Source organism: Ectobacillus panaciterrae DSM 19096, assembly GCF_000430785.1.
Taxonomy (GTDB): domain Bacteria; phylum Bacillota; class Bacilli; order Bacillales; family Bacillaceae_G; genus Ectobacillus; species Ectobacillus panaciterrae.
Genome location: NZ_KE387246.1, coordinates 1 through 57,671, shown reverse-complemented (window position 1 = coordinate 57,671; position 57,671 = coordinate 1). Strand labels below are relative to the sequence as shown.

55 protein-coding genes, 13 tRNA genes and 2 riboswitches (1 of these 70 running past the window's edge) are annotated in these 57,671 nt (G+C 42.3%); of the genes, 18 read left to right on the top strand and 50 right to left on the bottom strand.

Annotated elements, in window-relative coordinates; all coding sequences use genetic code 11:
• Positions 1-2,068: the 5' portion of an ATP-binding protein gene (locus tag H540_RS0122715; protein ID WP_028402504.1), read on the bottom strand. 737 nt of this gene lie to the left of the window's left edge; 2,068 of the gene's 2,805 nt are visible here — the first part of the coding sequence; the start codon lies at positions 2,066-2,068; its stop codon lies off the left edge, out of view.
• On the bottom strand, positions 2,065-3,297 hold the full coding sequence (locus H540_RS0122710) for a metallophosphoesterase family protein (RefSeq protein WP_028402503.1): 1,233 nt from the start codon (positions 3,295-3,297) through the stop codon (positions 2,065-2,067). The genes H540_RS0122715 and H540_RS0122710 overlap by 4 nt, the downstream gene beginning before the upstream one ends.
• Positions 3,298-3,428: 131 nt before the next feature.
• Between H540_RS0122710 and H540_RS0122705 the strand changes: the two genes are divergently transcribed.
• Positions 3,429-3,614, top strand: coding sequence for a YhzD family protein (locus H540_RS0122705; protein WP_028402502.1), 186 nt, complete (start codon positions 3,429-3,431; stop codon positions 3,612-3,614).
• 413 nt (positions 3,615-4,027) lie between these two features.
• On the opposite strand, the gene H540_RS0122700 is transcribed toward H540_RS0122705, so the two are convergent.
• The 6 genes from H540_RS0122700 to galE form a co-directional block, all read right to left on the bottom strand.
• On the bottom strand, positions 4,028-4,816 hold the full coding sequence (locus H540_RS0122700; RefSeq protein ID WP_028402501.1) for an enoyl-CoA hydratase: 789 nt from the start codon (positions 4,814-4,816) through the stop codon (positions 4,028-4,030).
• A 283-nt stretch (positions 4,817-5,099) separates the two neighbouring features.
• The gene (locus H540_RS0122695) at positions 5,100-5,882 is read right to left on the bottom strand and encodes an SDR family NAD(P)-dependent oxidoreductase (RefSeq protein ID WP_028402500.1); all 783 of its coding nucleotides are present in this window, start codon (positions 5,880-5,882) and stop codon (positions 5,100-5,102) included.
• Positions 5,883-6,108: 226 nt separating this feature from the next.
• Positions 6,109-7,668 carry a fatty acid--CoA ligase gene (locus tag H540_RS0122690; protein WP_028402499.1) on the bottom strand — a complete coding sequence of 520 codons (1,560 nt, stop codon included), beginning with the start codon at positions 7,666-7,668 and terminating at the stop codon, positions 6,109-6,111.
• A gap of 227 nt (positions 7,669-7,895) precedes the next feature.
• Positions 7,896-9,389: a coproporphyrinogen III oxidase gene (locus tag H540_RS0122685; protein WP_028402498.1), complete on the bottom strand. Its 1,494-nt coding sequence runs from the start codon at positions 9,387-9,389 to the stop codon at positions 7,896-7,898.
• Between the two features lie 121 nt (positions 9,390-9,510).
• A complete protein-coding gene (locus H540_RS0122680) occupies positions 9,511-10,383 on the bottom strand; it encodes a Cof-type HAD-IIB family hydrolase (protein ID WP_028402497.1) in 873 nt (290 codons plus the stop codon).
• 112 nt (positions 10,384-10,495) lie between these two features.
• Positions 10,496-11,503 carry a UDP-glucose 4-epimerase GalE gene (gene galE, locus H540_RS0122675; RefSeq protein ID WP_028402496.1) on the bottom strand — a complete coding sequence of 336 codons (1,008 nt, stop codon included), beginning with the start codon at positions 11,501-11,503 and terminating at the stop codon, positions 10,496-10,498.
• Positions 11,504-12,076: 573 nt separating this feature from the next.
• On the opposite strand from galE, the gene H540_RS0122670 reads away from it, so the two are divergent.
• The gene (locus H540_RS0122670) at positions 12,077-12,691 is read left to right on the top strand and encodes a DNA-3-methyladenine glycosylase (protein ID WP_028402495.1); all 615 of its coding nucleotides are present in this window, start codon (positions 12,077-12,079) and stop codon (positions 12,689-12,691) included.
• Positions 12,692-12,853: 162 nt separating this feature from the next.
• On the opposite strand, the gene H540_RS0122665 is transcribed toward H540_RS0122670, so the two are convergent.
• Positions 12,854-13,210, bottom strand: coding sequence for a YlbF/YmcA family competence regulator (locus H540_RS0122665; RefSeq protein WP_028402494.1), 357 nt, complete (start codon positions 13,208-13,210; stop codon positions 12,854-12,856).
• A gap of 360 nt (positions 13,211-13,570) precedes the next feature.
• On the opposite strand from H540_RS0122665, the gene H540_RS0122660 reads away from it, so the two are divergent.
• Genes H540_RS0122660 through H540_RS0122640 form a run of 5 tightly spaced genes read left to right on the top strand, consistent with a single transcriptional unit; the run spans position 13,571 to position 18,765 of the window.
• Positions 13,571-14,920, top strand: a complete 1,350-nt coding sequence (locus tag H540_RS0122660) for a YheC/YheD family endospore coat-associated protein (RefSeq protein WP_051317243.1) — start codon at positions 13,571-13,573, stop codon at positions 14,918-14,920.
• 1 nt (position 14,921) lies between these two features.
• Complete coding sequence (locus H540_RS0122655; protein WP_028402492.1) at positions 14,922-15,998, top strand: YheC/YheD family endospore coat-associated protein; 1,077 nt, start codon at positions 14,922-14,924, stop codon at positions 15,996-15,998.
• Positions 15,995-17,359, top strand: coding sequence for a YheC/YheD family endospore coat-associated protein (locus H540_RS0122650; protein ID WP_028402491.1), 1,365 nt, complete (start codon positions 15,995-15,997; stop codon positions 17,357-17,359). Before H540_RS0122655 ends, H540_RS0122650 begins: the two co-directional genes overlap by 4 nt.
• A complete protein-coding gene (locus tag H540_RS0122645; protein WP_028402490.1) occupies positions 17,356-18,519 on the top strand; it encodes a YheC/YheD family endospore coat-associated protein in 1,164 nt (387 codons plus the stop codon). Before H540_RS0122650 ends, H540_RS0122645 begins: the two co-directional genes overlap by 4 nt.
• Before the next feature lie 36 nt (positions 18,520-18,555).
• Positions 18,556-18,765, top strand: a complete 210-nt coding sequence (locus H540_RS0122640) for a YheE family protein (RefSeq protein ID WP_028402489.1) — start codon at positions 18,556-18,558, stop codon at positions 18,763-18,765.
• Between the two features lie 259 nt (positions 18,766-19,024).
• Here H540_RS0122640 and H540_RS0122630 read toward each other — a convergent pair whose 3' ends face one another.
• The gene (locus H540_RS0122630) at positions 19,025-19,270 is read right to left on the bottom strand and encodes a hypothetical protein (protein ID WP_028402488.1); all 246 of its coding nucleotides are present in this window, start codon (positions 19,268-19,270) and stop codon (positions 19,025-19,027) included.
• A 48-nt stretch (positions 19,271-19,318) separates the two neighbouring features.
• Positions 19,319-19,516 carry an alpha/beta-type small acid-soluble spore protein gene (locus tag H540_RS0122625; protein ID WP_028402487.1) on the bottom strand — a complete coding sequence of 66 codons (198 nt, stop codon included), beginning with the start codon at positions 19,514-19,516 and terminating at the stop codon, positions 19,319-19,321.
• 261 nt (positions 19,517-19,777) lie between these two features.
• Here H540_RS0122625 and H540_RS0122615 point away from each other — a divergent pair, with 261 nt between their 5' ends.
• Positions 19,778-19,981 carry an alpha/beta-type small acid-soluble spore protein gene (locus H540_RS0122615; protein ID WP_028402485.1) on the top strand — a complete coding sequence of 68 codons (204 nt, stop codon included), beginning with the start codon at positions 19,778-19,780 and terminating at the stop codon, positions 19,979-19,981.
• A gap of 119 nt (positions 19,982-20,100) precedes the next feature.
• On the opposite strand, the gene H540_RS0122610 is transcribed toward H540_RS0122615, so the two are convergent.
• The 3 genes from H540_RS0122610 to H540_RS0122600 are packed head-to-tail and all read right to left on the bottom strand — an operon-like array spanning position 20,101 to position 22,366.
• Positions 20,101-20,835, bottom strand: a complete 735-nt coding sequence (locus tag H540_RS0122610) for an amino acid ABC transporter ATP-binding protein (RefSeq protein ID WP_028402484.1) — start codon at positions 20,833-20,835, stop codon at positions 20,101-20,103.
• A 30-nt stretch (positions 20,836-20,865) separates the two neighbouring features.
• Positions 20,866-21,567: an amino acid ABC transporter permease gene (locus tag H540_RS0122605; RefSeq protein ID WP_028402483.1), complete on the bottom strand. Its 702-nt coding sequence runs from the start codon at positions 21,565-21,567 to the stop codon at positions 20,866-20,868.
• Entirely contained in the window at positions 21,554-22,366 is an 813-nt protein-coding gene (locus tag H540_RS0122600; protein WP_028402482.1) for an amino acid ABC transporter substrate-binding protein, read from the bottom strand. Before H540_RS0122600 ends, H540_RS0122605 begins: the two co-directional genes overlap by 14 nt.
• 573 nt (positions 22,367-22,939) lie before the next feature.
• Between H540_RS0122600 and H540_RS0122590 the strand changes: the two genes are divergently transcribed.
• Positions 22,940-24,229 (top strand): arsenic transporter, encoded by a 1,290-nt coding sequence (locus H540_RS0122590; protein ID WP_028402481.1) that lies wholly within the window; start codon positions 22,940-22,942, stop codon positions 24,227-24,229.
• Positions 24,230-24,550: 321 nt separating this feature from the next.
• On the opposite strand, the gene H540_RS0122585 is transcribed toward H540_RS0122590, so the two are convergent.
• The 8 genes from H540_RS0122585 to H540_RS0122545 all read right to left on the bottom strand — a co-directional run bounded on the left by H540_RS0122585 (position 24,551) and on the right by H540_RS0122545 (position 33,491).
• Positions 24,551-25,918, bottom strand: a complete 1,368-nt coding sequence (locus tag H540_RS0122585) for a PTS transporter subunit EIIC (RefSeq protein ID WP_028402480.1) — start codon at positions 25,916-25,918, stop codon at positions 24,551-24,553.
• 19 nt (positions 25,919-25,937) lie between these two features.
• Positions 25,938-26,822, bottom strand: coding sequence for an N-acetylmuramic acid 6-phosphate etherase (gene murQ / locus H540_RS0122580; protein WP_028402479.1), 885 nt, complete (start codon positions 26,820-26,822; stop codon positions 25,938-25,940).
• A gap of 237 nt (positions 26,823-27,059) precedes the next feature.
• The gene (locus H540_RS0122575; RefSeq protein ID WP_028402478.1) at positions 27,060-27,917 is read right to left on the bottom strand and encodes a MurR/RpiR family transcriptional regulator; all 858 of its coding nucleotides are present in this window, start codon (positions 27,915-27,917) and stop codon (positions 27,060-27,062) included.
• Positions 27,918-28,002: 85 nt separating this feature from the next.
• On the bottom strand, positions 28,003-29,130 hold the full coding sequence (locus tag H540_RS0122570; RefSeq protein WP_028402477.1) for a cation:proton antiporter: 1,128 nt from the start codon (positions 29,128-29,130) through the stop codon (positions 28,003-28,005).
• Between the two features lie 531 nt (positions 29,131-29,661).
• Positions 29,662-30,369, bottom strand: a complete 708-nt coding sequence (locus tag H540_RS30685; RefSeq protein WP_051317242.1) for a TerC family protein — start codon at positions 30,367-30,369, stop codon at positions 29,662-29,664.
• 87 nt (positions 30,370-30,456) lie between these two features.
• Positions 30,457-31,044, bottom strand: a complete 588-nt coding sequence (locus tag H540_RS0122555; protein ID WP_425388171.1) for a DedA family protein — start codon at positions 31,042-31,044, stop codon at positions 30,457-30,459.
• Positions 31,045-31,079: 35 nt separating this feature from the next.
• Positions 31,080-31,352: a YkvA family protein gene (locus tag H540_RS0122550; RefSeq protein ID WP_028402475.1), complete on the bottom strand. Its 273-nt coding sequence runs from the start codon at positions 31,350-31,352 to the stop codon at positions 31,080-31,082.
• Positions 31,353-32,072: 720 nt separating this feature from the next.
• On the bottom strand, positions 32,073-33,491 hold the full coding sequence (locus tag H540_RS0122545; protein ID WP_028402474.1) for a SpoVR family protein: 1,419 nt from the start codon (positions 33,489-33,491) through the stop codon (positions 32,073-32,075).
• A 308-nt stretch (positions 33,492-33,799) separates the two neighbouring features.
• Here H540_RS0122545 and H540_RS0122540 point away from each other — a divergent pair, with 308 nt between their 5' ends.
• Together H540_RS0122540 and H540_RS0122535 are read left to right on the top strand one after the other, a co-directional pair.
• Positions 33,800-34,051, top strand: a complete 252-nt coding sequence (locus tag H540_RS0122540) for a YhdB family protein (protein ID WP_028402473.1) — start codon at positions 33,800-33,802, stop codon at positions 34,049-34,051.
• A 105-nt stretch (positions 34,052-34,156) separates the two neighbouring features.
• The gene (locus tag H540_RS0122535; RefSeq protein ID WP_028402472.1) at positions 34,157-35,086 is read left to right on the top strand and encodes an LCP family protein; all 930 of its coding nucleotides are present in this window, start codon (positions 34,157-34,159) and stop codon (positions 35,084-35,086) included.
• A gap of 33 nt (positions 35,087-35,119) precedes the next feature.
• On the opposite strand, the gene H540_RS0122530 is transcribed toward H540_RS0122535, so the two are convergent.
• Positions 35,120-36,868 (bottom strand): phospho-sugar mutase, encoded by a 1,749-nt coding sequence (locus H540_RS0122530; protein ID WP_028402471.1) that lies wholly within the window; start codon positions 36,866-36,868, stop codon positions 35,120-35,122.
• A 217-nt stretch (positions 36,869-37,085) separates the two neighbouring features.
• Between H540_RS0122530 and H540_RS32550 the strand changes: the two genes are divergently transcribed.
• Complete coding sequence (locus H540_RS32550) at positions 37,086-37,376, top strand: thioredoxin family protein (protein WP_281172541.1); 291 nt, start codon at positions 37,086-37,088, stop codon at positions 37,374-37,376.
• Between the two features lie 18 nt (positions 37,377-37,394).
• Complete coding sequence (locus H540_RS0122525) at positions 37,395-37,613, top strand: DUF1540 domain-containing protein (protein WP_028402470.1); 219 nt, start codon at positions 37,395-37,397, stop codon at positions 37,611-37,613.
• 33 nt (positions 37,614-37,646) lie between these two features.
• Here the strand turns inward: H540_RS0122525 and H540_RS0122520 are convergent, their stop codons facing one another.
• Together H540_RS0122520 and H540_RS0122515 are read right to left on the bottom strand one after the other, a co-directional pair.
• Complete coding sequence (locus H540_RS0122520) at positions 37,647-38,417, bottom strand: L,D-transpeptidase (RefSeq protein ID WP_034671762.1); 771 nt, start codon at positions 38,415-38,417, stop codon at positions 37,647-37,649.
• A 77-nt stretch (positions 38,418-38,494) separates the two neighbouring features.
• On the bottom strand, positions 38,495-39,358 hold the full coding sequence (locus H540_RS0122515; RefSeq protein WP_028402468.1) for an SDR family oxidoreductase: 864 nt from the start codon (positions 39,356-39,358) through the stop codon (positions 38,495-38,497).
• 311 nt (positions 39,359-39,669) lie between these two features.
• Positions 39,670-39,775: riboswitch (SAM riboswitch) on the top strand.
• 106 nt (positions 39,776-39,881) lie between these two features.
• Here H540_RS0122515 and H540_RS0122505 point away from each other — a divergent pair.
• Genes H540_RS0122505 through H540_RS0122495 form a run of 3 tightly spaced genes read left to right on the top strand, consistent with a single transcriptional unit; the run spans position 39,882 to position 43,448 of the window.
• The gene (locus tag H540_RS0122505) at positions 39,882-40,991 is read left to right on the top strand and encodes a sugar ABC transporter substrate-binding protein (protein WP_028402467.1); all 1,110 of its coding nucleotides are present in this window, start codon (positions 39,882-39,884) and stop codon (positions 40,989-40,991) included.
• A complete protein-coding gene (locus H540_RS0122500) occupies positions 40,991-42,472 on the top strand; it encodes a sugar ABC transporter ATP-binding protein (protein WP_028402466.1) in 1,482 nt (493 codons plus the stop codon). The genes H540_RS0122505 and H540_RS0122500 overlap by 1 nt, the downstream gene beginning before the upstream one ends.
• Positions 42,456-43,448 carry an ABC transporter permease gene (locus H540_RS0122495; RefSeq protein ID WP_051317241.1) on the top strand — a complete coding sequence of 331 codons (993 nt, stop codon included), beginning with the start codon at positions 42,456-42,458 and terminating at the stop codon, positions 43,446-43,448. The genes H540_RS0122500 and H540_RS0122495 overlap by 17 nt, the downstream gene beginning before the upstream one ends.
• Before the next feature lie 402 nt (positions 43,449-43,850).
• Here H540_RS0122495 and H540_RS0122490 read toward each other — a convergent pair whose 3' ends face one another.
• The 10 genes from H540_RS0122490 to tenA form a co-directional block, all read right to left on the bottom strand.
• Positions 43,851-44,705, bottom strand: coding sequence for a patatin-like phospholipase family protein (locus H540_RS0122490; RefSeq protein WP_028402464.1), 855 nt, complete (start codon positions 44,703-44,705; stop codon positions 43,851-43,853).
• 97 nt (positions 44,706-44,802) lie between these two features.
• Positions 44,803-45,822 (bottom strand): thiazole biosynthesis adenylyltransferase ThiF, encoded by a 1,020-nt coding sequence (locus tag H540_RS0122485; protein ID WP_028402463.1) that lies wholly within the window; start codon positions 45,820-45,822, stop codon positions 44,803-44,805.
• The gene (locus tag H540_RS0122480) at positions 45,815-46,585 is read right to left on the bottom strand and encodes a thiazole synthase (RefSeq protein ID WP_028402462.1); all 771 of its coding nucleotides are present in this window, start codon (positions 46,583-46,585) and stop codon (positions 45,815-45,817) included. The genes H540_RS0122485 and H540_RS0122480 overlap by 8 nt, the downstream gene beginning before the upstream one ends.
• A gap of 2 nt (positions 46,586-46,587) precedes the next feature.
• On the bottom strand, positions 46,588-46,791 hold the full coding sequence (gene thiS / locus H540_RS0122475; RefSeq protein WP_028402461.1) for a sulfur carrier protein ThiS: 204 nt from the start codon (positions 46,789-46,791) through the stop codon (positions 46,588-46,590).
• Entirely contained in the window at positions 46,775-47,899 is a 1,125-nt protein-coding gene (thiO, locus tag H540_RS0122470; RefSeq protein WP_028402460.1) for a glycine oxidase ThiO, read from the bottom strand. The genes thiS and thiO overlap by 17 nt, the downstream gene beginning before the upstream one ends.
• The gene (gene tenI / locus H540_RS0122465) at positions 47,892-48,509 is read right to left on the bottom strand and encodes a thiazole tautomerase TenI (RefSeq protein WP_028402459.1); all 618 of its coding nucleotides are present in this window, start codon (positions 48,507-48,509) and stop codon (positions 47,892-47,894) included. The genes thiO and tenI overlap by 8 nt, the downstream gene beginning before the upstream one ends.
• 10 nt (positions 48,510-48,519) lie before the next feature.
• Complete coding sequence (locus H540_RS0122460; RefSeq protein ID WP_028402458.1) at positions 48,520-49,512, bottom strand: ABC transporter substrate-binding protein; 993 nt, start codon at positions 49,510-49,512, stop codon at positions 48,520-48,522.
• On the bottom strand, positions 49,509-50,261 hold the full coding sequence (locus tag H540_RS0122455; protein WP_028402457.1) for an ABC transporter permease: 753 nt from the start codon (positions 50,259-50,261) through the stop codon (positions 49,509-49,511). Before H540_RS0122455 ends, H540_RS0122460 begins: the two co-directional genes overlap by 4 nt.
• Positions 50,258-51,025: an ABC transporter ATP-binding protein gene (locus H540_RS0122450; RefSeq protein WP_028402456.1), complete on the bottom strand. Its 768-nt coding sequence runs from the start codon at positions 51,023-51,025 to the stop codon at positions 50,258-50,260. The genes H540_RS0122455 and H540_RS0122450 overlap by 4 nt, the downstream gene beginning before the upstream one ends.
• A complete protein-coding gene (tenA, locus tag H540_RS0122445) occupies positions 50,994-51,689 on the bottom strand; it encodes a thiaminase II (RefSeq protein WP_028402455.1) in 696 nt (231 codons plus the stop codon). The genes H540_RS0122450 and tenA overlap by 32 nt, the downstream gene beginning before the upstream one ends.
• 379 nt (positions 51,690-52,068) lie before the next feature.
• Positions 52,069-52,176, bottom strand: a riboswitch (TPP riboswitch).
• A 335-nt stretch (positions 52,177-52,511) separates the two neighbouring features.
• On the opposite strand from tenA, the gene H540_RS0122440 reads away from it, so the two are divergent.
• Both H540_RS0122440 and H540_RS0122435 read left to right on the top strand, forming a co-directional pair.
• Positions 52,512-53,663 carry an SH3 domain-containing protein gene (locus tag H540_RS0122440; RefSeq protein ID WP_051317240.1) on the top strand — a complete coding sequence of 384 codons (1,152 nt, stop codon included), beginning with the start codon at positions 52,512-52,514 and terminating at the stop codon, positions 53,661-53,663.
• 33 nt (positions 53,664-53,696) lie between these two features.
• Entirely contained in the window at positions 53,697-54,053 is a 357-nt protein-coding gene (locus H540_RS0122435; protein WP_028402453.1) for a hypothetical protein, read from the top strand.
• A 192-nt stretch (positions 54,054-54,245) separates the two neighbouring features.
• On the opposite strand, the gene H540_RS0122430 is transcribed toward H540_RS0122435, so the two are convergent.
• The 15 genes from H540_RS0122430 to H540_RS0122360 all read right to left on the bottom strand — a co-directional run bounded on the left by H540_RS0122430 (position 54,246) and on the right by H540_RS0122360 (position 57,669).
• Positions 54,246-55,397 carry a DUF3965 domain-containing protein gene (locus tag H540_RS0122430; protein ID WP_028402452.1) on the bottom strand — a complete coding sequence of 384 codons (1,152 nt, stop codon included), beginning with the start codon at positions 55,395-55,397 and terminating at the stop codon, positions 54,246-54,248.
• A 411-nt stretch (positions 55,398-55,808) separates the two neighbouring features.
• Entirely contained in the window at positions 55,809-56,228 is a 420-nt protein-coding gene (locus H540_RS0122425; RefSeq protein ID WP_028402451.1) for a CBS domain-containing protein, read from the bottom strand.
• A 226-nt stretch (positions 56,229-56,454) separates the two neighbouring features.
• A tRNA-Glu gene (locus tag H540_RS0122420) sits at positions 56,455-56,526 on the bottom strand.
• A gap of 1 nt (position 56,527) precedes the next feature.
• Positions 56,528-56,602: transfer RNA gene (locus H540_RS0122415), tRNA-Asn, on the bottom strand.
• A gap of 7 nt (positions 56,603-56,609) precedes the next feature.
• A tRNA-Ile gene (locus tag H540_RS0122410) sits at positions 56,610-56,686 on the bottom strand.
• Positions 56,687-56,695: 9 nt separating this feature from the next.
• A tRNA-Trp gene (locus H540_RS0122405) sits at positions 56,696-56,769 on the bottom strand.
• 6 nt (positions 56,770-56,775) lie between these two features.
• Positions 56,776-56,848 (bottom strand) — tRNA-Thr (locus H540_RS0122400).
• Between the two features lie 49 nt (positions 56,849-56,897).
• Positions 56,898-56,970: transfer RNA gene (locus H540_RS0122395), tRNA-Phe, on the bottom strand.
• Between the two features lie 3 nt (positions 56,971-56,973).
• Positions 56,974-57,049, bottom strand: a tRNA-Asp gene (locus tag H540_RS0122390).
• A gap of 3 nt (positions 57,050-57,052) precedes the next feature.
• Positions 57,053-57,129, bottom strand: a tRNA-Met gene (locus H540_RS0122385).
• 119 nt (positions 57,130-57,248) lie between these two features.
• Positions 57,249-57,341: transfer RNA gene (locus H540_RS0122380), tRNA-Ser, on the bottom strand.
• 3 nt (positions 57,342-57,344) lie between these two features.
• Positions 57,345-57,417, bottom strand: a tRNA-Ala gene (locus tag H540_RS0122375).
• A gap of 6 nt (positions 57,418-57,423) precedes the next feature.
• Positions 57,424-57,497 (bottom strand) — tRNA-Pro (locus tag H540_RS0122370).
• 5 nt (positions 57,498-57,502) lie between these two features.
• A tRNA-Arg gene (locus H540_RS0122365) sits at positions 57,503-57,576 on the bottom strand.
• 7 nt (positions 57,577-57,583) lie between these two features.
• Positions 57,584-57,669, bottom strand: a tRNA-Leu gene (locus H540_RS0122360).
• Positions 57,670-57,671 lie beyond the last annotated feature (2 nt).

Genomic DNA, 57,671 nt, shown 5'->3' with positions numbered 1-57,671 from the left:
GTTTCTTTGTCTCTTGTACCTCTTTATATTCCTTGCCCCTCTCATAAAAATCTTCCTCTGCCAACACGCCTGCAGTTTCCCACAGTTCCCCCCGCTCTTTTCGCAGCTTTTCATCCGTATGAATGATTTCTTTTTGCTCTTCCTCCCACTCTGCAAGCTTTTGCTGAAGCTGCTGCTTTGTCAGTTGATTTTCTATTTCTTTTTTTAGTCGCTCATATATGCCCGATAGCGTAGAAGAAACCGAACTGCCAGTGACACGAAAAGCAGTTTTCAACTGGGAAACCTTCTGTTCAAACTGTTCTATGTCTTTAGAAAGCAGCTGACTGCGCTCCATCTGCTTCGTAATTTCACGCTGCAGCTGCTTCATCTTTTCTATTCGTTCAAATGCCGGCAAGAGTTGTGCATAGGATAGCGCTGACGGCAATGAATACGCCTGCTTATGCCGCTCTATTTCTCTATCAAGCCCATATGCCTGCCGTTCCCATTCCTCGTACTGCGTCACGATTCGTTCATATGCTTTCTCCGCTTGCTGCAGCTTGAATTTTTCCTGCTCTGCAAGCTGCCTCATTTCTATCCCCTGCTCCGTTGATGAGTGTTGTCCTGCATGGCGGTTCATTACAAATAGCACGATTACTGCAGCAAAGAGAACAACGCTCACTAACGATAAACTTGCATTCCTTCCTAACACGCCTGCGATAAGCGATATTACACTAAGCGCAAGAAAAATCCCCAAAATACTCGTTATCTTATTATCTCTCTGTGCATGATGATGTGTTTGAGAGTCTGCCTGCTGCTTGCTGCGCGTTTCAGCGGTATGGCGCTGCTCTTCTACATGACGCACGCGCTCTTCTTGCTCTTCCAATTGCTCCTGCGCATTGGCGAATCGCTCATCCAGCTGCTGCTTTTTATCCGCAAGCCGCTGTGCTTTTTGCACGGTTTGCAAAATAGACTCCTTGGCTGCAAGACTTGTATCCAGCTGTAAAAAGAAAGAGGCATCTCTGGAGATACCAACGCTGATTACAAACTCCTCCAGCTCTCCTTCCATTTGCTGTATGGAAGATACAATCAACTGCAGCTCTTGTTTCGCTGTTTCATAGGACATATGCTGAAGACGGCATTCCTCTGCAAGCGGCTCTTTTTCTAACATGCCAAAATCTACAGCCAGGTCTGCGATGCTTCTTTTTGCATCTTCTATTTTTTGCGAGAGTGTCTGCATTTGTGATTGCACCGGTTTCCACTCTGCCAGCAGCGTTTCATAACGGGCAATGCCGTCTGCCGGAAATGAAGAAACAGATAAGGTTTGCAAGAAGTCCTCATATTTTTGTCTTTCAATCAGCAAGGGCTGCAGCGCTTGCATTGTTTCGCAATCTTTTATATGACGCTGCATCTCTTCCTTTTCTATCTGGATTGCTTCTAAGCGCTCTTCGCAATCTTGCTTTTTCTTCTGCCATTCCTCGTATGTATCCAGTTTTTGCTGCCATTTTTGCACATTTTCGCGCAGTTTATGGACTTCTTGCAGCCCAGCATTGATAATTGGCTTTCTTCCATTCGGCTTAAATAGTGCCTCCAGCTCGCGCTCCAGTTTTTTTTCAAGCTGCAAAAGTAAATCCGTACCGACCGCACCGGCAGAAAATAAATAGTTTCCAAGCTCTTCTTTGCTTACACGGTGGATATTTTGCAAGCCGTGCATATCAAATGAGAATACAGATTCAAATAGTGACACATCCATTCCTTGCAAGAGACGTACAAGTACTTCTTCTCCGGCCTGCGTTCCATCCTCAAGATACACCGCGGCTTCGCCGGCAGCTGTTTTGGGAAGGCGCTCCACTCGTATGCGTCCATACTCCTCCGTTTGCATCGTAATGGCACCGCCGTATGCACCGCCTGTTTTCGGTTCATAACGGTACTGACCTCTTATCGGAAATCCGAAGAGAACGCTTTTAATGAAGGAACGGATTGTAGACTTTCCCGCTTCATTTTCTCCATACAAAATTGTAATTGCAGAAAGATCCAACTCCACGTTCTCAAGCTTGCCGTAACCGTATATATGCAGCTTCTCCAGCCTCATCTTTTATCCGCCTCCTCTGCCATCAGCCCTTGTATCACAATACGCTCCGCTTCCTTTAGAATTTCTTGCTTTTCTTCTGCTGAAAACATTTCCAGCTCTCTTGCCGCAGACGATGCCCAAAGCGGACGCAAAATCCCGTCAATTTCTTTGAACTGTTCCGCTTCCTTTAGAAGAGCGCCGAAGAAATGATGTTCCTTCTTCATTTGCTCCCACGTGTCGCGAGAGAGGGTTTTATCGTTGCACTTCACAATGTAGACGAAATTTTCTCTCTCTTCTCCGCTTTGCAATATATGTACAAGCTCCTCTCGCGCATCTTGTAAGTACGGGGACATTACGCCATACCCTGAAAAAGTGAGCGACACAAGAACGCCTTCATTTTCGCGGCGCACGCTATTCATCGCTTCATAACAGCGCTCCAATAGTTCATCTGCCTGATGTACCCCTTCAATAGAAACTTCTATCTCATTCCAAAGGATGTCTGCCGTCGGAATAAATACTTGTGATGATGCTTCCAATTCAAGCTTTACGAGATAGCATCCCTTTTCTCCTGTTTCTTTTCGATGCCTCCCTTGTATATTTCCAGGATAAATAATTGGCGGCTGTTCTGATAAAATACTCCGCTTATGAATATGACCGAGCGCCCAATAGTCAAAATTCTTCTCTAGAAGCTCACTCAGCAAAAACGGTGCGTAACGGCCGTGTTCGCTGTTCCCGTCAAGGCTTCCGTGAAGCAGACCGATATGAAACGGTGCGCCCTTCTCTTTTTTATATTGATTTGTCATGTTTTCTGTCACCGCTTTTTGATGATAGCTAAAGCCGTATATATACGCCATCAGCTCTCCGTCACGATAATACGGCTTTCGTTCTACATAAGACTCTGTAAAAATATGTACATTGTCAGGGAATTCAATGGCTGCCCAGTTGCCTCCCAAATGGTCATGATTGCCGTGAATCACATAAACCGGAATACTGTAATCGTGAAGGCGGCGCAATTGATCTCTGACAAAAATTTGCGCGCGCAGGCTGCGCGTCTGGGCATCATATAAATCGCCGGACAACACGACAAAATCCACTCTCTCCTGAACGGCCCTATCAATGACGCGGGCAAAAGAGCGAAACGTACTTTCTTTCATTCTCTCAAATAAGACAGGCGGGACATTTGCTTCCATTCCTTTGAATGGGCTGTCAAGATGTAAATCCGCTGCATGAATAAACGTTAATGGTCTCATCAACGAATCTCCTCTTCTATTTTAGCTGTTTCTTATTGTAGCACGTTCATCACTGAATTTCTTTTTGCGCAATAGCTTATTTTATGTCAAAATTATAATAAGATTCTGATTTTTCTAAGGGGGATATATACATGGGAGTTTATACAGTAACAGCCTATGAAAAAGACGGCACAAAGCTGTTAGATCAAACATTTGAAGCAAGCAATGAAGGAGAAGCAAAAGAAAAAGGAGAGCAGCTGCTGCGCGAGAAAAATCTGTATGGACACACGCACCGCTGCACAAGCTCAAGCGCCAAGCTTGTCTTGTTTCAACGCTAATAGAAAAGCGGAATCGGCCCGCTTAGCTCCCTCGTCAAAATGTTCTTCACCATCAAAGCCGCTTTTTGGCTTTGTATGGGGAAGGTTATTTTGGCGTTGGGAGCTGGCCGATGGAGCTAGACACAAGAAAAGCGGAATCGGAGAGGTTCTCGCCCCTCAAAAGCGCTTTTTGCTTTTGTGTGGGCGAGGTTCTCTGGTGGCAGCACCTAGCCGGTGGAGCTGGACATCACGAAAAGCGGAACCGGCTCGCTCAGGCGCAGAACCAGAGGTTCTCGCCCCTCAAAAGCGCTTTTTGCTTTTGTGTGGGCGAGGTTCTCTGGTGGCAGCACCTAGCCGGTGGAGCTAGACATCACGAAAAGCGGAACCGGCTCGTTCAGGCGCAGAACAATAGAAATAAGGAGCCAGCAGGCTCCTTATTTCCCTTGAAATACAGGTGCGCGTTTTTCCAAAAAGGCTTGAATACCTTCTTTATGATCCGCTGTTGTACGCATTTGGAATTGACCTTCCTTCTCAAGCTCCAGCACTTTTAATAGCGCCTCTTTGTTTCCTTGACATAAAATACGCTTTGTTTGCACCATGGCTTTTACAGGCTTTTGCAGCCATTCTTCCGCTTTTTGCTTTACAGCTTGCGGGAAGCCCTTTTCCACCACTTCATCGATCATGCCGATTTTCAATGCTTCCGTTGCAGACATACGTTTGCCTTCCCAAATAATCTGCTTCGCAAGCGATTCGCCAAGACGGTTTTGCAGGAAGAAATGGCCGCCGCCGTCCGGAATCAGCGCAATGCCGATGAAGTTCATCGCAATCACAGAAGAAATGTCAGCGATTACATAATCTGCCGCTAAAGCCAAGCTAAGTCCGAGTCCCGCAGTCGGACCGTGAATAGCGCTGATTACAAGCTTCGGCATCGTGTATAGTGTCAATACAAGCTCAGAAATCGTGTTCATAATCGGCAAGAACTTGCTTTCATCACTGTCAGACAGCATAGACTTAATATCGCCGCCTGCTGAGAACCCTCTTCCGTTTCCACACAGCACGATTACATCCGCTGCGCTTTCGGATACTTCTTTCAATTTATGAAGCAATTCCTTTAGTGTCGCTTCATCCAAAGCATTTAACACATTCGGACGGTTTAACATAACAGTTGCAATACGTCCTTCGTATTTTACAATTACACATTCTGTAGAACTTGACACAGTCATTTCTGTACCCTCCCCTTATAGTTTCACTTATACAATTTGAGACGGAGAGCGAGAAATCCTTCTTTTTTGTAATTTTGAAAAAATAATCATTTCAATAAAGAAGCAGGCTATACAATGCAGCCCGCTTCCCGGAATTTCGGTATCGTATTTTTCTGTTCTTACAGACTCGCCATCTTCCTATAAATCTTCGGGTACATAGACGATTGTACTTATATAGTCACAACATGCACGTTTCCCAACAGCAAAGTTATATTAGAATCATACTCTAACAATCTTCATGTATTTACTTCTCGCGCTCTTGCACCGTGCGTACGATGGCAGTCACAGTTTTTCTGGGCATAAAGCGGATGGCTCCTGCCAATAACTTATTTTTGAATCCAGGTACAACAATGCCTTTTCCTTTTTGAAACTCTTGATATGCAACAGCCGCAACTTCTTTTACATCCATCACTCCGCTCTTGAACAGCTTAGATTCGTGCAAGTTGGCACGATTGGAGAATTCCGTTTTTGTCGGTCCCGGGCAAAGTGCCGTCACTTTAATATTCGTATCCTTTAGCTCATTCTCCAGCGCTTCTGTAAAGGACAGTACATATGCTTTTGTTGCATAGTACACCGCCATTAACGGTCCCGGCTGAAATGCTGCGGTAGATGCAACATTAAGAATGCCCCCTTTGTTGCGCTTCATCATTCCCGGCAGCAATAACTTTGTGAAATGCGTTAACGTTTTAATATTTAAATCAATCATATTCAGCTCTTGATGCAAATCAGTTTCTGCAAACTCTCCGAACAATCCAAATCCAGCGTTGTTTACAAGATAGTCAATTTCTATTCCCTGCTTTTGCAATTCCTCGTATACTTCAGCAACAGCTTCTTGATCAGAAATGTCCTTTGCAATGGCCGTAACTTGAATTTCGTATTCTTGTTCTAAACTCTGCTTTATGCCCGCCAGCCGTTTTGCATCGCGTGCTACCATAGCAACGTTATAGCCATCCTTCGCAAAGTGATAAACAAGCTCTTTTCCAATTCCGCCAGATGCACCTGTTATAAGTACTGTTTCTTTTTTCATATTTATCTTCCTTTCTCATTACGATTAAATTATTAAACGTTCGAAAGTTTAAACATTTAGATAAAATGTAATACAGGAAAGCAAAGAAGTCAATCCTTCATCAAGTGGTTTTTCTATCCATATGAATTCCATCACTGACTTACTTCCGCTTCCTTACATGCTTGAAGCGGTTGTCGTCTAAACATGATAAAAGCCCGATTGCTAAGAATCGAGCTCATCGTACTTCCTATTGGTTTATAGACTTCTCGAACATTTGGCGCAATACAAACTTCTGCAGTTTTCCGCTTGCATTGCGCGGCAGTTCGTCCATGAATACGTAATGACGCGGACGCTTGTAATCTGCTATACCGTCAGTTCCTTTGCAATAAGCGTCAAGCTTTTCTGCTGTTAAATTCGGATCCTTTTTTACAATAACAGCTACAACTCTCTCGCCCCACATTTCATCCGGCTCTCCAAGCACAGCCACATCCATAACTCCCTCATGACCATGCAGGAAGTCCTCGATTTCACGCGGATAAATGTTTACACCACCGCTGATAACCATGTCGTCTACACGGTCTGCAACATATAAATAGCCGTCTCGGTCCATGTAGCCAAGATCCCCTGAATGATACCAGCCCTTGTATGTGGACTTTTGCGTAGCTTCCTCACGGTTATGATAGCCTGCCATCATGCAGGGGCCTCTCATGATGATTTCTCCTACTTCATACGGAGACAGCACATCATCCGGTTCGGACGCTCCGTCCTCGTTCGGTTTAACGATACGAATTTCATGGTTAAAGCAAGGCTTTCCGGCAGATCCAGCTTTTATAAGCTGATCTTCTTCTACTAAGAAGGATACAACCGGCCCCATTTCTGTCATGCCGTAAATTTGCACAAGTTCGATATGCAGGCGCTCTTTGCATTCTTTTACGAGTGAAGGTGCCATTGCAGCTCCTCCGTAAATGCCGATTTTCATGGAGTCCAGCTTATAGCTGCTCAAGTCTTCCTGCAGCAGCATTTTCCACATCGTCGGCGCCGCAAAGAACGTCGTGATTCCTTCTTCTTGTATCGTTTGCAGCACTTTCTTTGTATCAAACTGATGCATAATAACGTTTTTAGCCCCTGCATGCACGCGCGGTAAAATACCTGCATGAAGCTCACCGCAATGATATAACGGCGCTGTCACAAGACCTGCGCTGTCACGCGTGTACTTCAAATAATATGTACAAATCAAGCTGTGCTCTGCCATTTCGCGATGACGATGCAAAACGCCTTTTGGATGTCCTGTAGTACCGCTGGTGTACATCATCGAGCAATAATCTGTTTCTTCCACTTCAATCATCTGGAGGTTAGAGGAAGCTTTTGCGACATGTTCATGATAAGAAACCGCATAAATCGGTGCATCGTTTTCAATATACCAAAATGAAATCGATGGAAAATCATGCTCGATGCTGGAAATAACAGACTCAACTGCTTTTTCAAATAAAACGACTTTTGGAGAAGCATCCGCTAGAATATAAGCAACCTCTCTCTCTTTTAGGCGGAAATTAATCGGATTGAACACGGCACCGATTTTCATACATGCGAAGTAAGCGGTTGCAAATTCACTCGAATTATACAGAAACGCGGAGACACAATCTCCCTTTCTTACCCCGGCAGCCAGAAGAGCATTCGCTGTTTTGTTTACTTGCTTATCCCATTCCTTATACGTCCAGCGTATGCCTTTTGCCGGTTCCACGAGTGCCTCCTTATTCGGATAGCCTTGTACCGCCAGTTCGAAAATTCTTCCTACTGTCATAAACATAAAGCGATTCCTCCCCCTATGAAATTTCAACCTTCTATAAATTCGTGCATAAATAGACAGGCTCCTCCTCTGAATTTGTCGAAATATTCTAAAATTAAATATGATTCCTCGACAGAATCTTGCAAATATCACGAAAAGCGGAACCGGCCCGCCCAGGTTCTCTGGTGGCAGCGCCTTGCCGGTGGAGCTAGACATCAAAAAAAGCCGCCGGCAAGCCGGCAGCCTTTTTACACAAATAATTCCTCTAAAATTTTCAGCTTATCTTCCGTATACTTCAAATACCCTTCATTATACGACTTCGGATCCTTCGGGTTCGCAAAGTGCGTAATCGCACCTGTTTTAGGGTGCACAAACTTGCTCGATGCGCCGCAGCCAAGGCCGATGATGGACTGTACCTCTTCCATAATCACGATGTTATAGATGCTTTCCTGCTCCGGCATAGAATAGCCTACGTTTTCCAGATTCCCAAGGATGTTCTTTTGGCGATATAAATAATAAGGAACATAGCCGTGCTCTTTCGTCCAGTCTTCCGCCGCATGCATCATTTCCGTAATTTCTTCACGGCTTGCGACTTTATACTTTCTTTTATTTTGCGTCATTTCAGATGCACGTTTAAAGGACAGCGTATGAACTGTTAAGGATTCCGGCATCAGCTTTTCTGTTTCAGCAAGTGTATGATTGAAAATCTCAAGTCCTTCGCCAGGCAAACCGATAATTAAATCCATATTAATGTTGTTCATGCCCATAGAACGTGCTAAATGGTATTTTTCAATCGTTTCCTCGACTGTATGATGACGGCCAATCGCTTTTAATGTTTCTTGATGATATGACTGCGGATTGATGCTGATGCGGTCAATATTCCATTTATTCAGCACATCGAGCTTCGCAGGCGTAATCGTGTCCGGACGCCCTGCCTCTACCGTTACCTCGCGGATGTTTTTTACATCAGGGAAGGAAACGTACATTTCTTCATACAGCATGTCCATTTCTTCAGCGGTAATGCTCGTCGGCGTACCGCCGCCGTAATACACAGTCGTAATCTTAATGTCTTTTTCCTTTAAAAATCGGCCAATCTCGCGTATTTCGTAATGAAGACCGCCTAAGAAGGAATCGACAGAGCCTTGCCGACCGTTAATCGCATAAGCCGGGAACGTACAATATGCACATTTCGTCGGACAAAATGGAATGCCGATGTAAATGCTCACTTCTTCTTTTAAATTGTACAAGTCAGGTACAACAGACAGCTGACAATCAACGATACGCTGCATAAGGTCAATCTTTTCGTCATGAATTAAATATTCCTCGCGCAGCTCTTTATGCGCTTCTTCTTTCGTCATACCGCTTTGCAGCTTTTTATGAAGAAGCTTCGTTGGACGCACGCCCGTTAAGATTCCCCACTTTTGTTCAATGCCTGTCAGTTGCTGAAGAACGGATAAATACACATAAGAAACTGTATTTTTCACTTGTTTAAATCGTTCTTTTTCGTTTGTGTAGGCTGCAACATCTTTAGAAAATGAAGCGCTATACGTTCTCCCAGTGGACGTTTCCGTTAAAACTGCAGACGCTGTAACTGCGTTTTCCCCTTCTATATGAATCGCAACAACAAGATCTGCGTTCTCTTGTTCAAATGCGACAGTACATTCTTCAAAAAACAAGCCGCCAATCAATTGCAGCGGACGTAAAAAACGATCATCTCGTAATGTTTGAATTGTAATTTGCAACGATTCTCACCTTTTCATTTTCAGACTTCTTTTAGTTTACTGTATGGCCCTATAGAGGTCAACATAGGATTACCTTCCAGTTTTACAGAAGAAACTCCTCAGAATTCTGAGGAGTTTCTTCTTACCAACGTTTTATTTTAATATGATCCTTTAAGAATTCAAGTGGAAATTGCTTGCGGAAATGCTCTTTAATCATGTATGTTACACCGTTTTCATTATTGGAGCGCGTAATCCAGTCTGCCGCCCTTTTGAGTTCCACCGGCGCATTCCCCATTGCAACGCCAAGACCGACGTGTTCAATTACCGCTAAGTCATCCATGCTATCGCCAATCGCCACCATCTCTTTCGTTGCAATACCGAGATGCTCACCCAGAAGCTGCAAGCCTCGAAGTTTTGAGATACCTGGCGGAAGGATTTCCATGCGATCTCCTGCACATTCGATTATACTTACGTCCTCGAATGCCTCTCGCACGGTTTGGACTGCACGTGCCTTTTCCTGCTTATTTGAAAAAAACACATCTATTTTCGGCGCCGCCACCGGCTGATCTCGCAGCGTATCGCCGAGTGATTCTACAAATTGAATTGGATAAAAGACAGGATCTGCATTCGACAGAACCGCCCTCGCGATAAGATTGGAAGACAGCTGCCGGCGATTCCCGAGGGAAAAGCGTTCATGCGAAATACGGATGTTACAATCAAAATGCTCCAGCACTTGCACAAGGTTGAACGTTTTTTCCTCTGATAATTTTCTTTGCACGAGCGGTGTATCCAAAGAAGCGGAAACGAATGCACCGCTATGTGTAACGAGCAAGGAATCAAGTTTCAATGCCTTTGCAACCTTTTGCGCGGATTGGAAGTTTCGGCTCGTATAAAGTGTTACATATACACCCTTCTCACGCACAAAATCAATTGCTTCCTTTGTACCCTTTTGCAATCGACCGTTTGAGCGAATTACAGAGCCATCTATATTAATAGCTAACAGACGATAAATCATGAAGCAGGACCTCCTTTTCTTAGCTGTCACGCTCTACAACTAGCGTATGAAATGAGGTCCTTAATTAGAACGCTGTACAGCCCGGCACAGCGTTTATTCCTTCTCTTATCTGCTACTCTCCCGCTTCATCCTTCTTCATGCTATAGCCGTTCGGATGATGAACATGCCAATTCCATGCATGCTTGATAATCGTTTCCAAAGATCCATATTTCGGCTTCCATCCAAGAACGCGCTGCGCCTTCTCTGAAGTTGCAATCAATACAGCAGGGTCTCCTGCACGTCGTGACGCTGTCTCTGCAACAATGGAAACATTTGTAACAGTTCGGCAAGTCGCGATTACTTCCTTTACAGAGAATCCTGTTCCATTTCCTAGATTGAAAATGTTGCTTGTCTCTGTTTTATCCAAATATTGAAGAGCGAGATAATGAGCTTCTGCCAGGTCCATAACATGGATATAGTCGCGAATGCACGTGCCGTCTTCAGTTGGATAATCATCACCGAAAATCATCACCTTTTCCCGCTGTCCAAGCGCAGCCTGCAATACAATCGGTATCAAGTGAGATTCCGGTGTGTGATCTTCACCGATTTTGCCTTCTGGATCGGCACCTGCGGCGTTGAAGTAACGTAGGCAAACGGATTTCAACCCATGCGCTCCATCCATCCAGCGCAGCAGCTTTTCAATTGCCAGCTTCGTTTCACCATATACGTTTGTCGGTATCGTCGGATCATTTTCTAAAATCGGAATATTGACTGGATTGCCATATACAGCGGCAGTGGAAGAAAATACAATTTTTTTTATATCATACTCTACCATTTTCTTTACAAGATGATAGCTGCCAATCACATTGTTATCATAATAAGCAAGCGGCTGCTCCATGCTTTCTCCCACTAAAGAATTAGCGGCAAAGTGGATAACAGCATCGATTTTATTCTCCGTAAAAATCCGATCCAGTACCGTCTCATCACGAATATCTCCTTCATATAAGGGCACGTCCAGCGCCGCAGCGCGATGGCCTTTTTGCAGGTTGTCCAATACAACAACCTTCTCACCTTTTTCCTTGAGCAAAAGAACGGCGTGACTGCCGATATACCCTGCTCCCCCTGTTACCAAAATCGTCATAATAGTTCCTCCTTTATAAAGTATGGCATATTTCTTATGTAAAATATTTGGCTCATTTATCAATGTAATTAAGTGTACCGCTTTTCTTGTACTTTTTCAAAAAAGTTCATGTAATGTCACTACTTTTAATGATCTGGACCTTTGTATCATTATTACTCAGAAACTGATGAAAAGAGCTTATAAATTTATCCACAGCTCTCTCCTCTATATTTATCTATATATGAGTGAATTATAATTTCGACAGTTCCATCACAATCTATATAAATGCAACTAAAAAAATCGACATAAAACTTTTCTTTTAGGGGGAGAGATCATCGGGCTAAGCGTAGAAGCGGTCAAACCCTTTTCGTGGCCCATGCAGGGGTAAAGCATAAAGAGGGAGCGAGCGCAGTTTCCCTTTTGTTCTATGTGGCGAACGATAGATATGTCGGAATAACAAAGTGGACTTATATAAGTGATATTTTATAAGCATCCAGCTTCTTTGCTTTTCTCTTTACAGGTAGAGTAAAATTACTGCACTACCTCCCATGCGTATGCAATTGAATTCAAACAGGATCAGAAGGGAATGATCATATGAAATGGCCATTATCTTTATATGAAGGAGACACTCTCGACGTTGCAAAACGTTTGCTCGGTCACAAGCTTGTACATGTGGTTGACGAAAAAAAACGAAGCGGAATCATCGTAGAAGTCGAAGCTTATAAAGGTCCTGATGACAAAGCAGCCCACAGCTATGGAGGCAGACGGACAGAGCGTACAGAAGTGATGTATGGACCGCCTGGGCACGCTTATGTCTACTTCATTTACGGAATGTATTATTGCTTTAACATTATTACAGCCCCGGCCGGCTTACCCCAAGGAGTACTGATTCGAGCTTTAGAACCTGTTGAGGGACTCGAGGACATGCTGTTATCCCGATACGGAAAAATAGAAGTTACAAAACAACAGCTTCGCAACGTGACCAATGGACCAGGCAAGTTGTGCCGCGCGATGGATATTACGATGAAGCAAAGAGGACTTTCCTTGCTTGGTGATGAGTTATATGTAGAAACGGTTTTTCCGGAGCAGCATCTATCTCAGACATATGACATTGCAGCAGGCCCGCGCATTAATATCGATTACGCAGAAGAAGCCATCCACTATCCATGGCGCTTCTATTTTCAAGGTCATCCCTATGTATCAAAATAAGAAAAGCGGAGCCTTCGAGACGCAGAGACCAAAGTTCTCCGCCCTAAAAAGCGTTTTTTGCCTTTTTGTGGCGGAGGTTCTTGGATGGCAGCGCCTCGAAGGCTCCCAGAATTTTATGCTGTCCCGTTCTGAAATAAAACGTCTGCCGGGGCAGATGATTTATTATACTTGCGCAAGCGGACCATATATGTCTTCAAGCGGCTTTAAGATGATTTTATTTAAATCGCCAACCAGCAAATTCATGCGCTGCTCTGCTTGCATCAGTTGAGAAATCTTTTGATTTTGCTGTACTTGCGCAACGATTTGCTGTGCTTTTGCGTTATCTGCTTCTGTAATTTGCTGTCCTTGGACCATTTTTTGTTGAAGCTCCATTTGTACAGCGCGGAACTGATCAAATAGCTGCTTCGCTTGCGGATCAGCTTGCACTGCTGCATAGCTTTGCTTTAAAGATAAAAAATCTGGATTTTCTGTAATCGCTTTTTGCAGCGCATATGCTGCATCATACATGTTTGTTGCCATTATAAATTCCTCCTTTGTAATACCTTTCTAACTATATCAGACTAATTATCATATGTGTAATTCTTTTGCTTTATGCCAATAACGAATACATCCAGACAGCAAGTAACCCCTGCACTACTCCAAATCCCGAGCAGCGCGCCTAAATACATAATCATTTTCAGCTCGCTTCTTGTAATGGATAATACGTTTCCTCCAGACGCTCCGTAGAGAATGTAGACCCTTCACTTTGTACACTCTCAGATAGAGACAGCCGCTGCATCACCCCGTTTCACCAGTCATTTCCATCATTCATACAATGTACTACATACCTACGCCTCATTATAGAGGCTGGACAAAACTGTAGCAAATGAGGGGCTATATATGTTTTCCACAACAACAGTAAGAATCCTGTGCACGGCTTCCATTCAAGAAAACGAAATTCGTCTTTCTAAACGTCTCGCCTCTCAGTGGAAGATAAAGAAAGATGACAGCTTCACAGTTTTTTTTGGTCTAACGAGCGTGCACGTGAATATTACTTCAATAGACGAAAAAGAAAATCATCTGATTTGCCACCATACCCTTCTTTCTCGTCTGAAACTGCCGGGTGAGCAGCTGCTGCGCTGCAGTTATCTCCCCTCTCATCAAGAACTGATCCTAGGTCCTGTCATTGCAGTACTTACGGAAATACCGGATCAAACGCCTTTCTTGGGCAACATATCAAGCTTTTGTGAGGAATTGGCGGTACTCAGCGAGCAAAGCGGCTGCTTTTTGTATGTAACATCCCTTTCTCTTTGGCGGGAGGAATATATATCCGGCTATCGCTATGATAAAGGAGCTTGGATTAAGGACGAAATGCCCTTTCCAAGCATCGTCCACAATCGGATTCATTCCCGAAAAACAGAGCAAGGGTTAATTTTTCGATCATGGGTACAGACGCTGAAGCAATATGGCATTTCGCACTTTAATGATAGGTTTTTACACAAGTGGGAGGTATATGAAACACTGGCGCAATTCCCATACTTACAGCCGTACATTCCGCGTACCTTTCTATTTACGAAATACGATGCGCTGGAGCAAGCATTGCAGGAATTCAACTGCGTATTTTTAAAACCGATATATGGAAGTCAAGGAAGAAATATTTTTAAAGTCACAAAAGCCGATCAAACCTTTATGCTGGATTACACCACTTTCCAAGGAGATATTCACCGCACGTATGCTTCTGTAAAAGAGCTGTTTTCCACGTTAAAGCAATACACGGCACACCGCCCTTACATTGTGCAGCAAGGCTTGGATTTGTATACGTATATGGAAAGGCCGGTTGATTTCCGGATGCTTTGCCACAAAACAGACAACAGCTGGAAGGTTACTTCCTCCGTTGCACGCGTTTCATCTCCGCATGAATTCGTGTCCAATGTTGCCATGGGAGGAGAAATGTATAAGCTGGAGGAGGTCCTTTATTCCGGATTTGAAGTGAAACAAGTAAAGCACATGAAAAAACTGCTTGTAGAACTCGCAGTGGAAACAGCAAAGTGCATCAGTCAATCCCATGATGGGCTGTACGGAGAATTCGGCATGGACTTGGCGCTCGACCGAGAAGGAAACCCATGGCTTCTTGAGGTAAATGTGAAGCCTTCAAAAAATATGCCCTCCTCCTCTTCCATACGCCCTTCCGTTCGTTCCATTCTGCAATATTGCTGTTCTGCGGCGCAGCAACCGCTAAGGAGGAATTAATATGATTCTTGGTTTATTGTCCATCCGCCTTACACAAGAAACGGAATACTTTACGGAAATTGCAAAGCGCGGGCATTTGTATAATATTCAAGTTGTCCGCTTTACGCCGGCAAGCATCAATCCGGCTACAGAGCTCGTGACAGGACTTTCGTTCGACAAGGCAAAACAAGAATGGAAAAAAGACACCTTTCCGATTCCTTCTTTTATTTATGATCGCTGCTTTTATAATCGTTCCGAAGCTTCATTAAAAGCAAGACCGATTGTGGAATGGCTGAAAAAACGTCCCCAAACTGCGTTTCTTGGATACGGTTTGCCCGATAAGCTGCAAACATATTCGATTTTGGCACAGGATAAGACTGTTTCTCCTTATACTCCTGTTACAAAGGAAGCGACCGAGGATAATGTATGGCATACATTATCGAAACAAAAAGAGATTGTGCTGAAGCCGATTCACGGCTCACAAGGAAACGGATTTTGTCATGTTTCCTATAGCCGAAATGAAATTCAAGTGCTGATGCAAAGTACAAAAGAAACGAAAACAGAGCTGTTCCGCACAAAGGAGGAATTTTTCCCTTGGCTGACAAAGCTGTTTAGCCGGCATACTTACATGAAACAACCTTTCCTTTCTATTCAAGACCGCTACGGACGCCCTTTCGATATTCGTATTTTGCTGCAAAAGAACGAGCACGGCGATTGGATAGAAGCCGGACGCGGCGTAAGAATAGGCGAGAAACACTCTCTTGTCTCTAACTTAAATGCCGGCAGCCATGTTTTCTCATACAATACATGGAAGCAGTCTTATTCCCGCCGCGAGACTTCACTGCTGGAAGATGATCTTACCACCTTGATTCAAGCTGTGCCTGCTGTATTAGAAAAAGAACTGTCGCCTCTATTTGAACTCGGCCTTGATATTTCCTTCGACCGCAACCGAGCCGTCTGGCTGCTTGATATCAACTCTAAGCCAGGACGGAAGGTGATTTTAGAAAGCAATCCTTCTTGTGCAGAACAGCTGTACCGTGCACCGCTTGCCTATTGCAAATCTCTGGCACAATCACAAAAAGGAGCAGACGTAAAATGAAAAGAAAAACTTTTTCTATTAAAATTGGAGAACGCGAGCCGAACACTGTATTCCTTCCCTATGTATTTCCTGAGGTACAGCCGCTAAAAGCGATTTCTTTTGGTACACGAGTTGTCGAATGCGAAGTAAAAACAGACTATTTATCCGAGTCTGTCATTACAATCGGAGCGGATATCGCCCATGAATTAAAACTGCCCTTTTCAGCAGATATTCACGTCTTTTTGCAAGATGCTGCTATTATTATTGGGCCTTTAATCGGGATATTTACAGCCGGTTTCACAGAATCCAATCTGCGCCCGATTGGAGAGAGGTCCTTATTCTTTGCCAACCTCCTCACTGCGATAGCAGCAAGCAAAGCGTACCTCTTCGTATTTGGTTCTCATCAAATCAATTGGAAAGAAGGCACAATTACCGGTTACTTTTATAATGAGAAGCGCTGGGTTCAGCATGATGTCCCGTTTCCAAACGTTGTATACGACCGCTTACCGAACCGAAAAACAGAAAATCATCGGGCCATTGCACGTGTAAAAACACGTCTGCAAAACGAATACCTAATCCCATGGTTCAACCCCGGCTTTTTTAATAAATGGGATATATATCAATGCCTGCAGCATGATCCTCAAGTTTCTTTATACTTACCAGAAACGCATCTATTTTCTGGATTTGAGCGTGTAGAGCTTCTCTTATCAAAGTATGGTCATGTTTATTTAAAGCCGATAAACGGCAGTCTAGGGAACAGCATCTATCAAGTCCTCTACTCATTTGAATATAACGAGTATTATTGCCGCTACCGGGATGAATCAGGAAATAAGCTTCGAAAATATCGATCTCTTGAATATTTAATCAATCATCTGCTGTCGCATCTCGATTTAAGCACATTTATTGTCCAGCAAGGTATCTCACTTATGCGCGTAAACGGAAATCCGGTTGATTTTCGCATTCATACAAATAAAGACCATACGGGGGAGTGGCAAGTAAGCGCAATCGCCGCAAAAATTGCCGGGCAAGGCAGCATGACCACACATGTAAACAACGGCGGAGACGTAAAGACAATAGAAGAAATCTTTCCAGATACAGCAGAGCGCAATAAAATTACTGCTAGACTTGCAGAAGCAACATTATTATTAAGCCGGCGTATTGATGAGAAAATCGAGGGCTACATCGGAGAAATCGGGTTTGATATTGGACTTGATAAGGACGGCAGCGTTTGGCTGTTTGAAGCAAACTCAAAGCCTGGCCGCTCGATTTTCGATTATCCGAAGCTAAAAGAAAGCGATCGATTGACGAAAGAATTGTTCCTTGAATACGCGCTGCATTTAACGGAAAAAGCGCTGTTCACGCCAGAGGAGCTATTTCAATGAATCTCCTCTATCATTTCAAAACAGAAAGCTGGTATTATCCAGAAGCAGGATGGCGCTTTGGAGGAGAGATGGTTCCAAAAGGGACACCATCAGACTCCTGCCGCTTTCTTATACAGAAAAAAGGAAACAGGATTGGGCCGCTGGTCGGTATTTTAACAAGCGGTTTGCCTGAGGGGAAAATATATGGCGATTGGAAACGGTTCTTCTCTATTCAAGCAGAAATGCAGAAGAAGGGCGGCATCAGCTTTGTATTTACACCGTATGGAATGAAGGAAACATACATAGAAGGATATACGCTGCTTCCGAATCAGCGCTGGAGAAAATGCCGTTTTCCATATCCTGATGCAGTATATAACCGCATACCATATCGAACCCACGAGGAGAGCGCTGCTAGTCAGCAAGCACTTACTAATCTAGCAAACAAAAGCATTCCCCTCTTTAATCCAGGTTTTTTCTCCAAATGGGATGTTCACAGAGCACTGCAACACAACCCTTTTTTACAAAAGCACCTTCTGCATACAGAACCATTATATGAAAAAGAAGCACTCTCGCGCATGCTTCACAAATATCATTCTATGTATATCAAACAGGCAGACGCTTCAAAAGGAAAGCAATTGTTTCGTGTACAGCGTTCATCAGATCACGTGCTGCTGGAGCCGGTTCACGGAACACGTGCCATGCTGGCAGAGGAAGAAGTCTGGAACATGATTCAAGGAGCGAAACGCTTATTTCTTGCGCAGTCTTCTTTACCGCATGATGAACAGGACGGAAAAAAATACGATTTGCGTGTGCTTGCGCATTTTTTGGAAAACTCCTTTGAAATAAGCGGAGTCGGTGTACGTCTTGCGGCAGCCGATCAAATCGTAACACATGTCCCAAACGGCGGCAAAATTATACCTGTTCATGAGTTATCCCGTCCCGTTCAGCTGCATATTCTGGAACAAATTGTGCAGGAATGCGGTAAGAGTCTATGTGCAGCATTCGGACGTATAAGAGAATTCTCCCTGGATATTGGTGTTGATAAGCATGGACGCTATTATATTTTCGAAGCAAACGCAAAGCCAATGAGTTTTGATGAACCAGATATAGAAACACAAGCACTGCAAAATCTAGTGACTGTATTTGCGCAGGAAGCAGGATTTTCCCCTGTTATGACGTAATCTTTCTTTAAGTACTTCATCAAGGGGGACACAAATATGTTCACACATTTTCATTGGAAGCCGTTATTCGCTTCAGAAAGCTTACCGGGCTGGTCATTCTCTTTCTTTTTTCAAAAAGTGTATTACACCGGTATTTATCATAAAGACGGCGGCGTTGAATGGACAGGACCGCAGCCGCCCGAGCAATATGAAAAGCAAGTCGTTTCCTATATTCACGAGCTGATGCTATTTCATGTGTATGAGTAACTTTCTTCTCCCTGATGGGAACAATTTGGAAATCAAGCTATTACGTATCAATAAGTCAAACAGCCTTAGTCTATTGCTAGACTAAGGCTGTTTTATATCGAACGATTTGCAAAACCATCTTCATGTTAAAATAGCGATATCAGGATTTAATATGAATAAAATTCACTTCTTCGATGCAGAAACAGAAGTGCGCATCCGCAGTGCAAGCGAAAAATAATATAAAAAATGCCGCCTTTCCAAAAGGGAAAGGCGGCATTTTTTATATTACATGAATTTTCATCTCATATTCTATTCGACACGCCGGACAATAAAATATGTGCACACAATATGTATTTGATTCAGCATGAGGTAATCCATCCACTTCCTGAAGAATCTGCTGATCCAAATATGGGCTGTAATTATCAAGATAGTCTACTGTTTTACCGCAATCCTGCAACACCTCTACGCATTGCGGACACGTATACGGCGTACTCGCCAATCCATTGCAAAACGGACATACTTCCATTTTTTCCTCCGAAAAAAGGGCGGGATATCCCGCCCTGGTAGCCATAATTTATCGTTGAAATCCACCTAATTGTGACTCAGCCATAGATACAAGGCGCTTAGTGATTTCACCGCCAACAGAACCGTTAGCGCGAGATGTAGCGTCTGGTCCAAGGGTTACGCCGAACTCAGAAGCGATTTCATACTTCATTTGGTCTAACGCAGATTGTGCGCCAGATACTGCCAATTGGTTTGTGCTACGTGCCATGTTGTTTCACCTCCTTAGATGGTGTACTCATAGTATGCGACAAAGCCTTTTTCATATGTACAGAAAAAAACATGTAAATTTTGGAAACGACATGGTTTTTTTAACAAACATTGTTAACGAGCTAGCAGTATATATAACTGTATCCCATCCATACTATGAGTACAGAAAGCTACTAACAACCGATGGGTTAGAGCCAAAAAGGGCTAAACTGGTGCAACTCCAGCTAATCCAACCAAAATTACTCTCTAAGGAGGAACTATCATGCCAAATCAAAATTCTTCTAACAAATTAGCAGTGCCCGGTGCACAATCTGCACTGGATTCTATGAAGTATGAAATTGCTTCTGAATTTGGGGTAAACCTTGGAGCAGAAGCAACTGCACGCGCAAACGGTTCTGTAGGCGGAGAGATTACAAAACGCCTTGTAGCAATGGCTGAGTCACAATTAGGCGGTTACCAAAAATAAATATGGATGGCTAAAGCGGTGCTTTTGCGAGCCCCCTTACTTTATAAAAATATCCTTCCCTTGCAAAGCGAAAAGCTGCTTTGATAAGGGGAGGATATTTTCCTGAAAAGCAAAATTTTCTATTGTATAAGCTGCAAAAACCGTTTCGTTCGCTCTTCTTTCGGATGCTGGAATACTTCTCCCGGTGTTCCCTCTTCGACAATGACACCGCCGTCCATGAAGATGACTCTGTTTGCGATCTCACGTGCAAATCGCATCTCATGGGTTACAACAACCATTGTCATTCCTTCCTGTGCCAGTTCTCTCATGACTTTCAATACTTCTTGTACAAGCTCGGGATCCAATGCCGAAGTCGGTTCATCGAATAAAATGACCTTCGGCTCCAACGCAAGAGCGCGAGCGATGCCTACACGCTGCTGCTGACCGCCTGAAAGCTGGAAAGGATAAAGATGCATTTTGTCTGCAAGTCCAACCTTCGTTAAATAAGCTTCTGCTTTTTGACGCGCCTTTTCTTTCCGCTCCTTCTTAACTGTCACAAGTCCCTCCATGACATTTTCAAGAGCAGTAAAATGAGGGAATAAATTATGATGCTGAAACACCATTCCCGTTTGACTGCGAAGCTTCGCGATATCCCGCTTCGTAACTTTACGAGAAAAATCTACCTTCTCTTCTCCAATTTGAATCGTTCCGGCATTTGGCATTTCCAATACGTTTAAACAGCGTAAAAATGTTGTCTTCCCTGACCCTGAAGGACCGATGATTACAACGACCTCTCCTTTTGCCACTTCTACACTCATATCGCGGATGACTGTATTATCACCAAAGCTTTTTTGTAGCTGTTGAATGGAAATCATAAAACGTTAACTCCTTTTCCGATTGATGCGTTACCTTGACACGTAACGTCCCATTCGTTTTTCGAGCGCTTGCTGCACGACAGACAGCAAGAAACAAATCACCCAATAAATAAGGCCGGCCAATGAATATACAATTAAAAATTCGTAGTTTGTCGCTGCAATCTCCTGCGCTTTTCGAAACATCTCTGTAACTAAGATTAAAGAAGCGAGTGACGTGTCCTTTACAAGACTGATGAACGTATTGGATAGAGGCGGTACTGACACACGTCCCGCTTGCGGTAAAATTACACGCTGCAATGCTTGGCGATAAGACATTCCGATAGTGTATGCCGCTTCCCATTGTCCTTTAGGAATGGACAAAATGGAAGCACGAATAATTTCAGAAGCGTACGCTCCTACATTCAGTGAAAAACCAATTACTGCTGCCGGAAATGGATCAATTATGACGCCGATTGTCGGCAAGCCGTAAAAAATAATAAACAATTGAACAAGAAGCGGTGTACCGCGAATGATGGAAACATACACACGGGCAATCCACTCCAATATACGATTTCCAGAAATACGAAATAAAGCGGTCACGGTAGCCAAGATAAGACCTAAAATAAACGTAATAAGCGTTAAGGGGATTGTATGGAAAAGAGCACCCTTCAGCATAGGCATGAAGGATGCTTTTGTAATATCAATCCATATGGAAAATCTGTCCGGATTTAGAATTGCATTACTTAAGTACATTTTCACCAAACCATTTCTTCGCAATTTTGTCGTATGTTCCGTCTTTCATCATCGCATCAAGTTGCTTATTTACTTCCGCTACTAACTTATCGTCGCCTTTTCGGAACATAAAACCGCTTTCTGCAGCATTCTTTTCTGTGTCAACGATTTTAATTTTTGCATCTTTTTTCGTTTGCAGGTAGTTCAGCACAGACAAACGATCATTAATCGTAAAGTCTGCACGGCCGGAGCTCAATAGTTCAACCGCTTGATTAAATCCTTCAACCCCAATGATCTCTGCTCCGTTTTTCTTTGCAATATCGGCATAGTTGCTTGTTAAAGATTGCGCCCCTTTTAATCCTTTTACGTCTTCAAATTTTGCTGGCTTGTTCTTGTCTTTTGGAATAACGAGAACGGCAGAAGAAGAAATATAAGGCTTAGAGAAATCATATTTCTTTTGGCGATCTTCGCGAATCCCAACCTCGTTTGCAATCATATCAAAACGTTTTGCATCAAGTCCTGCAAACATAGAATCCCATTGTGTTTCTTTAAATACAGGCTTTACACCCATGCGCTTTGCAATTTCTTCTGTAACTTCCACATCAAAGCCTGTAAGCTTTCCGCTGGCGTCATGGAATGTGAATGGCGGATATGTACCTTCCGTACCAATCAGGAACTCTCCGTCCTTTTTAATTTTTGATAATGTATCTTGGCCTGCTGCTGGCGCTGTTTCTTGCTTTGTTTCTTTCTTTGTTGCGCAGCCTGCCGCAGTAGCTATTACTAACATTACTAACAGTAAAAATGAAAGTAGTCTTTTCATGCTATAATCCTCCAGTATTCTTATAGGAATTTTAATTCTAAATAATTGTATGCAATTCTCAACCTTTTTTCAAATAAAATATCCTAATGAGTAGTGTAACCGTTCTGATTAAAATCTAACAGTAAAGAGAAAAGCGGAACCTTCGAGATGCAAAAACCAAGGTTCTCCGGCGGCGGCAGCTCTTGGACGGCAGCGCCTAGCCGGTAGAGCCGTCTCCCAAAAATTTTATTCTTTCTTATTTTTGTACAAAAAAAGACCTGCTTCTCCTAAAAATCTAATACACAATATCCAACAAAGCCGAACGAGTACAATCCTTTCACACTATATTATTTGTTCTTCTCATGCTGCAAAACACAATATGGACAGCTGTCCTGAGTATACATATTCAGAATGCTGGATTTTTGATTTTGTATTTTTTCTGCACATGCGTAATCATTCTTGTTTTATTGAAACGAAGTGCTAAACGGTTTTCATAATGCTTTGCAAACTTTTCCATTCTATCGAATCTGTTTACTACCTAATCCATCCGTTGTATAATTCCTTAGTTAACATTGATGTAACGGGGGTTTTTGTGTGACAGCACTTGCAGTTTTGATTTTCCTTATCACAATGACGCTTGTCATTTGGCAGCCGCGTCATTTATCCATCGGCTGGTCCGCCTGCGGCGGTGCTTTGCTGGCTCTTCTTGCGGGCGTTGTTACGATGCGTGACGTAATGAACGTAACACATATCGTATGGAACGCTACTTTAACGTTTGTGGCACTTATTGTTATTTCTCTTATTTTAGATGAAATAGGATTTTTTGAATGGTCGGCGCTTCATATGGCACGGCTGGCTAAAGGAAGCGGCATCAAGCTGTTTGTCTTTGTGACGCTGCTTGGCGCTCTCGTTTCTGCTTTATTCGCAAATGACGGAGCCGCGCTTATTTTAACTCCGATTGTCCTTGCTATGATACGGGCGCTTCAATTTGAAAAACGGATGATTTTGCCGTTCATCATGGCAAGCGGATTTATTGCAGATTCAACTTCGCTTCCTTTTGTTATCAGCAACTTAGTCAATATCGTTTCTGCCGACTATTTCGGTATCGGATTTGCCAGGTACGCCGCTGTTATGCTTGTACCCAATTTATTTGCGCTGGGCGGCAGCTTGCTTGTACTCTATTTGCTCTTTCGTAAGCATATTCCCAACACATACAACACAAATCTTGTAAAAGAGCCAAAAGACGCGATTCAGGACGAAAAAATGTTTCGATTATCTTGGGTTGTTCTGGCTGTTCTGTTAACTGGTTATTTTTTAAGCGAGGCTATTCATATTCCTGTTTCCTTTATCACAAGTATCACTGCACTCCTTTTCTTATATATGGGACGCAGAAGTCCCGTGCTGGATACGACAAAAATTATGAAGGATGCACCTTGGACAATTGTATTTTTCTCAATCGGCATGTATGTTGTCGTGTACGGTCTGCGAAATGTCGGACTGACTGGCATATTGGCAAATATAATAGAAGAAGCGGCGCATCACGGCTTATTTGCCGCCGTGATGTTCATGGGCTTTTTATCCGCCATTCTTTCTTCTGTCATGAATAACTTGCCGACCGTTATGATTAACGCTCTTGCGATTGCCGGTACAGATACAGCACAGACAATTCGAGACGGCTTGATTTATGCGAACGTAATCGGCTCCGATTTAGGACCGAAGATCACGCCGATTGGTTCTCTTGCAACTTTGTTATGGCTTCATGTGTTATCACAAAAAAGCATTCGGATCACATGGGGCTACTATTTCAAGGTCGGCTTTATTTTAACAATTCCTGTTCTATTCATTACATTAATAGGCCTATATCTTTGGCTGCTTATTATATAGGACTGCGGTGAGCAGCTTTCTTAATAAACCTGCAATTTGTTACACTATATATAAGTGAATAAAAAAACCGTCTTTTTATAGGGGGGAGAGATCATCCGGCGACGTGCAGAAGCGGTCAAATCTTTGTAGTGGTTCATGCAAGGGTAAACCAGAGAAAGGAAGCATACCATACTCCCTTTTGATTGCACATAGCACATGGAAATGTCGAATTTATAATTCATTCGTATATAGCTGCGATCGAGTCATAAAGTTATAATCTCATACGTATTAGGTAGATGCAAATACATTACAAAAATAGGAAACAGCTTCTCTCCTGCTTTATTAAATATTGTCTGCCATTTCTTCTTTGAACCCGAACAAATATGTGAATAAGAAACCGAACGCGTAAGAAATAAGGAGACCGATGAAGTAAGTCACATACTTATTATCTGCAATTAACGGGATTAAGGATAAGCCAGATACACCGATTCCCAAAGAAGCTGTTTTCATGATTGCTTGGAATGCACCGCCGACTGCTGCGCCAAGGCAAGCTGTTAAGAATGGTTTGCCAAGCGGAAGAGTTACCCCGTATAATAACGGCTCGCCGATTCCTAAGAAACCGACTGGCAGCGCTCCTTTAATAATATTGCGCAGTTTTTTATTCTCTGTTTTGATGAAAATTGCGATAGCCGCTCCTACTTGACCAGCACCTGCCATTGCAAGAATAGGAAGAATTGGCGTTACATGAACTTTATTAATAAATTCCAGATGAATCGGTGTTAAGCCATGGTGCAGTCCAAGCATTACGAGCGGCAGGAACGTTCCCGCCAAAACAGCACCCGCTACCGCTCCGCCGATGTCAAGAACCGCCTTGATACCATCTGTAATACCATCAGATAGAACGCCTGCTGCCGGCTGAATCGCTAAAATTGTCAAGAGTCCTACTGCTAATACCGTAATTAACGGTGTAAAAATAATGTCAACCGTATTCGGAACTGCTTTACGTACTTGTTTTTCCACAATTGTCATTAACCACGCGGCAAAAATTACTGCAAATAAACCGCCTCGTCCGGGCATCATTGGTTCACCGAACAATTTTACAGCCGCAAGCGCCGGGTTAAACACGAGAATACCTGCAATTGCTCCCAGTACCGGTGTTCCGCCAAATTCTTTAGCTGTGTTCATACCTACTAAAATACCAAGAAATGCAAAAATGCCGCCGCCGATTAAGAGCAGGATTTGCAGCCAAGTTGCATTTGGGTCAGCACCTGCATTTTTCGCAAAGTTTGCGATACCGTTAATGAGGCCAGATGCAACTAAACCTGGAATTAATGGAATGAAAATGCTTCCGATTTTGCGCAGCAGGTTTTTCAGAGGCGTGCTGTTTGTACTTTTCAACTCAGCCTTCTTCCGTGCCTCGAAATCGTCAAACGAATTGTTTTCCGCTGCTTCCCCAACGCGAAGACCTATCATATGAGACAATTCTGCCGCTACCTTATTCACAGTGCCTGGGCCGATGACAATTTGCAGCGTTTCGTCTTCAATCACTCCCATAACGCCGTCTACTTGCCTAAGAGCCGCAAGATTCGCTTTCCCCTCATTCTTCAACGTTAGGCGCAGACGTGTCATACAATGAGCGAGGGTGTGAATATTGTCCGCTCCCCCAAGCTGACTCGCAATGTCTTGTGCCATCCGTTGTTCCTTTCTCATACATATCCCCCCATACCCTTTATAATGTATGTCTTACAAATCCATCGGCATCCTCTAATTTTTTGACCGCTTCCTCATACGTGCATTGTAATAATATCATAACTATTGCAGCTTTCACGTTACGATTTGCTTGCTCGTAATGCTCCTCTGCAGTCTTGTAATCGGCACCTGTGGCTTCCATAATAATGCGCTTGGATCTTTCCACAAGCTTGATGTTGGTTGATTGCACATCGACCATTAAGTTTTTATATACTTTTCCGATCCCAATCATGGATGCGGTGGAAATCATGTTCAGCACAAGCTTTTGTGCAGTCCCTGCTTTCAAACGGGTTGAGCCTGTCAAAATTTCTGCCCCTGTTTCTACTTCCACACTGACTTCAGCATATTTGCTGATCTCAGCATGTTTGTTGCAAGCAATGCTTCCTGTGTTCGCTCCTACTGACTTGGCATATTGCAGCCCGCCGATGACATATGGCGTTCTGCCGCTTGCAGCAATGCCGATTACAGTATCTTTTTCATCGAGAGAGATATTTTTCAAGTCATCTGCAGCCAAAGTCTCACTGTCTTCCGCTCCTTCTACCGCGACTGTAAACGCTTCCAAACCGCCAGCAATCAATCCTTGTACCATCTCTTTATCTGTACCGAACGTCGGCGGGCATTCTACAGCATCTAAAATTCCTAAGCGGCCGCTTGTTCCAGCACCGATATAAATCAGTCTTCCGCCTTGTTTAAAGGAAGTGATTACGCTTTTTACAAGATTTTCAATATTTTGTATTTCTTTTGCCACAGATATGGCTACTATTTGGTCTTCCGCATTCATCGTGTTCAAAATTTCGTGTGTTGTCATTTTGTCTAAATGCATCGTTTTTTCGTTCCGGCGTTCTGTTGACAAATGTTCTAACATATAATTACCTTCTCTATCTACGAAATTTAATTTTGGACTATCATTGCATCAACATGAAATTAAATATCTATATTTTTCCAGAAAAACGGCCATGCCCTTTCTTATTGTATTCACCGCAGTTCCCTATATTCCAAGTATGTACAGGAAAACGAAAAAAGGAAGGCGATTGTTTTGCACCCTCCTCTATCTTGACTTAAATATATGATATTGAAATGAAATTTCAACAGATTCTTACTATTATCGCCGTAATCTCACCACTTCTTCTCTTGTCGCTGTGAACTTATCTAAAACACTATTCCCAATACGATGAAAGGTAGCTAAATACAAAGTATCGATAATATTGAGCTGTGTCATGCGGGAGGCAATGCTTCCAACCCGATGATCCTGTTCTACATCCGGTGTGCACAGTTTAATATCTGATTCCTTATATAGCGGAGAGGAAGGATCAAGTTTTGTAATCGCAACAATAGTTACATCCTTTTTCTTGGCAAACCGCGCCAGTTCCAGTACATCCTTTGTTCGTCCAGAGGTTGAAATAACGATAAGCATATCATTCTTTTGCAGATTTGCCGCCAGAGGCAGCATCATATGAAAATCAAGAGAAGTCATGGATGTATAGCCAAGCTTTGTAAATTTATATGAGGCGTCCATAGCTGATACAGCCGAACCGCCTACCCCGTAAAACAGGAGTTTGTTCGCATTTTGAATCGCATTTACCGCTTTATCCAATTCTCTCTTATCGAGGGTTGTTAATGTTGCTTCGATGGCCGCTTTGTTAACATACGTAACTTTATTAAACAATTCAAAAGGCTCATCCTTCTTCTCAGTAACAGAAAAATCATTTATGTTGAATTCTGCCACTGTTAAATCGCGAACGAGCGCAAGCTTAAAGGACTTAAAGCTGCCGATGCCGATGGTTTTGCAAAATCTGACTACGCTCGCTTCGCTTGCACCGGTCTTATTGGATATATCCTTTGTCGTCATATTCGGGACAATTTCGGCATTCTCCAATATGTATCCGGCAATTTTTCTTTCAGCCGACGAAAATCGTTCCATATGGTTTTGAATTTTAGATAAAATCGTTAAATGTTTCAAAAAAATCCTCCTCATCCGCCGAAAACTTACAACTACTCAAATTGTACTAGAAGAGGGGTGTTTACGCCATCTTTCTCGTACAGCGCTATATAAAAAGTTTTTTTAACAAAGGAGGGGTGATGACAGTTGTTAAAATAACAACAAGCACAATGGCTGTAAAATATTCTTGCGCTAACAGCTTTGACTCCAGTCCGATAGAGGCAATAATAAGGGCTACCTCTCCGCGCGATACCATCCCTGCGCCGATGCCAAACGAAGAACGCAAATTAAACCCAGCCCATCTTGCTCCTAACCCAGAACCAATCAATTTCGTGAAAATGGCTATAATCGTTACAATGACAATAAACCATATTTGATCTCCCAGCCCTTTAAAAGAAATTGTCATGCCGATGCTTACAAAAAAGATGGGAACAAAAACTGCATACGCAATTGGCTCCAGCTTTGCTTCCACTGCATGCTTGTAAGAAGTTTGAGAAATCGAAATACCAGCGGCAAATGAGCCAATGATTCCGGCAATCCCCATCAGCTCGCCATAGTACGCAAATGAAAAGCAAATAATGAGCGCAGCGCTAATGAGCGATTCTGATACGCGCAGCGGAGACAGAACTCTCATAATAAAAGGAACCGCCTTCCAGCCAATAAGGACAATGGTAATAAAAAAAACGAGCTTCTTTACGATGACAAGCGTTAAATTCACATCCTCTCCACCGAGAAAGCTCATCGCAAACGCCAATAAAATAACAACAAGCACATCGTCAAAAACGGCTGCGCCTAAAATCGTGGTGCTCTCTCTCGTATTAAGCTTTCCAAAATCCCGAAGTGTCTGAACAGAAATACTGACAGACGTTGCACAAAGAAGCAGACCGAGGAAAATGGCACTTGCCTGAGACATTCCAAGAAAAAGCCCGGCCCCATAGCCGCCAAGAAACGGGAGTATAATGCCACCAAGCGCTACAGCAAGAGAAGCTTTTAAATTCTGCTTGAGCTGATCTAAGTCCGTTTCCAAGCCAGCGATGAGCATAAGAAGAAGCACGCCGATTTCGCTCAGCTCATCAATCAGCTTTGATGTTTCCACAATCCCCAATATAGCTGGGCCAATTATGATTCCAATAAGCAACTTCCCCAGAACAGCCGGTTGTCCCAATCGTACGCTTATATCACCAGCGAGCTTTGTGCTTAATAAAATGACAGCAAGTTCAAAGTAAAACAACATGGCTGCTTTCTCCTTGCAATATTTATGTATGACATGCAATGCTCCCTTATTTTATGCAGCAATCCTCCTGTCATGTATGGGAAAAGACAATATGAAAGGGTGCGGAACATTCCGCACCCTTTCATATTGTCTCTTTAGTTTTTATGAAATAAATCACTATATGCATGAACAATTTCAATTAATTGATATCCCATAAGCGTGATGGCAGTTAATGAGAAGAATCCCGTGAGCATAAAACGAATTATCATATGCGTTTCCTCCTTATTGGTGGGATGTCTTGAAGAATCTTTTCATAGTTGGTTTGTAAAACAAATCATTTGCATCCTACTAAAACTCACAAGTTAACATTTACGTTAACGTCAACTTATGAGTACTTAGCTATTATAGCGAAGAGCTCATCTCCAGTCAACATTTATCATCATGTAAATTCTTCCTTTTTAGGTTCATATGGTAAAAGAAATGGTTCCATTATACAATCGCTTATCATGTGATAAATCATATAGAAAAAAGCCGCAAATCCGCGGCTTTTCCTTAACTCGAATGCTGTTTTTTCATCGGTTCTGCATGATGCAGAGTTTCTTTCGCTTGTTTTTTCTTTTTCATGGTTCCAGCAGTCACTACTGCAGCTGCCACGAAAATTTCAAAGCCATATTTGATGACCGGATTTGCAAAATAAGGGGCAACAAACGGTTCTTCTACAATCATCTTTGTTGCTGTCCACGCAAGCACCCCGGCTCCAATTGTAATAATAATCGGGAAGCGATCTACGAATTTCAGAATAATGGTACTTCCCCATACCACAATCGGTACGGAAATGACCAAACCAAGAACGACGAGCAAGAAACTGCCATGTGCTGCCCCTGCAACAGCTAATACGTTATCAAGACCCATTAGTGCATCAGCAATAATAATTGTACGAATTGCCGCCCACATACTCGCTCCCGCTTGCACGTCATGTCCTTTTTCTTCCACAAGCAGCTTATAAGCGATCCAAATGAGCAAGATACCGCCGACTAGCAACAAACCAGGAATTTTCAATAACCATACTACTGCCATCGTTGCCAATGCACGAATTACAACGGCTCCAACTGTTCCCCAAATAATAACCTTCTTTTGTTGATCCTTCGGCAAGTTCCTTGCGGCCAAACCAATGACAATTGCATTATCTCCTGCCAGAACTAAATCGATTACGACAATCGACAAAAGCGCTGTTAAAAATTCCAACGAAAATAGATCCATATTCAAGCCCCCATACATAATTTTTATTTTACAGCTCTAAATTATTGCCGTTCTTTTTTCCATGGTATATATCTAAAAGGAACCCAATCACCGCTCCTGTATTTTTCTTGCTTTAACCTGCCGATAAACCAGGATAATAAGAAGCATACTAACAATAGTAATGCTCACTGGCATCATATATTGTTTTACAGCTTCACCTGCCGTCTGCCAATGCTCCCCAAGCTTCATCCCCATGTAAATATAAAGAGAAGTAACCGGAAGCATTGCTAAAAACGTATAGATAGAAAACTGCCAAATGTTCATTTTAGCAACGCCGCACGGAATGGAAATTAAAGTACGGATACCAGGTACGAATCGACCGAGAAATGCGACAGAAGGACCATGCTTCGCAAAAAAGATTTCTGCTTTTTGCATCTCTTTTTCCTTAATAAAGAAATACTTTCCGTACTTTTTAATAAGCGGACGTCCTCCGTAATAACCAAGCGCATATAAAGTTAGCGGGCCAGTTGTACCTCCGATTGTTCCAGCTATGATGGCCCAAATGAGGTGCATGTCGCCCTGATATACCCAATAGCCGACCAGCGGCAAAACCAACTCGGCCGGCACAAACTCAAACGTAAGCACAAAAATAATGCCGGCATATGAAAATTGCTTGAAGAATTCAATGAACATCATTAAAAATGGTTCCACTACATCACCGCCTGCTGTTCTTACATATTGTATTTTTCACGCATCGTTTGCGGTGCAAGCTTCACGATATATTGCAACACAAACATTAAGATTGTGACGTCATCCAAAATGCCAAAAAAGCCAAGAAAGTCTGGAATTAAGTCAAACGGCAACACCGCATACAATCCGATTAACACAAGAGACAACAGCTTCTTGGATGGAGACACTTCTTTTGATAAGAAAAATTCCTTTAAAAAGGGCAGAAATTTACGAACGTTAAAAATAAAACGAAATCTTCTCCATAATTTTTTCATCACTTTCCTCCTTACAGTTTGTAAACAAAAAGGACCCGAGCCATATGGCCCAGGTCCTGAAAAAAACAAACCTTTACCAACGGCAACGAAGGTAAAGGTCTCGCTAACAACGTAATAGTCGCCAACAAAGCCGAGAGATGCGATCTCTGAAATGACGACCTTGCTGTTAAAGCTACTCCCCTTTAAGGGTATTCAGTTCAACTTATATACCATTATGATACGAAGTTTTAGTCAGAGCGTCAAGCGTTTTATTTTAGAAGACTTGTGTGACAGCTAATCAAGAAGAGGAGGTTTTCAACCTCACTTCTTAAATTACAAACAGACGTAAACAAAACAGCCTTATTCTCAACCACTATTTTCATATGCAAAGAACATCTCAAAGTTGCTGTATATAGCATGACCTTCTTCAAATACTTCACATTGAGTTTGATTCCCTCGGACCAATATTTCCAATACGTCCCCTGTTCTTCAAATAGTCTCCGCCGTTGACACGCATGTTTACGAGCTGATCTCGCAACTTGCCCCAGTTATTGAATGTTTTTTACAGCACTGATCAGTGTAATGATGGGCGCCCCTTTAACCTTCTCCCAATTGTTTGGAGGAGCTCTCGTAATTATTGGTGTAATTATGACAACAAGAACGTCTTTAGAGGGGCAGAAAAAGAAGGCAATCCTAAAAAAATCAATCTAAAAACCACCAGGCTTCCCTGGTGGTTTTACTCTACAAATACTTCCGATGTGACATCTTTCCATCAAACGTAAACAGCACAGCCTTGTTTTCAACCACTGTTTCCAGATGCACGGAACGTCCCCAAAGCTGCTGCATATACGGTATAACCTTCTCCAAATACTTCACATCAAGCTCAATTCCCTCAAACCAATGCTTCAAATACAGCTCTCCGTTCTTTAAATAGTCTCCGTCGTTTACTGTAATGTACGGAAAGCCGCCGTTGACACGCATATTTACGAGCTGATCCCGCACCTTCTCCCAGCGTTTGTCGACAATTTTATAATCTTTGCCTTGCTTCTGGAAGAGATACATATCCTCACGCATGACAAGATCCTTGTTCAAATAGTTGCGCAGGAAAGAAATATCCGACTCAATTTCGCGCACCTCAAACATTCTCTCGCGTCCCGATCCAGGTTTTACACCGTCTCGCTTCATCTCCTCTGTGGGGTTGTTATAACGCTCTTCGATATCTTCAAACACTTTCAGTCCGAGATAGTACGGGTTGATGCTTGTTTTCGACGGCTGGACGACGCCTGCGTTCAGCTTTGCGAACTCAACAGCTTCCTCGCTCGTTAAATCCATTTCGCGCAAGATGCGCTGATGCCAGTAACTTGCCCAGCCTTCGTTCATAATCTTTGTTTCCAGCTGCGGCCAAAAGTACAGCATTTCTTCCCGCATCATGGTTAAAATATCGCGCTGCCACTCTTCAAGTTCACGGCTGTACTCCTCAATAAATAATAGAATATCTTTCTCAGGCTGCGGCGGAAATTTCTTTTTGCGGCGAATCGGCTGCGATTCTTGTTTTTTACTTCGTTTATCCAAGTTCCACAAATCATCGTATGGACTTGATGCTTTTGTTTCTGTTTCTTCCTCCTCCAGCTCTTCCAGCGTCCATGCCAGCTTCGGTCTCATTAAAGACGGATCGATGTGTTCTTGAATGGCAAGCACAGCATCCAAGAATTTTTCGACTGCTTCCTTGCCGTATTTATGTTCATAATGCTTGACCCGGTCCGCTGTTGCAGCCATACTTTCGACCATATCGCGTTTGGTGTTGCCAAAGCGAGTGTTATTTTTAAAGAAATCACAATGTGCCAATACATGTGCTACGATAAGCTTGTTTTGAATTAATGAGTTCGTTTCCAGCAAAAATGCATAGCACGGATCCGAATTAATAACAAGTTCATAAATTTTGCTTAATCCTAAATCGTAATGCAGTTTCATCTTGTAAAATTGTTTTCCGAAGCTCCAGTGCGAAAATCGTGTCGGCATGCCATACGCACCAAATGTATAGATAATATCTGCAGGACAAATTTCATAACGCATCGGATAAAAATCAAGACCGAATCCCTTCGCGATCTCCGTAATTTCGTCAATTGCATACTCCAGCACTTTGTAATCTTCCGCTTTCACACGTTTGCCCCCTTTTTTCCCTGTTACAACAATGTATGAGGAAAACAGGCATTTCATGAAAAAGACGAGAATCTTCATAAAATTTTCCAGTTTACGAAAACTATCGAAAAAATTATGCTCGCTTTTGCGGCAAGAAGGTTTCCTTATGTTTCAAGGATGGAATTCTCCATCCTTTTTATCCATACTTTTGCCGCATTTTATATAACAATTTGTTAACAAATTCTTGCAGGCTTAATTATCTGTCCGCTGTCGTACACTAATAACAACTCCTCAAGCAAGGAGGGCTTGTTATGAACACACACTCAATGATGAACACATATACGGATTATGACAAAGCTTTATATTACACGTATTGCTGCAATTGGGATCAATTACTCGTTCTCATGGTGCAAACAGAAGACGAAGTATTTTCCAAGCGTATCGAGCATTTTCTGCATGCTTATAAATACGCAAAAGATTTGGGAGAAGTGGACAAGCAACTGCAGCTTATGTTTCAATATATTGATCATGCCTCACAGAAAGCATATACTGATTATATGGATCAACAGTTGCAACTGTAATATAAAATACAAAGGCATTCACCTAAAACGGGTGAATGCCTTTTCTGCATAATTCTCCATTTATTGCTCATACTAATTATATATAAAGTATTAGGATGTGATAATTTGAAGCAATTATTCATTCTTTTTCTTCTTATTGTCATAGCAGGCTGCCAATCGTCCGGAACGCCCAAAAACGGATCTAATTTAAACAGTGTAGATACGCCTCATAAACCCGCACCCTTTTATGGCGTCAAAGATGAGAATGGACGCTTAAATGTACTTGTATTAGGAGTAGATTCTCGCGGGGAGAAAAATTCTCGTTCTGATGCCATCATGATCGCGCAGTACAACCCGAAAAATCAAAAAGCGAAGCTCGTATCTATTATGCGAGACAGCTATGTGAAAATCCCTTCGTATGAAAAAGATTATAATAAAATCAACATGGCCTATTATTTAGGGGGACCAGAATTGCTTCGGAAGACCATAAAAGAAAACTTTGGAATCGATGTAGAGCATTACATAACGATTGATTTCCAGGGTTTTGTTAAAGTTGTCGATATGGTGGCTCCTAAAGGAATTGAGGTTAACGTCAATCAGCAAATTATTGAGGATATGGGATTGAAGATGAAGCCTGGACATCAGCGTCTTCACGGCAAGGAGCTGCTGGCTTATGCCCGATTCCGTCACGACGCGGAAAGTGATTTTGGACGTGTAAAACGTCAGCAGGAAATTCTAAATGCTTTAAAAGATGCTTTCTCCAATAAAATCAGCTCTCTTGACGGCATGTTTCATCTTCCTGGAATGGGACAAGAGCTTTTAAAGTATGTGGATACGGATATGGAAACACAATCGATGCTTGCTATCGGGGGGAGCATGCTGGTAAATCCAGTTACTGAAGTAGAAACTATGCGCATCCCAATCAATGCCGGCTACGAAGATAAATTTTACCATCATGCGGGATCTGTTTTAGAACTCGATTTTGAAAAGAACAAAGAAGCGCTGAAAGAATTTATAATTAACGAACCAAAACCGGTAAACGAATTAAACAAATAAAAAACAAGGCTGCGGCAGCCTTGTTTTTTATCATTATGCTTTGTTTAGCAGCATGTCGTTCACTTTCTCCATGAACGCTGCGGAAATTTCGTCCAGCTTCGCTTCGCTATCTTCTAAGCTTGTGCCTATAACACCGAAATAGAATTTCACTTTTGGCTCTGTTCCTGACGGACGCAAGCATACCCAAGATCCGTCTTCTAAGAAATATTTCAGAACATTTGATTTTGGAAGCTCAATTGCTTCTTTTACACCATCGCTCATATGAGTTCTTACACTTGTTTTATAATCTTCCGCTTGTGCAACCCCTACACCTGCGAATTCCGCTGGTGTGTCCTCACGGAAAGAAGACAGAAGACTTGCGATTTGCTCTGCCCCGTCCTTTCCTTTTAACGTCAAGGACTTTAGCCCTTCGCGGTAGAATCCATACTTCCCAAAGATTTCAAGCAATCCTTCGTATAAAGTCATGCCGCGCTGCTTGTAATATGCTGCTGCTTCAATTGCAAAGATTGTAGCCTGTACAGCATCCTTATCACGGACAAAATCTCCGATTAAATAGCCGTAGCTCTCTTCATAACCAAATTGGAATACATATTCGCCTGTTGTTTCATACTCTTTAATCTTTTCGCCGATAAATTTAAACCCTGTAAGTGTATCAATTGTTTCCAGTCCATATGCTTTTGCAATTTCACGGCCGATTTCAGATGTAACAATCGTTTTCAGAACGATGCCGTTTGCAGGCAAGACGCCTTTTTCCTTCTTTTGAGACAACAAGTATTCTAACAGGATAGCTCCTGTTTGGTTACCAGTTAAAACGATATATTCCCCGTCTTTATTTTTTACAGCTACGCCTAAACGGTCTGCATCCGGGTCTGTTGCAACAAGTATATCTGCATCAATTTCCGTTCCATACTTAATAGCCAATTCAAATGCTTCGTGCTCTTCCGGATTTGGTGATGTAACGGTAGAAAAGTTCGCATCCGGCAACTCCTGCTCTGCAACAACTGTTACATTTGTATAGCCAAGAGCAGCCAATGCTTTTCGTACCGGCTTATTAGATGTTCCATGCAGCGGAGAGAAAACAATTTTCAGCTTATCTCCCATGGCAGCAGCAAGCTCTGGATTTACAGAAATAGTTTTAAGCTTTGCTACATATTTCTCATCCATGTCTTCGCCAACCATTTTGATAAGACCTTTTTCTTTTAGAGCTTCTTCTGTCTCGACAGCGATATCCAGCTCATTTTCTACTTCATTGACCTTGTCAATAACCATATCAGCTTCTTTAGGAGGTAGCTGACCTCCGTCTTCACCATATACCTTATAGCCGTTATATTCAGACGGGTTATGGCTCGCTGTAACTACGATGCCGGAGAACGCATTAAGCTCGCGCACTGCAAAAGAAAGTTCCGGCGTTGGACGAAGCTCTTCAAACACATATGTTTGAATACCGTGTGTCGCCAATGTTTTCGCTGCTTCCATTGCAAATTCCGGAGACTTATGGCGGGAATCATAAGCGATTGCCACACCACGTCTTTTCGCCTCTTCACCGAAAGATTCAATAAAGCGCGCCAATCCTTCAGATGCTTTTCGTACTGTATATATATTCATGCGATTTGTTCCCGGGCCGATTTCCCCGCGCATACCGCCTGTACCAAACTCTAGATTTTTATAGAAGCAATCTTCCAGCTCTTTCTCGTTTTCGCTTACTTGCGCTAAATTTTGCTTCACTTCTTCATCTAAGTGCGGGGCGTTAACCCAACGTTCGTAAGTTTGCTTCCAATCCATTTTTATCCTCTCCTACTATGAAATCTAGTTGCTGAACACAAATAGTCACACTTCTACAATATTCTGCAGATACAGTTTATTTCCTGCAAATTATCCATATCAAATACCGTTGCGTTCGTAAAAAATATGTAAAAAGAAACCATAAGTACTATTTATCATACCATTATCTTTTCCTATCTAATAGAGATGGAAAATAATTTCTATTTTCTAATTTCGGCTGCAAGACAAAAAAGATATGACTGTTTACTTCTACCAAACATCGTATACACACTGCGCTAAAGTATCTCCAGTCATTGTTCCAACGGCAAAGGATATGAAAATTGACATGAAGGTAATAGACCTCGAAAAATACGGAATAGGCTGGGATGCTTTCAAAATTACAGGAACACCGACAATCGTGCGCTACAAGGAAGGAAAAGAAGTAGACCGCAGTAAGTGGGGGAGGTTCATAAACTCTTGTAATTTAAACACGTGTATACATGAACTTTCCTTAAAATGTCTACACTAGAATCAAAGGAGGGATTCGATGCCAGAAGTAAGATGCGCCGTATCCAATTGTTCCTTCTGGGGACATGGCAACTTTTGTCAAGCTAATGAAATTATTGTTCAGCCAGATGAAAAAGCGTTTACGAATTTCGCCGATGCGTCATATCAAAATTCCGTGCTCAGCGGTATGCAAATGGAAAGTCCTGTCGCTGACAGTGCGGATACTTGCTGTCAAACCTTTCAGCCGAAATATGAGTAAAAGAAGCCCTAAGAAATGGGCTTCTTTTTTCATTCAGAGAACACCTTGTTTTCTCTTGTATTGATTTACAATGATATAAGTCGGAATTTGTTCGTATCGCACATCTTCTTTTGCCGGGTCTAAAATGTACAAGTTGCCTCCTACATGATACACACCCGCTCCGTTATGAGACATAACCGGATATACTTCATTTGGCATAACCTGTTGAACGGGGATAAATTGTCCGTTCGGATCCCGCCAATATAAAGTCGTACGATCAATGAGACGCAGACGGCCTACCCGCTCATCCTTTATGCTCTCGCCGTTCCAGCTCGTAACTCGATATCCTAATTGATGAGCTGTAATTTCTGCAGAACCATAAAAACTTTTAATGATTACTCTTGTATGCAACGGTACTCTATCATACAGCCATTGAATATTACGATCATTCATACGAATGCAGCCGTTCGATTCATATGTTCCCACTGAGTGCTCTTTATTTGTCCCATGGATGCCGTATTCTTTATAATCCAATCCCATCCATCGTGTGCCAAGCGGATTATTCCATGCTCCGCCTTCAATTTTTTTGCGATGATACTTTTTATTTTTATATTTATTAGCAATCATAAACTTCCCCTCAGGTGTCGGAGTTGCCTTTTTTCCTGTAGAAACAGGAAAGGTTCGCACATAATTGCCATTCTCGAAATAAGACAGCTGATTTGTCGCCACATTAATGAGAATCAGGTGATCAGGAGGTGAGGCAGCCTGAACTCCTGGTACAATTACTCCTATAAAGTACAAAACAAGTATAAAAACCTTCAATATAAACCCTCCAGCAAATAGCTTATGCTATATCTTTTGTAAATAAGATAAAAGTATAAGCGCAAAACAAATAAGATTGCCTACCCGTTTACTACGACACCCCCGTTCACATGAATCATCTGTCCTGAAACATATGCGGAATCATTGGATGCAAGATATACATAAGCAGGTGCAAGCTCCCACGGCTGTCCGGGTCTTCCCATCGGTACATCTGTTCCAAACTCCGCAACCTTTTGACTGTCAAAACTTGATGGAATCAGCGGCGTCCAAATTGGGCCAGGCGCTACTCCATTTACACGAATCCCCTTTTGCACAAGCGACTTCGCGAGAGAGCGAGTAAAAGCTACAATTGCGCCTTTCGTTGATGCATAATCAATGAGCTGTTCGTTGCCTTGATAAGCTGTAATTGAAGCTGTGTTAATAACTGCATCTCCTTGCTTCAAATATGTAAGAGCAGCTTTGGTTACATAAAAATACGAAAATATATTAATTCGGAAGGTTCTTTCCCATTGCTCGGCCGTTATATCCGTTAGGCTTTGCTGCGGGTATTGCTGCGCAAGGTTATTTACTACAATGTTTAAACCGCCAAGTTTTGCAGCGGTTTCCTCCACTGCCCTTTTGCACTGTTCTTCCTGACTCAAATCACCAGCAAACAGGATACATGTAACACCGTAACTCTCAACGAGTTCTTTCGTCGTTTTTGCATCCTCATGTTCATCTAAATAGGCAATCGCGACATTTGCTCCTTCTTTTGCAAAGGCAATAGCTACAGCCTTTCCAATGCCGCTGTCTCCTCCTGTAATAAGTGCACATTTCCCATTTAGCTTACCGCTGCCTTTATATGAGGCGTCGTCAAATTTCGGTTTTGGGTTCATCAATGTTTCTAAGCCCGGCTGCTTGTCCTGATGCTGCGGGAGCTGTGCTTGTTTTTTCTGTTGATTCATACAGCACCTCCTAAGAAATAATATCTCATTTAGGATGCTCGGAATCGGGCAAATATACTAAGAAATTTTCATCCTCATAAATATTAATGCGTATTTCGCTGATTCGGTTGTAAAAGGTCAATTCCGCGCAGTTCACCCGCTGGTATATATCTTTGCAGTGCTTTTTTTATACCAGCTTGTATTTCTGCCTCATTAACATGATCAGCTCCCGAATACGGGGGGGGTTTTTTTATGACTGTAATTATTTTCTAAAAATAAATTGACAAAATTTCAAAAAAATTTAATAATAAAAAAACAGTTTCATATTGATTTTCTTATCAAGAGCAGGTGGAGGGACGAGCCCTAAGAAGCCCGGCAACCGACCCATATGGGCACGGTGCTAATTCTTGCAGCGCTATGCGCGCTGAGAGATAAGAGCTGTTAGTAAAACAGCGAGCATGCCGTCTTTTCCTGTGAAAAGGCGGCTTTTTGCCGTCATCTCTCCTCCCTGGCTCAGCATTACATACTTAGGAGGAATGTTGGAATGAAGAAATGGATCAGTACAGTACTTATTTTAGTTTTACTTGCACTAACTGCTTGCACGAATGAGCAAGATGCAGCTAAGCCTCAAAAGCAATCACCGAAGCAAGAACAAAAAACAAAAACAGCTGCGACAAGCACCGATATACCAAAACAAGTGAAAAAGCCTTTAAAAATCGCTTTAATTATGCAAATGTCTATCGGAACCTTCTCTACCCAATACATTGAGGGTGTAAAAAAACAAGTAGAAGCATTTGGCGGAACGGTGCAAGTATATAACTCCGACAATGATTTAGCGAAAATGGCAGCAAATCTTGACGCGGCAGTAAACGCGAAAGTTGACGGCATTTTAATTGATCACGGCCGCGCAGAAGCATTAAAAGGCGGCGTAGAAAAAGCTTTGGATGCAGGCATTCCCGTTGTTGCGTTTGATAATGACCTTCGTTTGCCCGGTGTTACAGTTATTGACCAAGACGATTATAGCTTAGCTTGGAAGTCTTTAAAAACATTGGCAGAAGACTTAAACGGAAAAGGAAATATTGCTGTTGTATGGGTGGGCGGGTTTGCTCCAATGGAACGCCGCAACGTAATTATCGATGCTTTCTACAAGCGCTATCCGAACATAAAAGAAGTCGCTCGATTTGGAACAGCAACGAACAATACAGCATTAGACACACAAGCACAAGTGGAAGCTCTTCTAAAGAAATATCCGAAAAAAGGTGACTTAGACGCCATCTTTGCATCATGGGATGAATTTGCAAAGGGTGCTGTAAAGGCATTGGAGCAAGCAGGCCGTACGGATATTAAAGTGTACGGAATCGATTTGAGCAATGAGGATTTACAGCTGATTCAAAAAGAAAACTCTCCTTGGGCAGCAACTGCAGCAACAGATCCTGCCGAGGTGGGAAAAGTACAAGCGCGCTTCTTATACCAAAAAGCGGCTGGAGAACAAACACCGGAAGTGTACAGCTTGGATCCATATCTTGTGAAGAAAAATCAATTGCCGAATGAAGCTGTTACAATGGATCAGCTTTCAAAATATATTGCAGGCTGGGGTGCTTCTAAAGCGGCGTACTCTCCATGGATGAGCAAATTAGAAAAGGAGAAAAACTAATGGCTTTTACATTACAGCACATTGCGCATAGCTATTCTTCCGCTCCTGTGCTGAAGGATGTTTCTGTAACGATAAAAAAAGGAACGGTTCACGCTTTGCTCGGTATGAACGGAGCCGGAAAAAGTACCTTAATGAAAATTGCAGCGGGAGATTTTCCTCCCGTTGCAGGAGTACTTTCCATTGATGGTGCCCCGGTTTCCTTTCAATCTCCTAACGAGGCAAAGCAAGCAGGAATTTCCTTTGTTGCGCAGGAGGTAGATCATGCATTAGTTCCCACTCTTTCTGTCTTAGAAAACGTGCTTCTTGATCAGCTTGCACAGCATAAAAAGCTGCCGTTTTCACGCAAGAAATGGGAGACGAAAGCAAAGCAATTTTTATCGCTCGTCGATGCAGATTTAAATATTCACAAGCAGATTTCCGAGTGCTCTCTTCACGAAAAACAGCTTATATTAATCGCTCGCGCCCTATCCAATCAGGCAGCTTACCTTTTGTTTGACGAACCGACCGCGTCTCTCGGACCGAAGGAGACAGAACACTTCACATCTTTAATCAACATGTTAAAAAAGCAAGGGGTCGGCATTTTATTTATTTCCCATCGCTTATCGGAAATCCGAAAGCTTGCGGATGCCGTTACAGTATTGCGTGATGGAGAAGCGATTCTTTCTTCGCCTGTTGCAGCAGTGACAGACCAGGAAATTGTGGAAGCGATGACTGGAAAACAGTCCTTTGGCATAGAGCGGACAGTACGGATATTACAAACTCCGTATGCTTTAGAAGTAAACAACATAACTGTTCGAAACGGCGCCCCTTCTCTATCATTGAACGTTCGAACAGGAGAAACCGTTGTTGTGTACGGTCTTGTCGGGAGCGGAAAAACTTCATTAGCTGAAACGCTCTTCGGCGCACGAAACCCTTATAACGCAACTGTGCACGGAAAGAACCTTCGCATCACAAATCCACGGCAAGCCATTAGAGCCCAATTAGCGTTTGTACCGGAGGAAAGACGAAAACAGGGATTGTTTTTAACGGAAAGCATCCGCAATCATCTCTCCCTTCATTTCACAGGATGGAAACGGAACAAACAAGAAGAAAAGCATGCTGAACAAATCATCGCGGATTTCGGGATTCGTCCTGCGGATTCCCTCGCATCCGTTCAATCATTAAGCGGCGGTAATCAACAAAAAGTATCCATTGCAAAGTGGGCAGGGTTTCAGCCGGACGTATTTATTTTAGATGAACCGACAAAAGGTATAGATGTATCTGCTAAACAAGATATATTTGGATTTATTGAAAAAATTACAAATGACGGAGCAGCGGTTTTATACTTTACAGGAGAACAAGATGAAGCGCTTCGTATCGCCGACCGCATTCTTGTTTTGCGAAAAGGAGAAATCATAGCGGAATTACTTCCACATGAAACAACTGAGGAAGAGCTGCTGCAGCTTTCAGAAGGAGGAATAACTGTTGGCACAAACAGTTGAAACAAACATAAAAAGACAGCCGCTCATTTCAGATGCGGTATATAAGTTCGGTACAATCGCAATCATTATAAGCGTAACAATCTTTTTTGCTATTATGAACGACTCATTTCTTACCTATAAAAACATCAGCGATATTTTACGATCCGTATCCATTGTCACCCTGCTGGCAATCGGCGTAACATTCAGTTTAATTGTAGACGGATTTGATTTGTCAGTTGGTTCGACAGCCAGCTTGGCGACTGTGAGCGCTGCAGCTTCTCTTGTTCTGTATCGGCAAGAGCTATTTATCGCTCTGCTCATTCCCATTCTTTGCGGATTGTTGGTAGGGCTGTTAAATGCTTTTCTAGTCATTCGCATTAAGCTGCCGGATTTATTAGCTACTCTGAGCGTTATGTATATCATTAACGGCATTCAGCTCACATTTACAAAGGGCTCTTCTCTTTACGAAGGAATGCCGGGTGCAACAGGACACTTCATTCCTTCGTTTTTATTCATCGGGCAAGGCTCTGTATTAGGCGTTCCTGTTCCTGTAATTATCATGCTTGCTGCTGTTATATTAGCCCATATCTTTTTAGAAAAAACAACGTACGGACGCCTTTTCTATATGACAGGCGGAAATCGTGAAGCTGCCCGATTGGCCGGTATTCCGACCAATCGTTATCGCTTGTATGCCTATATCATAAGCGGGTTATTTGCAGCAATCGGCGGCATTGTTTTAACAAGCCGTATCGGAACGGGACAAGTTTCAGCTGGTGCACCGCTTCTGATGGATGCAGTAGCCGCCGCTTATATCGGCTATGCAATGTTTGGCGCAAAAAAGCCGAATGTCGTAGGCACTTTCCTCGGCTCTATTTTAATCGGAATTATGTTGAACGGATTAACAATGATGAACGTTCCGTACTTTGCTCAAGATATTATAAAAGGAACTATTTTAATTGCTGCACTTGCGTTTTCCTTTACGAAACGAAAGCAATGAGAAAATCGGGTAAAAACCGCCCCATCCTTTTTATATACAAGTGAATAAAAAACCATCTTTTTATATAGTGGGGAGAGATCATCCGGCGGCGTGCAGAAGCGGTTAAACCTTTGTAGTGGTTCATGAAAGGGTAAACCAGAGAGAAGAAGCATACCATACTCCCTTTTGGTTGCACATAGCACATGGAAATGTCGAAATTATCATTCACTCATATATATATGGGCAGTAGCGGGCAAACCTTTTAAGGTCCCCTCCCCTATGTCTTTTTACTAAACATATAGTTTTTTGTGCTGTATACTGCGAACAGTCGCGAACAGGAGATAGGAAGGGAAAGCCTTGCCGCGAAATTTTATAATTTCTTATGTTTATAAAGAAAGAGCACCGGCTGCAGCCGGTGCTCTCTTATTTTTCCAAAAACTCCATAAGCTCTCCATACACTCTGTCCACATCTTTATATCCTTGTTCATATAAAGCTGCCAGCTTATGCGCATTCTTCTCCATCCGCCCTACCTGCAATAGTTCTGTCGGACGAATGATAAAGATGTTGCCTTCTTTTTCTTGCTGTTCAATATATTGGAGCGTTTCGTTGTAAATTTCATAGCGGCTCAGCATTTTTTCTACAAGCTTCGGATACTGCTTATACGATTTTTGGACAATCCAACCAAATCTTGATTTCGTTTTCATGTATCCAAGATTACGCGTCAAAATTAGAACAAGCTTCTCATTTCCATCCTGCTGCGCCTTTTTAACTGGAATGGGATTAGAAATGCCGCCATCGAGAAGCTTTTTGCCGTTCAGTTCCACAACTGGTGCAATGAATGGAAGTGAACTGGAAGCCCGCAGCATCGTCATTGCTTCTTCTTGCGTACCGCCCTTCTCAAAATACAGCGGTTCTCCCGTTTCTACATCTGTTGTTCCAATTACAAATCGCTCTGGACTTGTTAAATAAGTATCAAAATCGAACGGTACATGCTTCGTCGGAATTTCGTTAAAAATGAAATCCATATCGAAGAGCTGTCTCTTGCGCAATAGGTTTTTATATGACAAATACTGCGGATGACCAATATAACCGATATTCACTCGTTTATTTCGTTCCTTCTGCCGCGCTAAATACGAAGCAGCGTTACACGCACCGGCTGAAACACCGATAACGTAGGGAAAGAATAAATTCTTGTCCATAAAAAATTCGAGAACACCTGCGGTATACACACCTCTCATACCGCCGCCTTCAAGCACTAACCCTGTATTTTGCTGCATGCTGCCCTCTCCTTCACTTTATGAACTATTTTTACAATACAATTAGTATAGCAAGATTCTTTAAGTTTCGGAAAGGACTTGCCTGCATGTCCCATTTTTAACCAAAATAACGATGATAAAGGCTTTTTGCCTCATTTATATCTTTTGTTCCATGAATGAGAACACGGCCATCCTGAAACAGCACAAAACGCTTTTCTTCTATTGTAAAGGAAAGTAAGTACGGATTGCCTTTTAGATCATGCACTTTGCCTTGCAGCATTTTCTTATATGATTGTAAATCCGCATTCTCCATATAAGGATTACGTATTTGCACAGTGTCTCTGCCGCATAGGACTGCCGTTTGAGAAGTATTGTCTTTTTGTAAATATGGATAGATGGCGTTTTCTCCGCACGACGGACAATCATGTTTCTTGAAGGACTGCACATTTACAGAGGAATGCTCATTGTTCCATACATCAAAGGATACCAAAGTTTTTCGAAGCGCCTGCGTGTCCCCTATTAAAAGCTTAATTGTTTCAGTAACTTGATGAGACACGACCATGGATACGGCAGGTGAAATAATTCCCGCCGTATCACATGTTGCCCCTCCAAGAGGAATGGACTGCAATAAACAATGTAAACACGGTGTTTCGCCAGGTAAAATCGTATATGAAAGACCATAGCTGCCTACACACGCTCCGTAAATCCATGGAACACTGTACTTTTGCGCCGCATCATTGATGATAAATCGAGTTTCAAAATTATCAGTAGCATCAATAATAACATCGGCACCTTGAACAAGCTCCTCCAGCTCTTTTGCTGTTGCGTCTTTAACATATGCATGCACTTGAACATCGCTGTTGATTGCCTCTAATCTAGCTTTGGCTGCAATTGCTTTTGGTATATGCGCTCTGACATCCTGCTCGCTGTATAGCTGCTGTCGCTGCAGATTGCTCCAATCAATATAATCACGATCTACAATCGTAAGCTCTCCGACTCCCGCTCTCGCCAGCATTTCAGCATTGCCGCTGCCAAGAGCACCTGCTCCAATAATCAGTACATGCTTTTCTCTTAGCTTGTTCTGTCCTTCTTCTCCAATTGGCGCAAATAAAATTTGACGAGAATAACGATTATTCAAGAATGCTCATTCCTTCAAGCGGACTGCTTGCTGTCGCGTATCGTTTCCTTGCAATTCTGCCTGCCTCATAGCCAAGTCTTCCCGCTTGAATGCCAAGCTTCATGGCTTCTGCCATCTTTACTGGATCCTTTGCTCCGGAAACAGCTGTGTTCAAGAGAACACCGTCTGCACCAAGCTCCATTGCAAACGCTGCATCAGCCGGACTGCCGATACCTGCATCTACAATTACCGGAACAGTTGCTTGCTCAATAATAAAGCTTAGATTAAGAGGATTGACGATACCAAGACCGGAACCGATTGGAGACGCTCCCGGCATGATAGCGTGTACACCCATTTCTTGAAGGCGTTTTGCCAGCAATACATCATCCGATACGTATGGAAGAACGGTAAATCCTTCTTTTAATAGCTCTTCACTTGCTTTTAACGTTTCAATTGGATCAGGCAATAAAGTTTTAGCATCGCCAATTACTTCTACCTTTACCATATCGCAAAGGCCAGACGCCTTTGCAAGTTTTGCGATACGCACTGCTTCTTCCGCCGTTTTTGCTCCTGCTGTATTTGGAAGAAGAGTATACTTTGTTACATCAATTTTTTCTAACAGGTTTGGCTGACTTGCCTCAAAAATGTCCATACGGCGCACCGCAAACGTTAAAATTTCTGCCTCTGACACTTCAATTGCTTTTTTTTGCACATCATAATCTTGAAACTTGCCTGTTCCTAATAAAAGTCTGGACTCGAATGTAAATGAACCAATTTTCAACATCATCAACCGCCTCCTACGAATGTCACAATTTCAATTTGATCCCCATCAAACACAGTTGTTTCAAAATGGGATATTTTCTCTAAAATCACATTGTTTTTTTCGACTACTACAATTTTGCTTGCCAGCCCTAAATGCTCTAATAATGCTTCAACGGTCGCAATATTCTCAGGAACTGTCACTTCTTTTCCATTAATTTTTAAAAGCAAGCCCTTCCCTCCTTGTCAATGAATCTAGCAAGCTATTAGTTTGCTTTTCCTCAAGCAGATCTGCCATATATTCTCCGGAAATCGGACTTAATAAAATACCATTCCGGTAATGACCTGTACAAGAATATAGCCCTTGAATATCCGGATGTTTTCCCATATACGGTACACTATGCTGTGATTGCGGTCGCAGCCCTGCCCATGCAGTTTCCCACTCTGCTTCCTTTAAACCCGGCAATATCCCGATCGCTCTTTCCATTAAATATTGAATGCTTTCGGCGTAAACAGCTTTGTTGTACGTATGCGGCTTCACGGTAGCACCAATGACATAGCGTCCGCCTCGTTTTGGTACAATGTAAAAACCATCTTCAAATACCGGAATAGTAAGCAAAGGCTTATAACTTTTTACAGACAAAAGTTCTCCCTTTACTGGATATGTCCCCCAGCTCTTATCAAAATGACGCAGCAGCTTTGTACTCCAAGCACCGGATGCGATGATTACTTTGTCGCTGGAGATCATGCCTTCCGATGTAACAACACCTGTAACACGATTATGCTCCATTTGAATATCCAGCACTTCTGTTTGTTCATATATCTCTGCGCCGGATATGGCTGCTGAATGAGCAAAGGCACGGGCCAATTCCGGTGCAATCACATGCCCGTCTGTCGGATAATAGGCAGCTCCTACAATAGACTGTGATACATTAGGCTCTTTTTCTCGAAGCGCTGCACCAGATAGAAAATGTGACTCCTCCCCTGTTTGCTGCTGCCATTTCATAATCTGCAGCAGTTTTTCCGCCGCTTCGTCGCTTTTTGCAATCCGGTAAATTCCTTTTTCTTCATAACCAATATCAATTCCCGTTTTCTCGCGCAGCTTTTCAGACAGACCTTTGAACATTCTTCTGCTTTTTCGTGCCATATCAAATAGCGGATCATACTCGTCCCATTCCGCTTGCACACCAAGCAAACCTGCCGCCGCTTTTGACGCTTCGGAGGCAATTCTTCCTTTTTCTATTACTGCTACTTTATAGCCGCGTTCGGAAAGAAAATGTGCAATAGAGCTTCCGATAATTCCACCGCCGATAATTGCAATATCGTATATTTTACTCATGATTTTCCCACCTTTGCATAGTTTCTCTATACTGTTTTGCCTTTTTAATCGGATCAGCCGCTTCTATTATCCCAGACATGACTGCAATTCCAGTTGCTCCCGTCTCTAGAACTTGTACAACGTTTTGCGGAGTAATTCCTCCAATCGCTGTAACAGGAATAGTAAGTTTACTAGTAATCTCAGTGATTTCCTGCAAACCTCTCGGCGGCACTCCTTCCTTACAAAGAGTAGAAAACAAGTGACCGTACATCACAGAATCTGCTCCTTTTTCTTGTGCTTGTAATGCTTCTTCTAAGGAATGTACAGAGCATCCGACATGCAAGGAAGGAAATTTCTTTTTTACGGCTTGCATATCGGCGCTTTTATAACCAAGCTGTACACGCGGAATATCTGTGAGGAGGGCAATATCAATCCGGTCATTTATAATAAGCTTAGAGGGGCACACTCCTCCCTCTATCAGCAAATTCACACCCTCATATAATTCTCTTGTACTCTTTTCCCGTTCTCGGATATGCAGATAATCAATCTCATTCAATATTCCAGCAATCATTTGTAGCAATTGTGCAAAAGGTAGCTTCCCATTTGATATAACATGAAGTTCTCTACTCATGTCTTTGCGCCTACTTTAAGACATTTTCAAAAAAATCTTTTGCTGAAACAATCTGTTTCGCCATTCCTTTTTCCTTCAGCCATTTGTTTTGCTCTTCCCATGAAGATGCCTTCTGAGACAGGAACGGCTCATCTTTTGTTTCCATTTTGTTTAACAGAATTTTCATACTTTCTTTCTCTACTTCCGGAATGAGTGGGAAATTCTCTTTCTCTTGGTGATCCAATAAAATTTTCAGTGCCTCATCCGGATTTTTTTTCGTAAATTCATAACCTTTTTTTGCTCCGCGCAGAAATGCCTCGATAGACGCCCTGTCTTGCTTTAACGTTTTATCGCTTGTTACCATCACAAGCTCATAGTAATTCGGCACACCATAGTCAGCAGGATTGAAGTATGATGGATTATAGCCTTCATGACGAAGTACAGGCACTTCATGATTAATATAAGCTCCTGTCACTGCATCTGTTTTTTTCGTAATTAAAGCAGGCACTAAATCAAAGCCGACATCGACAATTTTTACTTTATCGGGATTTCCACCATCCTGCTTCACCATTGTTTTCAAATATTCTTCGCTAAGCGGTGTTCCTGAATAACCGACCGTTTTTCCTTCTAAATCCTTTGGAGATGTAATACCCGCTTCTTTTAAAGAAACAACATAACTAAGAGGCGAACGCACAACCGCTCCAATCGATTTGACCGGAATCCCTTCGTTTGCTTTGGCAATGACTACATCAGGCTGATAATATAAGCCGACTGTAACTTTGCCTGCAGCTGCCAAAGTCAACGGATCGGTAGGATTAGAAGGAAATTTAATATTTACCTTCACTCCTTCTTCTTTAAAATAACCTTTTTCAATTGCAGCATATAAAAAACTGTGTACAGCATTTGGATACCAATCTAGCATAATGGTAACTTCTTTTTCCTTTTTCGTACTGTTGCCTGCAGAACAGCCTGCCATTACCATAACAAGCAGCGCAAACAACAATATAAATTTACTGCGTTTCATAAATTCTTCCTCCAGCTGACAAATTTCTTCTCTAATATTGAAACAAACAATACAAACATAATTGCCAACAATGACAACAGCAAGACAGGCGCAAATACACCCGCTCCGTCAAGCTGTGTCATCATGCGCTTGCTAAAATAGCCAAGTCCCGCTTGTGCACCGAGCCATTCTCCAATTGCCGCCCCTATTACGCTAAAGGGAGCTGCTACCTTTAAGGCAGAGAAGAAATACGGGAGAGAAGCCGGCATGCGCAATTTCAAGAATACATCCAGTTTTGAAGCTCCGAATGTAACCAAAAGCTCTTCCCATTCTTTTTTTGTAGAACGCAACCCATCGTACGTATTGACTGCAATAGGAAAAAAGGCGATTAATACGGTTACGACAACCTTGCTCCAAATGGAGTAGCCAAACCATAATACAAACAATGGTGCCAGCGCCGTAACGGGAATGGTTTGTGACGCTACAAGAAGCGGATAGCAAGCGCGTTCAATCACAGGATGTATGCTCATTAACACTGCCAAACCCGCTCCAAGCACAATCGAAATACTAAGACCAATCACTATCACAAGCAAAGTGGCAGGGAGATGAACGAAAAAAAGGATGCTCCTAAGCTCCCACAATTTCTGGAATATAGCGCTTGGGGACGGCAAAATGTACATTGCATCTACTCCCCTTGCCCCAATCTCCCAAACAATTAAGAAAACGATTGCTACTAGAATAGAAGGAATATAATATGTAATACGTTTCACACCATCACCTTCTCTTTTAATAGCTCGATCAAGCTTTGCTTCATTTGCACAAGCTCCATTTTACTTAGGTCATTACGTGTTCGCTCTTTAGGAAGCGGAACTGTAAATTCTCGCAGTTTTTGAATCGGCTTCTCCGTTATGACAAGAATACGGCTCGAAAGAAATAAAGCTTCTTCTACATCGTGTGTGATAAATACAATCGTTTTATTCCATTTACTCCATTGCTTATATAACCATTCCTGCATACGTAGCTTTGTAATAGCATCCAGTGCACTGAACGGCTCATCGAGAAGCAATACATCTGCGCCTGTTAAAAACGTTCGCAGGAATGAAACACGCTGCCTCATTCCGCCGGACAAATCCTTAGGATATTTTTTCTCATATCCTTTTAATCCGAATATTTCTAAAAATTCACTTACTTTTTCGTACGCATCCCTTTTCTTCATTCCTTGGCATTCCAATGAAATAGCTGCATTTTCAGCAATTGTCCGCCACGGCAGCAGCAAATCCTGCTGGGGCATATATCCTGCTGCTCCGCGATTTTTTACTGCTGGTGCCCCGTCAAGTGTAATCTCACCCTCTATTGTTTCTTCAAGCCCCGTCAGCAATCGGAACAATGTGCTTTTTCCGCAGCCGCTCGGGCCGATGATACTAATGAATTCACCTTGCTCTGCTGCAAAACTTAAATTCTGGATTACAGCCTGCTTATCACCGGGATACGTAAAAGAAACATCATAAAACTCCAGAATGCTGTTGCTCTTCAAATCCCCACATCTCCTTGCGATATGCCATATCCCAGAACAAATATTCAAAGCGGCTCGTATTTAAAAAGATTTCTTCTAATCGCAGCTTCTCTTGCTCTGATTTGCCTGCTGCCAGTTCATTTAGTAACTCTATCATCCATATGCACAACTCTCCATATTCTTCAGAACTGTAGCCGCGAATCCACTCGCCGTAAAATTCATGATCTCTTGCGCCGGATACTGCATTCAAACGTTTTCCAATTTCCCAATAGCTCCACATACACGGCAGCAGGGAAGCAGTCAATTCAGCGAGAGTTCCGCTTTGGGACACGGAGAGCATATAATTCGTATAGGCCAAGTTCATCGCAGACGGCTTTGCTTCTTCCATCTCTTGAATAGAAATTCCTAAACGCTTAGCATATTGTTTATGTAAATTCATTTCCCCATTTAATATACCGTCCATCTGCTTAGCGAATTTAGCCATTACTTCCGGATTATGCGCTTTTACAACTCCAAGCGCATATACCTTTGCATAATCTAAAAGATATAAATAATCCTGTACAATATAATATTGAAACTTATCAAGCTCCAGTGTTCCGTCACCAATCCCTTTCACAAATGGGTGCTGATGGCTTTTCTCCCAAACCGGTGCTACCTTTTTAAATAACGCATCACAAAATGTCATGTTACTTCCCCCTTATAAAGTGAAACTTCCATCAGTGGGGGGCTTTTATCCCCCACTGATGGTTAGTTGAACCGATCGGGCTTTTACGGCTTCCCCCGCTTAAACTTCTTTGCATACGCTAAGTTTTGAAGTGAGGGTCACTCGTTAATACGCGATAAAATAAAAACCGCTTGGCGGCAAACAGGCAATAAGAAACCTTACTATCATGTACCACTTCCCTTTGCTAATATTACCTTTAAGGGCTAAGACAGTCCAACTCTCAGCTTATTTCACACCCCTAGTGGAATATATAAAATTGCAGTAAATGATCACACGGTTGATTTTAATATGCTAGGCAAACAAAAAAGCCCAATTTCCAAGCGCGGAAATTGGGCTTATCAATCATCGTCCATTGCTTTCCTACGCTAGAATTATCTAGATCAGGTCAAGGGTCATTGACTCACGGTCATACTCTCAGCCGGCAACACCAGCTCCCCTAGCATCCTATGAAATTAACATAGTCAGTATATCACTCCATTTTCCAGATAGCAATGATTATGTCCCTTACTGTCTTACAATTATATGTATAAATTAAAAACATTTTTTGTTATTTTTTCATTTTTAGTTAAAATTTCACAATAACCCTTGAAAAAATGTAATTATATGTAATAATGTTTTTTGTGAAACATTATATTTAAACTTATCATTTTTATAATTATTATGTAAATACACTCTATTTTACTGTTATATTTTTGTGAAATGCACTTCTCTATTCTCACATTATTATAATCTATATATAAGAATAGAAAGTTGTTTATATTTTAGAAATTGGGGGTACATAATGTGAAATCTAATACACTAGCGGTCTCAGTCATTGCTTTGGCAGCGCTGCCTTTTATTGCAGATTCTGCTGAAGCTAGTTCCGGCACGAATCAAAACTATTCATCGCAGCTCGGTACAGGCTATGTGGATGCAACTTCTTTGAATGTACGCAGCGAACCTTCTACAAGCAGTAAAATTTTAGGTTCTTTAGCTCAACGTGCATCCATATCCATATTAGGTCAGTCTGGAAACTGGTATAAGATTCAATACAATAATAAAGAAGCGTATGTACATAAATCTTATGTTTCTTTATCTTCCTCACAAGATACACAGCAATACATTGTAAACGCCGACGCTTTAAACGTACGCAATCAGCCGTCCGCACAATCTTCCGTTGTCGGATTATTGCAAAACGGGCAGATAATAACAGCGCAATCTGAGCAAAACGGATGGTATAAAATTTCTTACAACGGAAAAACTGCATACGTGAAAAAAGAGTTTGTTTCTTCCGCTTCTAAGCCGCAAGTGAAAAGTATTTCCTCATCTAACGAAATTAAACCGCTCTCTCCTTCTTCTTACTATGTAGATTGTGCGGGTTTAAGATTACGCACTGGCCCTGGAACGAATTATCAAGTTCTTAAAGTGTTAGATGACCGCCAAGAAGTTCAGGTAATCGGAGAAACAGGCGCTTGGTACAAAGTTCGCTACGGTGGAATAGAAGGATTTGCATCAAAGGAATATGTAAAACCGCTGCAAGGTCCTTCACAGGCCGCTTCTGCTTTTATTTTCCCTGCAGCAGCCGGAAACGTTTCATCTCCGTTCGGAATGAGATGGGGAAGCATGCATTACGGGGTTGATTTGGCAGCGTCCGGTAATGTACAAATCTATGCAGCAGCGGCGGGAACTGTGAGCCGTTCATATTATTCTTCGAGCTACGGGAATGTTGTATTTGTGAAGCATAAAATAAGCGGACAGCTGTATACAACCGTTTATGCACACATGAAAAGCCGCTCCGTCAAGGAAGGCGATACAGTGAAACAGGGCCAGCTTCTTGGATACATGGGCAATACTGGACAATCATTCGGTCAGCATCTGCATTTCGAACTGCATAAGGGTGAATGGAATTTATCTAAAACGAATGCAATCGATCCGCTTCCGTATATTAAGCGATAATACACATACATTACTTCATCAGGAGAGTGCGCTATGAGTCGAGACTTAACTATTTTCATTGAAGGTCTAGCATTTTTTGGACTGATTTGCTGCTTGTTTATTTATCATGCCAATGTATGGTTTTTAGGAACTCTGATTGCTTTCGTTTTATGCGAAACTATAATGGAGTTCTTTCATATGAAGCTTAAACCTTTCTTTTCATACATATATGACGCTGTCTTCCTTATTGGACTCACTGCTGCTGCTGTTATATCAAACGGTTTGCATCTATCTTCTTTCTTTCCATTATTTTTTGGTGCTATTCTGCTCTTCATATCACAATATACATTTATTATAGAATCAAATAATAATCAAATGCAGAATGATGGTGAAAAAGAATATGGTATATAAAACTATAAATATGGTTCAAGACACATACAACAGCGTAAACTCATTCTTGGGAATTACAGACTGCAGACAAAGCCAATGTATTGTTTACGGCATGCTTATCTTTCCTATTATCGCTTGTTCACTTTTCTACTAAAAAGCGTAAAAGGAACTTATGAATCATTGAAAAAGCTCCACCATAAAAAGGTGGAGCCTTTATCCGTATGCGTACATTTCATAAATTTTATGTAGGTTATAGAGCCCTTCCAATTCAGCCCGCTCTTCTGCTGTACACCAGTAAAATAACATCTCATGAATGGTTTCATAGCGCTTATTATAAATAAATGGCTTCATAAACGAGATAAAGTTTGGTGATAACTGAGAAAACACATAGGCGCGAAGCAATTGTTCTTTATATCCGATTCCTTTGCAAAGGTACATCATTTCTTCAAAATAATACACTTGTTTAGGAACTTGTATCATCTCGAAAAATGGAATGTAAGAGATTAATTTACTAATAAAGTATTCATACTTACAACTGAACTGGAAGTCCATATATTCCAGGATTTCCGTCACTTCACTGAGGAAATCATCTGCGGCTTCACAATCAGAAGCTGGGAAAATATCTGCTATTTGTGCAATGACAGCGCGCTGGCAGGCTATAACAGCTCGATTTGGACAGTATTTCTCCAAGAACGCAATGCATTTGGCATATTTTTTTATAAGCTTATATTTATAAATCTCATCAATAAAAGTATTGCAGTACATAGCGAGTTCCATCAAATTCTCTTCCAGTTCTTCTTTTGCCATTCCTTTTGCCTGTCTGCATATGTATAGAAAAGTAAATTCCAGGATTTCCTTATGGGAGAGCAACGGTTTATATTCCTTCATCCACTCTTGATTGAACTTTACTTTTTCCCATATTCTGTGATCCCGCTCATCTATTTGAGAAACCTTTCGTTTTACAATTAAATAATTCCAGGCAGCGGTCTGTGTGAGTATATCCCAAGCATCCTGTTCTATGGATGTGTGTACAAACTGTATGAGCTTTTGTTCCTCCATAAACTGATACGCTGCTTCATACCATCCAATTTCTTGATATAAGCGTACAATCCTTAAAATAGTAGGAAGTTCATCTTTGTGAAACTTAGGCAATTCAGGTATCTTTTTAATTCCGTAATGAATGAATGATGCAATATTCTCTTTTTTATAAAACTCCCGCTCCTTCCACATCAAAAGCGTACGCCGTTCCTCATTTTGATGCGGCGCTTCAGGAATAAGAAGAGAAAGTAAGTCAGTAAACGTTTCGGGACACGCAAAATAATCCGTAACTAAACTCCAATTCGGTTCTTGTTGTGGAATACCCATCTTTTATTTCTCCTGCCTTTCATTCGTAAATAATTATATTTTTATAATCTAATAAAAGGATGACAGATTTATAAGTGTGTGTAAGTATTTATATAAGTCCGCTTTATTATTCCGACATATCTGTCGTTTGCCACGTAGAACAAAAGGGAAACTGCGCTCGCTCGCTCGCTCCCTCTCTCTCCCTGCATGGACCACGAAAAGGGTTTGACCGCTTCTATGCTTAGTCGGATGCTCTCTCCCCCCTAGAAGAAAAGTTTTTATGTCAATTTTTTTAGTTGCATTTATATATACTTTGTTAATATTTTACTTAATTATACCATTTTTTGTATATAAAATGGAAATAAAAATTAAATTGTAAAAATAAATACAAAAATACAAAAAAAGATGCAGCCATGCTATGGCCACATCTTTTTAATGGTGATCCTCTGAGATTTCAGTTAATGCAAATTGAGCTTGTTCATCTGTTTGATTTTGTACTGCCAAATCTCCTAATGCAAGCATGCCGACTAATTGTCCATGTTCTACTACAGGAAGACGGCGAATTTGGTGACGTGCCATCAGCTCTGTTGCTTTTTCTACCGGATCATCAGGAGATATACACGTAAGATCTTTACTCATTACATTTGTAATTTGATTAGATCCCGGATGCTTTTCAGCAATTCCGCGCACTACGAGATCGCGATCCGTCACAAGTCCTACAAGCTGATTATTTTCTACTATTGGTATAACGCCTACATCTTCTTCCTTCATCTTTACTGCTGCTTCATACACATTATCCAGCGGCGTACAAAAAACAATATCAGTGCTCATTACTTCTCTTACAGTTGTCATTATGAATCCCTCCTTGCATTCAGTAGTATAACCAAATACAGGATTTTCATTTCTTTATTCTTTTGGAACGAGATGCAATGAATGATATGTGCCGTTTATCCAGTCCTTCATTTGATTATGAACCATATCAGTTGTCTTTTTTTTAGGTAAGTAAAATGCTGATAAAGCGTACGCTTTATCAGCATTACAACAAAAAAGCCAGCACGCAACGTGCTGACTTTTTAAATGACCCGTACGGGATTCGAACCCGTGTTACCGCCGTGAAAGGGCGGTGTCTTAACCGCTTGACCAACGGGCCATGGCTCCGCAGGTAGGACTCGAACCTACGACCGATCGGTTAACAGCCGATAGCTCTACCACTGAGCTACTGCGGAATAATTATGGTGGGCCTAAATGGACTCGAACCATCGACCTCACGCTTATCAGGCGTGCGCTCTAACCAGCTGAGCTATAGGCCCCTTTTGACTTGGCAGGGGTAGTAGGAATCGAACCCACACCGGAGGTTTTGGAGACCTCTGTTCTACCTTTAAACTATACCCCTAACTGATGCCGGCTAGAGGACTTGAACCCCCAACCTACTGATTACAAGTCAGTTGCTCTGCCAATTGAGCTAAGCCGGCATTTTATAAATTCATTATTACGTTCATTTTAATATGATGTTAACTAGGATGGCTCGGGACGGAATCGAACCGCCGACACGAGGATTTTCAGTCCTCTGCTCTACCGACTGAGCTACCGAGCCAAATGGCGGTCCCGACCGGGATCGAACCGGCGATCTCCTGCGTGACAGGCAGGCATGTTAACCGCTACACCACGGGACCATTTGGTTGCGGGGACAGGATTTGAACCTGCGACCTTCGGGTTATGAGCCCGACGAGCTACCGGACTGCTCCACCCCGCGACGTTAAGAATAATATGTTAATTATAACCTGAATTAGGTTATTACTTGACTGTCCCTTTCCCTTCTAGTTCATTCGAAGATGATTGATGCGTCGGGACATTATATGCCATTAAATAAAATGGCGGAGGAAGAGGGATTCGAACCCCCGCGCGGCTCACACCGCCTGTCGGTTTTCAAGACCGATCCCTTCAGCCAGACTTGGGTATTCCTCCGTATGGAGCCTAGCGGGATCGAACCGCTGACCTCCTGCGTGCAAGGCAGGCGCTCTCCCAGCTGAGCTAAGGCCCCAAAATATCGGGAAGACAGGATTTGAACCTGCGACCCCCTGGTCCCAAACCAGGTGCTCTACCAAGCTGAGCCACTTCCCGTAATACGCGCCCGAAAGGACTCGAACCCATAACCTTCTGATCCGTAGTCAGACGCTCTATCCAATTGAGCTACGGGCGCATTAAAGTGCCGAGGACCGGAATCGAACCGGTACGGTAGTCACCTACCGCAGGATTTTAAGTCCTGTGCGTCTGCCAGTTCCGCCACCCCGGCAT

What these genes read in the sequence shown, in the direction of transcription:
- galE (WP_028402496.1), bottom strand. Translation starts at nt 11,503, where the DNA reads ATGACGATTTTGGTAACAGGGGGAGCAGGGTATATCGGCAGTCACGCC.
- H540_RS0122425 (WP_028402451.1), bottom strand. Translation starts at nt 56,228, where the DNA reads ATGACAACTGTAAGAGAAGTAATGAGCACTGATATTGTTTTTTGTACG.
- H540_RS0122655 (WP_028402492.1), top strand. Translation starts at nt 14,922, where the DNA reads ATGATTCTTGGTTTATTGTCCATCCGCCTTACACAAGAAACGGAATAC.
- H540_RS0122570 (WP_028402477.1), bottom strand. Translation starts at nt 29,130, where the DNA reads ATGTTGTTTTACTTTGAACTTGCTGTCATTTTATTAAGCACAAAGCTC.
- H540_RS0122585 (WP_028402480.1), bottom strand. Translation starts at nt 25,918, where the DNA reads ATGAGAAAGGAACAACGGATGGCACAAGACATTGCGAGTCAGCTTGGG.
- H540_RS0122550 (WP_028402475.1), bottom strand. Translation starts at nt 31,352, where the DNA reads ATGAAAAAATTATGGAGAAGATTTCGTTTTATTTTTAACGTTCGTAAA.
- H540_RS0122435 (WP_028402453.1), top strand. Translation starts at nt 53,697, where the DNA reads ATGAGTCGAGACTTAACTATTTTCATTGAAGGTCTAGCATTTTTTGGA.
- H540_RS0122625 (WP_028402487.1), bottom strand. Translation starts at nt 19,516, where the DNA reads ATGGCACGTAGCACAAACCAATTGGCAGTATCTGGCGCACAATCTGCG.
- H540_RS0122690 (WP_028402499.1), bottom strand. Translation starts at nt 7,668, where the DNA reads ATGTTTATGACAGTAGGAAGAATTTTCGAACTGGCGGTACAAGGCTAT.
- H540_RS30685 (WP_051317242.1), bottom strand. Translation starts at nt 30,369, where the DNA reads ATGGATCTATTTTCGTTGGAATTTTTAACAGCGCTTTTGTCGATTGTC.
- tenA (WP_028402455.1), bottom strand. Translation starts at nt 51,689, where the DNA reads ATGACATTTTGTGATGCGTTATTTAAAAAGGTAGCACCGGTTTGGGAG.
- H540_RS0122680 (WP_028402497.1), bottom strand. Translation starts at nt 10,383, where the DNA reads ATGATTTATCGTCTGTTAGCTATTAATATAGATGGCTCTGTAATTCGC.
- H540_RS0122650 (WP_028402491.1), top strand. Translation starts at nt 15,995, where the DNA reads ATGAAAAGAAAAACTTTTTCTATTAAAATTGGAGAACGCGAGCCGAAC.
- thiO (WP_028402460.1), bottom strand. Translation starts at nt 47,899, where the DNA reads ATGAGTAAAATATACGATATTGCAATTATCGGCGGTGGAATTATCGGA.
- H540_RS0122630 (WP_028402488.1), bottom strand. Translation starts at nt 19,270, where the DNA reads ATGGAAGTATGTCCGTTTTGCAATGGATTGGCGAGTACGCCGTATACG.
- H540_RS0122615 (WP_028402485.1), top strand. Translation starts at nt 19,778, where the DNA reads ATGCCAAATCAAAATTCTTCTAACAAATTAGCAGTGCCCGGTGCACAA.
- H540_RS0122700 (WP_028402501.1), bottom strand. Translation starts at nt 4,816, where the DNA reads ATGACTGTGTCAAGTTCTACAGAATGTGTAATTGTAAAATACGAAGGA.
- murQ (WP_028402479.1), bottom strand. Translation starts at nt 26,822, where the DNA reads ATGTTAGAACATTTGTCAACAGAACGCCGGAACGAAAAAACGATGCAT.
- H540_RS0122705 (WP_028402502.1), top strand. Translation starts at nt 3,429, where the DNA reads ATGGGAGTTTATACAGTAACAGCCTATGAAAAAGACGGCACAAAGCTG.
- H540_RS0122530 (WP_028402471.1), bottom strand. Translation starts at nt 36,868, where the DNA reads ATGGATTGGAAGCAAACTTACGAACGTTGGGTTAACGCCCCGCACTTA.
- H540_RS0122490 (WP_028402464.1), bottom strand. Translation starts at nt 44,705, where the DNA reads ATGCAGCAAAATACAGGGTTAGTGCTTGAAGGCGGCGGTATGAGAGGT.
- H540_RS0122540 (WP_028402473.1), top strand. Translation starts at nt 33,800, where the DNA reads ATGAACACATATACGGATTATGACAAAGCTTTATATTACACGTATTGC.
- H540_RS0122605 (WP_028402483.1), bottom strand. Translation starts at nt 21,567, where the DNA reads ATGTACTTAAGTAATGCAATTCTAAATCCGGACAGATTTTCCATATGG.
- H540_RS0122695 (WP_028402500.1), bottom strand. Translation starts at nt 5,882, where the DNA reads ATGAAAAAAGAAACAGTACTTATAACAGGTGCATCTGGCGGAATTGGA.
- H540_RS0122670 (WP_028402495.1), top strand. Translation starts at nt 12,077, where the DNA reads ATGAAATGGCCATTATCTTTATATGAAGGAGACACTCTCGACGTTGCA.
- H540_RS0122430 (WP_028402452.1), bottom strand. Translation starts at nt 55,397, where the DNA reads ATGGGTATTCCACAACAAGAACCGAATTGGAGTTTAGTTACGGATTAT.
- H540_RS0122645 (WP_028402490.1), top strand. Translation starts at nt 17,356, where the DNA reads ATGAATCTCCTCTATCATTTCAAAACAGAAAGCTGGTATTATCCAGAA.
- H540_RS0122555 (WP_425388171.1), bottom strand. Translation starts at nt 31,044, where the DNA reads ATGATGTTCATTGAATTCTTCAAGCAATTTTCATATGCCGGCATTATT.
- H540_RS0122600 (WP_028402482.1), bottom strand. Translation starts at nt 22,366, where the DNA reads ATGAAAAGACTACTTTCATTTTTACTGTTAGTAATGTTAGTAATAGCT.
- H540_RS0122710 (WP_028402503.1), bottom strand. Translation starts at nt 3,297, where the DNA reads ATGAGACCATTAACGTTTATTCATGCAGCGGATTTACATCTTGACAGC.
- H540_RS0122505 (WP_028402467.1), top strand. Translation starts at nt 39,882, where the DNA reads ATGAAGAAATGGATCAGTACAGTACTTATTTTAGTTTTACTTGCACTA.
- H540_RS0122460 (WP_028402458.1), bottom strand. Translation starts at nt 49,512, where the DNA reads ATGAAACGCAGTAAATTTATATTGTTGTTTGCGCTGCTTGTTATGGTA.
- H540_RS0122480 (WP_028402462.1), bottom strand. Translation starts at nt 46,585, where the DNA reads ATGTTGAAAATTGGTTCATTTACATTCGAGTCCAGACTTTTATTAGGA.
- tenI (WP_028402459.1), bottom strand. Translation starts at nt 48,509, where the DNA reads ATGAGTAGAGAACTTCATGTTATATCAAATGGGAAGCTACCTTTTGCA.
- H540_RS0122665 (WP_028402494.1), bottom strand. Translation starts at nt 13,210, where the DNA reads ATGGCAACAAACATGTATGATGCAGCATATGCGCTGCAAAAAGCGATT.
- H540_RS0122515 (WP_028402468.1), bottom strand. Translation starts at nt 39,358, where the DNA reads ATGAATCAACAGAAAAAACAAGCACAGCTCCCGCAGCATCAGGACAAG.
- H540_RS0122500 (WP_028402466.1), top strand. Translation starts at nt 40,991, where the DNA reads ATGGCTTTTACATTACAGCACATTGCGCATAGCTATTCTTCCGCTCCT.
- H540_RS0122660 (WP_051317243.1), top strand. Translation starts at nt 13,571, where the DNA reads ATGTTTTCCACAACAACAGTAAGAATCCTGTGCACGGCTTCCATTCAA.
- H540_RS0122525 (WP_028402470.1), top strand. Translation starts at nt 37,395, where the DNA reads ATGCCAGAAGTAAGATGCGCCGTATCCAATTGTTCCTTCTGGGGACAT.
- H540_RS0122610 (WP_028402484.1), bottom strand. Translation starts at nt 20,835, where the DNA reads ATGATTTCCATTCAACAGCTACAAAAAAGCTTTGGTGATAATACAGTC.
- H540_RS0122640 (WP_028402489.1), top strand. Translation starts at nt 18,556, where the DNA reads ATGTTCACACATTTTCATTGGAAGCCGTTATTCGCTTCAGAAAGCTTA.